This is a genomic window from Streptomyces sp. NPDC001406, assembly GCF_042895285.1.
In the GTDB taxonomy this organism is placed as follows: Bacteria; Actinomycetota; Actinomycetes; order Streptomycetales; family Streptomycetaceae; genus Streptomyces.
Window position 1 is genome coordinate 434,280 of the sequence record NZ_JBIAWG010000003.1, and the last position, 56,296, is coordinate 490,575.

50 protein-coding genes and 4 pseudogenes (1 of these 54 running past the window's edge) are annotated in these 56,296 nt (G+C 70.4%); 31 read left to right on the forward strand and 23 right to left on the reverse strand.

Annotation, left to right across the window (positions count from 1 at the left end; translation table 11 throughout):
* The 3 genes from ACFY1J_RS09345 to ACFY1J_RS09355 form a co-directional block, all read right to left on the reverse strand.
* The coding region (locus ACFY1J_RS09345; protein WP_390730969.1) for an FtsX-like permease family protein at positions 1-2,259 on the reverse strand (2,259 nt) is incomplete at its 3' end.
* 66 nt (positions 2,260-2,325) lie between these two features.
* The gene (locus ACFY1J_RS09350) at positions 2,326-3,090 is read right to left on the reverse strand and encodes an ABC transporter ATP-binding protein (RefSeq protein ID WP_390708995.1); all 765 of its coding nucleotides are present in this window, start codon (positions 3,088-3,090) and stop codon (positions 2,326-2,328) included.
* Positions 3,087-3,602: a PadR family transcriptional regulator gene (locus tag ACFY1J_RS09355; protein WP_263207428.1), complete on the reverse strand. Its 516-nt coding sequence runs from the start codon at positions 3,600-3,602 to the stop codon at positions 3,087-3,089. The genes ACFY1J_RS09350 and ACFY1J_RS09355 overlap by 4 nt, the downstream gene beginning before the upstream one ends.
* Positions 3,603-3,724: 122 nt before the next feature.
* On the opposite strand from ACFY1J_RS09355, the gene ACFY1J_RS09360 reads away from it, so the two are divergent.
* The 5 genes from ACFY1J_RS09360 to ACFY1J_RS09380 all read left to right on the forward strand — a co-directional run bounded on the left by ACFY1J_RS09360 (position 3,725) and on the right by ACFY1J_RS09380 (position 10,354).
* Positions 3,725-4,996 carry an ABC transporter substrate-binding protein gene (locus tag ACFY1J_RS09360; RefSeq protein WP_390711423.1) on the forward strand — a complete coding sequence of 424 codons (1,272 nt, stop codon included), beginning with the start codon at positions 3,725-3,727 and terminating at the stop codon, positions 4,994-4,996.
* Positions 4,997-5,131: 135 nt separating this feature from the next.
* A complete protein-coding gene (locus ACFY1J_RS09365) occupies positions 5,132-6,769 on the forward strand; it encodes a glycoside hydrolase family 13 protein (RefSeq protein ID WP_390711422.1) in 1,638 nt (545 codons plus the stop codon).
* Between the two features lie 52 nt (positions 6,770-6,821).
* A complete protein-coding gene (locus ACFY1J_RS09370; protein WP_390730970.1) occupies positions 6,822-8,150 on the forward strand; it encodes an ABC transporter substrate-binding protein in 1,329 nt (442 codons plus the stop codon).
* 6 nt (positions 8,151-8,156) lie between these two features.
* On the forward strand, positions 8,157-9,518 hold the full coding sequence (locus tag ACFY1J_RS09375; protein WP_390711420.1) for an ABC transporter permease subunit: 1,362 nt from the start codon (positions 8,157-8,159) through the stop codon (positions 9,516-9,518).
* A complete protein-coding gene (locus ACFY1J_RS09380; RefSeq protein ID WP_390711419.1) occupies positions 9,515-10,354 on the forward strand; it encodes a carbohydrate ABC transporter permease in 840 nt (279 codons plus the stop codon). The genes ACFY1J_RS09375 and ACFY1J_RS09380 overlap by 4 nt, the downstream gene beginning before the upstream one ends.
* 168 nt (positions 10,355-10,522) lie before the next feature.
* Here the strand turns inward: ACFY1J_RS09380 and pgl are convergent, their stop codons facing one another.
* Genes pgl through tkt form a run of 5 tightly spaced genes read right to left on the reverse strand, consistent with a single transcriptional unit; the run spans position 10,523 to position 17,139 of the window.
* The gene (gene pgl / locus ACFY1J_RS09385) at positions 10,523-11,305 is read right to left on the reverse strand and encodes a 6-phosphogluconolactonase (RefSeq protein ID WP_390730971.1); all 783 of its coding nucleotides are present in this window, start codon (positions 11,303-11,305) and stop codon (positions 10,523-10,525) included.
* On the reverse strand, positions 11,302-12,375 hold the full coding sequence (opcA, locus tag ACFY1J_RS09390; protein WP_390711418.1) for a glucose-6-phosphate dehydrogenase assembly protein OpcA: 1,074 nt from the start codon (positions 12,373-12,375) through the stop codon (positions 11,302-11,304). Before opcA ends, pgl begins: the two co-directional genes overlap by 4 nt.
* Positions 12,372-13,895: a glucose-6-phosphate dehydrogenase gene (gene zwf / locus ACFY1J_RS09395; protein WP_390711417.1), complete on the reverse strand. Its 1,524-nt coding sequence runs from the start codon at positions 13,893-13,895 to the stop codon at positions 12,372-12,374. The genes opcA and zwf overlap by 4 nt, the downstream gene beginning before the upstream one ends.
* 4 nt (positions 13,896-13,899) lie before the next feature.
* Positions 13,900-15,018: a transaldolase gene (tal, locus tag ACFY1J_RS09400; protein ID WP_390711416.1), complete on the reverse strand. Its 1,119-nt coding sequence runs from the start codon at positions 15,016-15,018 to the stop codon at positions 13,900-13,902.
* 33 nt (positions 15,019-15,051) lie between these two features.
* A complete protein-coding gene (gene tkt / locus ACFY1J_RS09405; RefSeq protein ID WP_390711415.1) occupies positions 15,052-17,139 on the reverse strand; it encodes a transketolase in 2,088 nt (695 codons plus the stop codon).
* Positions 17,140-17,524: 385 nt separating this feature from the next.
* Here tkt and ACFY1J_RS09410 point away from each other — a divergent pair, with 385 nt between their 5' ends.
* The 4 genes and pseudogenes from ACFY1J_RS09410 to ACFY1J_RS09425 all read left to right on the forward strand — a co-directional run bounded on the left by ACFY1J_RS09410 (position 17,525) and on the right by ACFY1J_RS09425 (position 20,917).
* Positions 17,525-18,493 (forward strand): heme o synthase, encoded by a 969-nt coding sequence (locus tag ACFY1J_RS09410; RefSeq protein ID WP_390711414.1) that lies wholly within the window; start codon positions 17,525-17,527, stop codon positions 18,491-18,493.
* A 133-nt stretch (positions 18,494-18,626) separates the two neighbouring features.
* Positions 18,627-18,959 (forward strand): hypothetical protein, encoded by a 333-nt coding sequence (locus ACFY1J_RS09415; protein WP_390711413.1) that lies wholly within the window; start codon positions 18,627-18,629, stop codon positions 18,957-18,959.
* Positions 18,960-19,055: 96 nt separating this feature from the next.
* Complete coding sequence (locus tag ACFY1J_RS09420) at positions 19,056-20,162, forward strand: amidohydrolase family protein (protein ID WP_390711412.1); 1,107 nt, start codon at positions 19,056-19,058, stop codon at positions 20,160-20,162.
* An 18-nt stretch (positions 20,163-20,180) separates the two neighbouring features.
* Positions 20,181-20,917 (forward strand): annotated as a pseudogene (locus ACFY1J_RS09425) (nucleotidyltransferase).
* A 22-nt stretch (positions 20,918-20,939) separates the two neighbouring features.
* On the opposite strand, the gene ACFY1J_RS09430 reads toward ACFY1J_RS09425, so the two are convergent.
* The 4 genes from ACFY1J_RS09430 to ACFY1J_RS09445 all read right to left on the reverse strand — a co-directional run bounded on the left by ACFY1J_RS09430 (position 20,940) and on the right by ACFY1J_RS09445 (position 24,654).
* A complete protein-coding gene (locus tag ACFY1J_RS09430) occupies positions 20,940-21,950 on the reverse strand; it encodes a heme A synthase (protein ID WP_390711410.1) in 1,011 nt (336 codons plus the stop codon).
* 74 nt (positions 21,951-22,024) lie between these two features.
* A complete protein-coding gene (locus tag ACFY1J_RS09435; RefSeq protein ID WP_390731026.1) occupies positions 22,025-22,741 on the reverse strand; it encodes an ABC transporter permease in 717 nt (238 codons plus the stop codon).
* Between the two features lie 142 nt (positions 22,742-22,883).
* Positions 22,884-23,807 carry an ABC transporter ATP-binding protein gene (locus ACFY1J_RS09440; protein WP_390711409.1) on the reverse strand — a complete coding sequence of 308 codons (924 nt, stop codon included), beginning with the start codon at positions 23,805-23,807 and terminating at the stop codon, positions 22,884-22,886.
* A gap of 31 nt (positions 23,808-23,838) precedes the next feature.
* Complete coding sequence (locus ACFY1J_RS09445) at positions 23,839-24,654, reverse strand: aminoglycoside N(3)-acetyltransferase (RefSeq protein WP_390711408.1); 816 nt, start codon at positions 24,652-24,654, stop codon at positions 23,839-23,841.
* 161 nt (positions 24,655-24,815) lie between these two features.
* Between ACFY1J_RS09445 and ACFY1J_RS09450 the strand changes: the two genes are divergently transcribed.
* Genes ACFY1J_RS09450 through ACFY1J_RS09485 form a run of 8 tightly spaced genes read left to right on the forward strand, consistent with a single transcriptional unit; the run spans position 24,816 to position 31,408 of the window.
* Positions 24,816-25,550 carry a helix-turn-helix transcriptional regulator gene (locus ACFY1J_RS09450; RefSeq protein ID WP_390711407.1) on the forward strand — a complete coding sequence of 245 codons (735 nt, stop codon included), beginning with the start codon at positions 24,816-24,818 and terminating at the stop codon, positions 25,548-25,550.
* Complete coding sequence (gene sufB, locus ACFY1J_RS09455) at positions 25,547-26,968, forward strand: Fe-S cluster assembly protein SufB (protein ID WP_390711406.1); 1,422 nt, start codon at positions 25,547-25,549, stop codon at positions 26,966-26,968. The genes ACFY1J_RS09450 and sufB overlap by 4 nt, the downstream gene beginning before the upstream one ends.
* Before the next feature lie 58 nt (positions 26,969-27,026).
* Positions 27,027-28,250: a Fe-S cluster assembly protein SufD gene (sufD, locus tag ACFY1J_RS09460; RefSeq protein WP_390711405.1), complete on the forward strand. Its 1,224-nt coding sequence runs from the start codon at positions 27,027-27,029 to the stop codon at positions 28,248-28,250.
* Positions 28,247-28,567, forward strand: a complete 321-nt coding sequence (locus ACFY1J_RS09465) for a non-heme iron oxygenase ferredoxin subunit (protein WP_363297250.1) — start codon at positions 28,247-28,249, stop codon at positions 28,565-28,567. The genes sufD and ACFY1J_RS09465 overlap by 4 nt, the downstream gene beginning before the upstream one ends.
* A 7-nt stretch (positions 28,568-28,574) precedes the next feature.
* Positions 28,575-29,339, forward strand: coding sequence for a Fe-S cluster assembly ATPase SufC (sufC, locus tag ACFY1J_RS09470; RefSeq protein WP_390711404.1), 765 nt, complete (start codon positions 28,575-28,577; stop codon positions 29,337-29,339).
* Positions 29,336-30,592 carry a cysteine desulfurase gene (locus ACFY1J_RS09475; protein ID WP_390711403.1) on the forward strand — a complete coding sequence of 419 codons (1,257 nt, stop codon included), beginning with the start codon at positions 29,336-29,338 and terminating at the stop codon, positions 30,590-30,592. The genes sufC and ACFY1J_RS09475 overlap by 4 nt, the downstream gene beginning before the upstream one ends.
* A gap of 19 nt (positions 30,593-30,611) precedes the next feature.
* Positions 30,612-31,079, forward strand: a complete 468-nt coding sequence (gene sufU / locus ACFY1J_RS09480; RefSeq protein WP_363297253.1) for a Fe-S cluster assembly sulfur transfer protein SufU — start codon at positions 30,612-30,614, stop codon at positions 31,077-31,079.
* Complete coding sequence (locus ACFY1J_RS09485) at positions 31,076-31,408, forward strand: metal-sulfur cluster assembly factor (RefSeq protein WP_316753337.1); 333 nt, start codon at positions 31,076-31,078, stop codon at positions 31,406-31,408. Before sufU ends, ACFY1J_RS09485 begins: the two co-directional genes overlap by 4 nt.
* Positions 31,409-31,488: 80 nt before the next feature.
* Here ACFY1J_RS09485 and ACFY1J_RS09490 read toward each other — a convergent pair whose 3' ends face one another.
* Positions 31,489-32,358 carry an AbfB domain-containing protein gene (locus ACFY1J_RS09490; protein WP_390711402.1) on the reverse strand — a complete coding sequence of 290 codons (870 nt, stop codon included), beginning with the start codon at positions 32,356-32,358 and terminating at the stop codon, positions 31,489-31,491.
* A 521-nt stretch (positions 32,359-32,879) separates the two neighbouring features.
* Positions 32,880-34,682 carry an endonuclease/exonuclease/phosphatase family protein gene (locus ACFY1J_RS09495; protein ID WP_390730972.1) on the reverse strand — a complete coding sequence of 601 codons (1,803 nt, stop codon included), beginning with the start codon at positions 34,680-34,682 and terminating at the stop codon, positions 32,880-32,882.
* Positions 34,683-34,917: 235 nt separating this feature from the next.
* Here ACFY1J_RS09495 and ACFY1J_RS09500 point away from each other — a divergent pair, with 235 nt between their 5' ends.
* The 3 genes from ACFY1J_RS09500 (at position 34,918) to dapD (ending at position 36,841) form a co-directional block, all read left to right on the forward strand.
* Positions 34,918-35,238 (forward strand): DMT family transporter, encoded by a 321-nt coding sequence (locus tag ACFY1J_RS09500; protein WP_390711400.1) that lies wholly within the window; start codon positions 34,918-34,920, stop codon positions 35,236-35,238.
* Entirely contained in the window at positions 35,238-35,774 is a 537-nt protein-coding gene (locus ACFY1J_RS09505) for a TetR/AcrR family transcriptional regulator (RefSeq protein ID WP_390711399.1), read from the forward strand. Before ACFY1J_RS09500 ends, ACFY1J_RS09505 begins: the two co-directional genes overlap by 1 nt.
* A gap of 77 nt (positions 35,775-35,851) precedes the next feature.
* Positions 35,852-36,841 carry a 2,3,4,5-tetrahydropyridine-2,6-dicarboxylate N-succinyltransferase gene (dapD, locus tag ACFY1J_RS09510; protein ID WP_390711398.1) on the forward strand — a complete coding sequence of 330 codons (990 nt, stop codon included), beginning with the start codon at positions 35,852-35,854 and terminating at the stop codon, positions 36,839-36,841.
* A 56-nt stretch (positions 36,842-36,897) separates the two neighbouring features.
* On the opposite strand, the gene ACFY1J_RS09515 is transcribed toward dapD, so the two are convergent.
* A complete protein-coding gene (locus tag ACFY1J_RS09515) occupies positions 36,898-37,398 on the reverse strand; it encodes a hypothetical protein (protein WP_390711397.1) in 501 nt (166 codons plus the stop codon).
* Between the two features lie 137 nt (positions 37,399-37,535).
* Between ACFY1J_RS09515 and ACFY1J_RS09520 the strand changes: the two genes are divergently transcribed.
* Positions 37,536-38,093 (forward strand): SigE family RNA polymerase sigma factor, encoded by a 558-nt coding sequence (locus ACFY1J_RS09520; RefSeq protein WP_390711427.1) that lies wholly within the window; start codon positions 37,536-37,538, stop codon positions 38,091-38,093.
* Positions 38,090-39,301: a WD40 repeat domain-containing protein gene (locus ACFY1J_RS09525; protein WP_390711396.1), complete on the forward strand. Its 1,212-nt coding sequence runs from the start codon at positions 38,090-38,092 to the stop codon at positions 39,299-39,301. Before ACFY1J_RS09520 ends, ACFY1J_RS09525 begins: the two co-directional genes overlap by 4 nt.
* On the opposite strand, the gene dapA is transcribed toward ACFY1J_RS09525, so the two are convergent.
* The gene (gene dapA / locus ACFY1J_RS09530; RefSeq protein ID WP_390711395.1) at positions 39,302-40,204 is read right to left on the reverse strand and encodes a 4-hydroxy-tetrahydrodipicolinate synthase; all 903 of its coding nucleotides are present in this window, start codon (positions 40,202-40,204) and stop codon (positions 39,302-39,304) included.
* Positions 40,205-40,442: 238 nt separating this feature from the next.
* On the opposite strand from dapA, the pseudogene ACFY1J_RS09535 reads away from it, so the two are divergent.
* The 4 genes and pseudogenes from ACFY1J_RS09535 (at position 40,443) to ACFY1J_RS09550 (ending at position 43,013) form a co-directional block, all read left to right on the forward strand.
* Positions 40,443-41,117 (forward strand): annotated as a pseudogene (locus ACFY1J_RS09535) (hypothetical protein).
* Between the two features lie 71 nt (positions 41,118-41,188).
* The gene (locus tag ACFY1J_RS09540; RefSeq protein WP_390711394.1) at positions 41,189-41,557 is read left to right on the forward strand and encodes a DUF3618 domain-containing protein; all 369 of its coding nucleotides are present in this window, start codon (positions 41,189-41,191) and stop codon (positions 41,555-41,557) included.
* A gap of 92 nt (positions 41,558-41,649) precedes the next feature.
* Entirely contained in the window at positions 41,650-42,258 is a 609-nt protein-coding gene (locus ACFY1J_RS09545; RefSeq protein ID WP_390711393.1) for an ArsR/SmtB family transcription factor, read from the forward strand.
* A 17-nt stretch (positions 42,259-42,275) separates the two neighbouring features.
* Complete coding sequence (locus ACFY1J_RS09550; protein ID WP_390711392.1) at positions 42,276-43,013, forward strand: SRPBCC domain-containing protein; 738 nt, start codon at positions 42,276-42,278, stop codon at positions 43,011-43,013.
* 15 nt (positions 43,014-43,028) lie between these two features.
* Here ACFY1J_RS09550 and ACFY1J_RS09555 read toward each other — a convergent pair whose 3' ends face one another.
* Complete coding sequence (locus ACFY1J_RS09555; RefSeq protein ID WP_390711391.1) at positions 43,029-44,855, reverse strand: endonuclease/exonuclease/phosphatase family protein; 1,827 nt, start codon at positions 44,853-44,855, stop codon at positions 43,029-43,031.
* Positions 44,856-45,124: 269 nt separating this feature from the next.
* Between ACFY1J_RS09555 and ACFY1J_RS09560 the strand changes: the two genes are divergently transcribed.
* The 5 genes and pseudogenes from ACFY1J_RS09560 to ACFY1J_RS09580 form a co-directional block, all read left to right on the forward strand.
* Complete coding sequence (locus ACFY1J_RS09560) at positions 45,125-46,555, forward strand: hypothetical protein (RefSeq protein ID WP_390711390.1); 1,431 nt, start codon at positions 45,125-45,127, stop codon at positions 46,553-46,555.
* Positions 46,556-46,829: 274 nt separating this feature from the next.
* Complete coding sequence (locus ACFY1J_RS09565) at positions 46,830-48,299, forward strand: alkaline phosphatase PhoX (RefSeq protein ID WP_390711389.1); 1,470 nt, start codon at positions 46,830-46,832, stop codon at positions 48,297-48,299.
* Between the two features lie 497 nt (positions 48,300-48,796).
* Complete coding sequence (locus ACFY1J_RS09570) at positions 48,797-50,374, forward strand: TROVE domain-containing protein (protein WP_390730973.1); 1,578 nt, start codon at positions 48,797-48,799, stop codon at positions 50,372-50,374.
* 109 nt (positions 50,375-50,483) lie between these two features.
* Positions 50,484-51,131, forward strand: a complete 648-nt coding sequence (locus ACFY1J_RS09575) for a GntR family transcriptional regulator (protein ID WP_390730974.1) — start codon at positions 50,484-50,486, stop codon at positions 51,129-51,131.
* A 14-nt stretch (positions 51,132-51,145) separates the two neighbouring features.
* Positions 51,146-52,159 (forward strand): annotated as a pseudogene (locus ACFY1J_RS09580) (1-aminocyclopropane-1-carboxylate deaminase); the annotation flags it as partial.
* Between the two features lie 46 nt (positions 52,160-52,205).
* On the opposite strand, the gene ACFY1J_RS09585 reads toward ACFY1J_RS09580, so the two are convergent.
* The 6 genes and pseudogenes from ACFY1J_RS09585 to ACFY1J_RS09610 all read right to left on the reverse strand — a co-directional run.
* Positions 52,206-52,574, reverse strand: coding sequence for a VOC family protein (locus ACFY1J_RS09585; protein WP_390730975.1), 369 nt, complete (start codon positions 52,572-52,574; stop codon positions 52,206-52,208).
* A gap of 95 nt (positions 52,575-52,669) precedes the next feature.
* Positions 52,670-53,035, reverse strand: a pseudogene (locus ACFY1J_RS09590) (hypothetical protein); the annotation flags it as partial.
* A gap of 73 nt (positions 53,036-53,108) precedes the next feature.
* Complete coding sequence (locus ACFY1J_RS09595; protein ID WP_390711426.1) at positions 53,109-54,287, reverse strand: TerD family protein; 1,179 nt, start codon at positions 54,285-54,287, stop codon at positions 53,109-53,111.
* Positions 54,288-54,360: 73 nt separating this feature from the next.
* Complete coding sequence (locus tag ACFY1J_RS09600; RefSeq protein WP_390711385.1) at positions 54,361-54,582, reverse strand: hypothetical protein; 222 nt, start codon at positions 54,580-54,582, stop codon at positions 54,361-54,363.
* Between the two features lie 231 nt (positions 54,583-54,813).
* A complete protein-coding gene (locus ACFY1J_RS09605) occupies positions 54,814-55,803 on the reverse strand; it encodes a zinc-dependent alcohol dehydrogenase family protein (protein ID WP_390730976.1) in 990 nt (329 codons plus the stop codon).
* Positions 55,800-56,296: the 3' portion of a carbohydrate ABC transporter permease gene (locus tag ACFY1J_RS09610; RefSeq protein ID WP_390730977.1), read on the reverse strand. The gene runs 340 nt beyond the window's last position; 497 of the gene's 837 nt are visible here — the last part of the coding sequence; its start codon lies off the right edge, out of view; its stop codon occupies positions 55,800-55,802. The genes ACFY1J_RS09605 and ACFY1J_RS09610 overlap by 4 nt, the downstream gene beginning before the upstream one ends.

Consider the following 56,296-nt stretch of genomic DNA (forward strand, 5'->3'; position numbering starts at 1 on the left):
TGCCAGTCGGTGGTGGGCTGCTCGGGCTGCGGGTAGGGCCGAGAGGGTTGCGGCTCCCAGGACTGCTGCCGTGCCGAGTGCGGTGAGGAGGCCGGGGGAGGGGGACTGGGCGATTCCGGCGCCGATGCCGCTGGCGCTGCCCTGGGCGTCGATCAGCCGGCGGGCCAGGGGCAGGCCCAGCGTCGTGGCGGCCAGGACCGCGGCCAGGGCCGTGCAGCTCGTCGCTGTCACCGTGATCGCGGTGATCTGCCGCGGGGACATGCCGATCGCCTTGAGCGCCAGCAGGTCCCGCTCGCTCTCGCGGACGGTCCCGCCGATCGCGGTGAGCAGCTCGACGGCCCCGATGAGGGCGAGGACGGCCACCAGCCCGGCGACGACTCCGCGCAGCGGGGACAGCCCGTCGGCCGGGTTCGGCACGGCGTGCACGTCGAGGTGCCCACGGCCGGCCGTGGCCAGGTCGGCCGCGACCCGGTGCGGGTCGGCGCCCGCTTGCAGCCGCAGCTGGTAGAGGGTCGGGGCCAGCTGCGGATCGTTCTCGCGCAGGGTGTCCAGCGAGGTGGAGACGACCCGGCCGGCGTTCTCCGGTTCGATGCTGCGGCCCACGATGTGCAGGATCTGCGGCCGGTCGCCCACGGTCATCCGCACCCAGTCGCCGACACGCACGTCCAGCAGGTCGAGCAGCCCCTGCCCGGCCACGGCCTCGTCGGGCCCGCCGGCGCGACGGCCCTCGGCGAGCGCGTAGGGGTACGGGTCCTGACGGGTGCCTAGGCCCCGCAGGGCGATCGTGGCGGTCTGGCCGGGCACCAGGGCGGGCACCTCGACACCGGGGTAGGCGGCGGCGACCCGGTGGTCGGCGGTCATCAGCGCCCGGGCGTCCCCGTCGCTCATGGAGCCGTCGGTCCGGACGGTGAGCGCCGCAGGCAGCCCCATCCGCTCGGGGCTGCTGTGGAACCGGTCGATGGTGGTCCACGCGCTCAGCGCCACCACGATCAGCAGCAGCGGCAGCGCCAGCCGGGCCACCGTGGCCAGCGACCGGCGGCGCCCGGTGAACACCTTGTGGCAGCCCAGGACCAACGCGGGCGGCAGCCGCAGTCCGAGGGCGCGCCGGGCCACGCCGGTCAGCCGTCCGCCGGACTGGGGCGCGGGCCGCGGTACCGGCACCGGCGACACCCGCCCGGCCCGCCAGGCCGCGAGCCCGGTGGTCAGCCCGATGAACAGGACCGCGCCGACGGGCACCGCGAACAGGCCCACGGTCTGCCCCGGCAGCCCCTGCCACACCGCCACCGCGTCACCGAGCCGCCCGGGGACAAGGCGGCCCGGCCCCTGGATCAGCGCCCCCGCGGCCACGGCGCCGACGACGGCGTACGCGACGTGCTGGAGCAGGAAGATCCGTACGACCTGGCCGGGCGTGAGGCCGATCGCCTTGAGCACCGAGATGTCCCGCAGATGGCCCCGGATCCGGGTGCCGATCGCACCGTGCACCGCGAACCCGGCCGCGGCCAGCGCGCCGAGGCCGAACAGCCCCAGCACCTGGCCGAAGAGCCGGCTGTCGCCCTGGGCCTCGGCCCGCGCCTGCTGCCAGGTGGAGACCTCGCCGACCGCGCCGGAGCCCAGCACGGTGACCGCCCGCTGGACGGCGTAGTCCGTGTCGTCGGGGTCGGTCAGCCGCAGCCCGACGACCTGGACGCCCGGATCGCGCACGGCGCCGGGCGGCGCCCACACCAGCCCCGGCTGCTCGCCGGGGCGGTAGCGGGGCTCGGGGCTGTCGGCGATGCCCACGACGGTCAGCGTCCGGGCCGTGCCGGGCAGACTCAGCGTGTCTCCGGGCTCGGCCAGCAGGGCCCGGGCGAGCCGGCTCTCCAGCACCACCCCGCTCGGGTCCGAGGGCCGCAGCCAGTGGCCCGAGGTGAGCAGCGGGCGGTCCACGGTGAGCCGCTCGGGCGTGGAGCGCAGCTCCACGGAGGCGCGGGTGCCGCGCGAGGAGACGGTGACGGACTCCGTGGCATAGGGCCCGGCGACGGTCTCGACCCCGTCCAGCCGGGCCAGCCTGGCCGTGTCGGCGGACGTCGAGGCATGGATCCAGACGTGCGCGCCGCGAGCCTGGTTGAAGATCCGCTGCCAGGGGTTGGTCGCGTACCCGAACAGGGCCGTGGCCAGCAGCAGCGAGGCGACGATGCCGGCGGTGGCGAGCACCATGAACAGCGCCTCACCGCGGTGCGTGCGCAGATCGGAGTGCGCCCAGCGCAAGGTGGCCCGCACCGGCTCAGCCCCTCGGCCCGCGCCGGGCGGATCGGCTCGCCCGCGACATCTCGTCGTACACCGTCGTCAGTCCTTCAGCTCCAGCACACCCGAGATCCCGACACCCCGGGTCGGTGTGCCGTCCAGTGCGGCGTCGTCGGCGATCCGGCCGTCGAAGAAGCTGATCACCCGGTCCGCGGCGCTGGCCAGCCGGGCGTCATGGGTGACCAGCACGATGGTCTGGCCGCGCCCGTGGAAGCGCGACAGCAGCCGCATGACCTCACGGGTGCCCTTGCTGTCGAGGCTGCCCGCGGGCTCGTCCGCGAGCAGCAGCGGCGGATGGTTGACCAGCGCCCGGGCCAGCGCGACCCGCTGCTGCTCACCGCCGGACAGCTCACCCGGCATGCTGCGCTCCTTGCCCTCAAGGCCCAGCTCGGCCAGCAGTTCCTCGCGCTCGGCCCGGGCCCGCTTCGGGGCGACACCGGCCAGCAGGGCCGGCAGTTCGACGTTGTCGGCGACCGACAGGTTGGAGACCAGGTTGAAGAACTGGAAGACGATCCCGATGCGCTTCCTGCGCTCCACGGCCCAGCGCGCCTCGCTGTAGGCGTCGGTGCACTCGCCGTCCAGCCAGATGCTGCCGGCGTCCGGCCGCTGCAGCCCGCCGAGCAGATGCAGCAGCGTCGACTTCCCGGCGCCCGAGGGGCCCGTGACGGCCACGAACTCGCCGTGCGTCACGCGAAGATCGACGCCGCGCACGGCATGCGCGGGCGCGCCCTCGCCGTAGTGGGTCTTGACCAGGCCCTCGGCGCGCAGCACAGGAGCGGGGTGGTCGGGAGCGGGACGGTCGCTCACTCCATCTCCTCCAGTTCCTCCTGGCACCGCTCCAGCCAGTCGAGGTCGGCCTGCAGATGCAGCATGGCGCCCTCGATCAGCAGGTGGGCTATGCGGTTGTCCCGGCTCTCGGCCGCGGCCAGCTTCGACAGGTTGCGCATGGTGTTGAGGTACTGGCGCCGTTGCTTGTTGATGAGGGTGATCTGGTCGGCGAGACCGGTCTGCGGGGCGAGGGCGAGCTTCATGAAGAACTCGTCCCGGACCCGCGGCTCGTCCTCGGGCTCCTCGAACCAGACGCGCAGCGCCTCACGCCCGGCTTCGGTGAGGTGGTAGACCTTCTTGTTGGGCCGGCTGGACTGCTCGACGTCCTCGCCCTCGATCAGTCCCGACTTCTCGAGGCGGCCGAGGGTCACGTAGATCTGGCCGACGTTCGGCTGAGGGTACGCGGAGCCCAGCAGTTGCTCAAGGTCTTGCTTCAGCTCGTAGCCGTGGGCCGGGCCGCGTGCGAGGAGTGCCAGGAGGGCAAGGCGCACTCGTGCTGTCCTCCTGTCCGGTCAAATGTGCTCCAGGCCCTAGTATCGCCCATACCTAACAGGTATACATGGCCTCTGATTCGGGCGAGGCTGCCCGGTGCCGGGTGTGCAAGGAGGAACCTATGCGGTGGATCCACACCGCCGGTAGGGGTCTCCTCGTCCTCGCCGTGGTCCTGACCGGTTATGTCACCTCCGGCGCGCGGGCCGACGAGGGCGGCGGCGGTGGCCGCGGTCCGCTCACTCTGGCCACCGCGGGGGACCTCACCGGCTATCTCGCCCCGCTCCTCGACGGCTGGAACCGCACCCACCCCGCCGAGAAGGTCACACTCGTCGAGCTCCCGGACTCGGCCGACGAGACCCATGCGCAGATGACCACCGATCTGCGCGGCGGCGACCGCAGCCGCTTCGACGTCCTCAACATCGACGTCAACTGGACCTCCGAGTTCGCCGGGGCCGGCTGGATCCGCCCGCTGCCGCGCGACCGCTTCCCGCTGAAGACCTTCCTGCCGCCGGTCGTCGACACGGCCACCTACGACGGACAGCTGTACGCCGTGCCGTACGTCACCAACGCCGGACTGCTCCTGTACCGCAAGGACGTCCTGGCCAAGGAGGGTGTGCCGCCGCCGCGCACCTGGGCCGAGCTGGAGCGGGACGCGAAGACGATCGCGCCGAAGTACGGGCTCGACGGCTACGCGGGCCAGTTCCTGCCGTACGAGGGCCTCACCGTCAACGCGGCCGAGGCCGTGTATTCGGCGGGCGGCTCGATCCTCGGCGACGAGGGCGCCCGGGTCACCGTGAACTCCGCCGCGGCCCGCGAGGGCATCGGGTTCCTGGCGCGCGGGGTGCGCGAGGGCTGGATCCCGCGGCAGGCGCTGACATACAAGGAGGAGGAGTCCAGGCAGGCCTTCCAGGACGGCCGGCTGCTCTTCCTGCGCAACTGGCCCTATGCGTACGTCGCCGCCTCGGCCAAGGGCTCCAAGGTGGCCGGCGAGGTCGGCGCCGTACCGCTGCCGGGCCCGGACGGACCCGGCACGAGTGTCCTCGGTGGCTCCAACCTGGCCGTCAACACCCATGCGCGGCACCCCGACTCGGCCGCGCGCCTCATCGCGTATCTGACCGGTGAGCGCGTCCAGCGCCAGGTCCTCACGCGCGGCGCGCTGCCGCCGGTGCGCGCCTCGCTCTACGACGACCCCGAACTGGTCCGGCGGTTCCCCTATCTGCCGACCCTGCGCGCCGCCGTGCTCGCGGCCGCCCCGCGCCCCAAGAGCCCGCACTACGACCAGGTCAGCCTGGTGGTGCAGGCCGTCGTGCACGACGCGCTGACCGGGCACGAGACGCCTGCGGCGGCGGTACGGCGACTGGCCCGGGAGTTGGCGGACATCTCCAGCCGCTAGTTACGTGTTAGGTAACGCGGATATCTCATCTGTCGGGGAAGTGCCCCAATAAGTCCGTATTTATTGCCCCAACTGGGCAGTAGCCTCTGTTCTCTTCATTGACACCTCCGTGATACGCCTACCTAACATGCATGCATGTTGAGCAAGTACCGCTGCTGGTGGCGCGACGCAGTGATCTACCAGGTGTACGTCCGCAGCTTCCTGGACAGCACCGGCGACGGCATCGGCGACCTGGCCGGGGTCAGGGCCGGACTGCCGTACCTCAAGAAGCTCGGTGTCGACGGGATCTGGCTGAGCCCGTTCTACCCCTCGCCCCAGCACGACCACGGCTACGACGTCGCCGACTACTGCGGCGTCGACCCGCTCTTCGGCGACCTGGCCGAGTTCGACCTGCTGGTGACCGCCGCCCGGCGGCTCGGCATCAAGGTGCTCCTGGACATCGTCCCCAACCACTGCTCCAGCGAGCACCAGTGGTTCCGCGAGGCACTCGCCGCCGCCCCCGGCAGCCCGGCCCGCGCCCGGTTCCACTTCGCCGACGGCCGCGGCCCGGACGGCAGCGAGCCGCCCAACAACTGGCACGCCATGTTCGGCGGCCCGGCCTGGACCCGGGTCACCGAGGCGGACGGCCGCCCCGGCCAGTGGTACCTGCACATGTTCACGCCCGAACAGCCCGACTGGAACTGGCGCGAGCCCGAGGTCGCCGCCGAGTTCGACCGCGTCCTGCGCTTCTGGCTGGACCGGGGCGTCGACGGCTTCCGCATCGATGTCGCCGCCGGCCTCTACAAGCACCCCGAGCTGCCCGACTCCCCGGACCCCGAGGCCGACGCCCGCAGCCGCGACTCGGTCAACCCGCTCGCCTGGAACCAGCCCGAGGTGCACGACGTGTGGCGGCACTGGCGCGCGGTGTGCGAGGAGTACACGGCACACGACGGCCGCGAGCGGCTGCTGGTCGGCGAGGTCTCGGTCCCCACGGCCCGTGAACACGCCGAGTACGTCCGCCCGGACGAGCTCCACCAGGCCTTCTTCTTCGACCTGCTCGGCGCCCCCTGGAACGCCGACGCCTTCCGCAAGGTCATCTCCGAGGCCATGCAGGACATAGCCGGCACGGGCTCGACGGTCACCTGGGTCCTCAACAACCACGACCAGGTCCGCACCGTCACCCGCTACGGCGAACCCGCCACCGAAGGCAGCGGCCTCGGCGCCGCCCGCGCCCGCGCCGCCGCGCTGCTGATGCTGGCGCTGCCCGGAGCCGCGTACATCTACCAGGGCGAGGAACTGGGCCTGCCCGAGGTCGTCGACCTGCCCGACGACGTGCTCACCGACCCGATCTTCCGCCGCACCGGAAGCCGCGCCCGTATCCGTGACGGCTGCCGGGTGCCGCTGCCCTGGTCCGGGCAGGCCTCCCCGTTCGGCTTCACCTCCGGCGCCGAGAGCGCCAAGCCGTGGCTGCCGCAGCCGTCGTACTTCGCCGAGTACGCCACCGACCGCGCCCTCGCCGACACCCGCTCCTTCTGGCACCTGTACCGCGACGGACTCCAACTGCGCGCCGCACTGCCCCAGTTGGGAGAAGGCACCCTGCGCTGGCTGGACACCCCACCCGGCGTCCTCGCCTTCGTCCGCGGCGACGACCTCGTCTGCGCCGTCAACTTCGGTACGGCCCCCACCCCCGCGCCGGTCTCCGGCACACCCCTGCTGTCCAGCGGTCCCTGCCCGGCCGGGGTGCTCCCCGGCTCCACGGCCGCCTGGTGGATCAGCGACGGCACCGACCTCTGATCCCTCCCCGCTCCACCCTCGTCAGTTTCCCACCCCTGAAGGGACATCAACGATGATGCGACGACGTACCACCCTGCTCACCGGCTGCACCGCCCTCGTCCTCGGGCTCGGCGCGACCGCCTGCGGCGGCAGCGGCCCGGTCTCCGCGGGCGGCGGCGACAAGGCGCTCGACGGCCAGACCGTCACCGTGGCCGGCGTCTGGTCCGGCAGCGAGCAGAAGAACTTCCAGAAGGTGCTCGACGCGTTCGCCGCGAAGACGGGCGCCAAGACGCAGTTCGTGTCCACCGGTGACAACGTCTCCACCGTCGTGGGCAGCAAGATCGAGGGCGGCAACGCCCCCGACGTCGTGATGGTCCCGCAGGTCGGCGTGCTCCAGCAGTTCGCGAAGAAGGGCTGGCTGAAGCCGCTTTCGTCGACCACAGAAAAGACCGTCGACGCCGACTTCGCGCCCGTGTGGAAGAAGTACGGCAGCGTGGACGGCACCCTGTACGGCCTCTACTTCAAGGCCGCCCACAAGTCGACGGTCTGGTACAGCCCCGACGCGCTCACCCAGGCGGGTGTGAAGCCGCCGACGACCTACGCCGACATGCTGAAGGCCGGCCACACCGTCTCCGACTCCGGCCTCGCCGCCTTCTCCGTCGCCGGGCAGGATGGCTGGACGCTCACCGACTGGTTCGAGAACGTCTACCTGTCCCAGGCCGGACCCGAGAAGTACGACGCCCTCGCCGCCCACAAGCTGAAGTGGACCGACCCGAGCGTGGTCCAGGCGCTCACCACGCTCGGCAAGCTGTTCAAGGACAAGCAGCTGATCGCGGGCGGCCAGAAGGAGGCCCTCAACACCGACTTCCCCGGCTCGGTGGAGAAGGTGTTCGGGCCCAAGCCCGAGGCCGGCATGGTCTACGAGGGCGACTTCGTCGCCGGTGTGGCGCACGACCAGTTCAACAAGGAGATCGGCAAGGACGCGAACTTCTTCCCGTTCCCCGCGGTCGACGGCGGCACGGCGCCCGTGGTCAGCGGCGGTGACGCGGCCGTCGTACTGAAGGACGGCAAGAACGCCAAGGCCGGGATGAAGCTCCTGGAGTACCTCGCGAGCCCGGAGGCCGCGGCCGTCTGGGCGAAGGCCGGCGGCTTCCTGTCCCCGAACAAGAAGCTCGACCTCGCCTCCTACGGCGACGACGTCACCCGCGCGACCGCCAAGTCCCTGGTCGAGGCGGGCGATTCGGTCCGCTTCGACATGTCCGACCAGGCACCCGCGGTCTTCGGCGGCACCAAGGGCGCGGGCGAGTGGAAGCTCCTCCAGGACTTCCTGCGCGACCCGTCAAACCCGAAGGGCACCGCGGCGCAGCTGGAGTCCGCGGCGGCCAAGGCCTACCAGGACTGACCCTCGATGACCGCCACCACGCTCGTACACAAAGAGGCGAACCCGCCCGCCGCCGGTGCGACCCGCAGGCGCCGCACCCGGCGGCGGGGCCGGATCGTCGCCCTGCTCTTCGTCTTCCCCGCCCTGCTCCTGCTCGGCGCGCTGGTCGTCTACCCGGTGCTGTTCTCCGTCGGACGCAGCTTCTTCGACGCGTCCGGCAACCGGTTCGTCGGCGGCGACAACTACACCGAGATGTTCCGCGACCCGGCGACCGTCAAGGCCATCCGCAACACCGCCATCTGGGTCGTGGTCGCCCCGGCCCTGCTGACCGGCCTCGGCCTGATCCTGGCCGTCCTGGTGGAGAAGGTCCGCTGGGCCACCGCGTTCAAACTGCTGCTGTTCATGCCGATGGCGGTCTCCTTCCTCGCCGCCGGCATCATCTTCCGGCTCGCCTACGACGAGGACCCGAACAAGGGCGTCCTCAACGCCGCCGTGGTCTCGGTGCACGACGCCTTCCAGGGCACCTCGTCGTACCCGACGGCGCGGGCGCGCGACGGACAAGGACTCACCCGGGGCCAGGACGGCTCATACCTGACGGACGCCGCCCTGTCCCCGGGTGACTCGGTGGCCCTCGGGCTGGTCGGCGTGCTGCCCAAGGACCTGCCCGAGGGCGCGTCGCCCGCCCGTCCGGCGGCCTCGCACAAGGCGGCCCCCGGCGAGCTGCGCGGCGTCGTCTACCTGGACTTCACGCCCGGCGGGGGAGGGAAGCAGGGCAGGGTTGACCCGAAGGAGAGCGGGCTGCCCGGCGTGAAGGTAGAGGCGACACGCGACGGACGGTCCGTCGCGAGCACGACGACCGCGTCCGACGGCTCATTCCGATTCGCCGGGCTCGACGACGGCTCGTACTTGGTCAAGCTGCCGGCCTCAAACTTCGCGCCGCCCTACCAGGGCATCTCCTGGCTCGGGCCGGCACTCGTCACCCCGGCGATCATCGGGGCGTACCTGTGGATCTGGACCGGCTTCGCGATGGTCCTGATCGGTGCGGGTCTTGCGACCCTGCCACGGGACACGCTGGAGGCGGCCCGGATGGACGGTGCGAACGAGTGGCAGGTCTTCCGCCGCATCACGGTGCCGCTGCTCGCCCCCGTGCTGACGGTCGTGTTCGTGACCCTCGTCATCAACGTGATGAAGGTCTTCGACCTCGTCTACATCATCGCGCCCGGCCCGGTGCAGGAGGACGCCACGGTGCTCGCGACGCAGATGTGGCTGGTGTCCTTCGGCGGCGGCAACAACCAGGGTCTCGGCAGCGCGCTCGGTGTGCTGCTCCTGCTCCTGGTGATCCCCGCGATGGTCTTCAACGTCCGCCGTTTCCGAAGGAGTCAGCGATGAACGCGATCAGGCGCGGCCTGGGCAACGGCCTGGTCCAGGCGTTCCTCGTGGTGATCGGCCTGGTCTGGCTGACGCCGCTGGCGGGGCTGTTCGTCTCCTCGATGCGGTCGGCGCAGGACACGGCCAAGGGCGGCTGGTGGACGACCCTGACGAGCCCCGGGCAGCTGTCCTTCGACAACTACTCGGCGCTGCTGAAGAACTCCGGTATGACACAGGCGTTCTGGAACACCGTGCTGATCTCGGTGCCGGCCACGACCCTGGTCGTCGTCATCGCCGCGCTCGCCGGATACGCCTTCGCCTGGCTGGACTTCCCCGGCCGCGAGCCGCTCTTCCTGCTGGTGGTGGCCCTGTTGGTGGTGCCGGTCCAGATCGGCCTGCTGCCGGTCGCCAAACTCTTCGGACAGCTGGGCCTGTTCGGCACGATCCCCGGCGTCGTGCTCTTCCACGTCGCCTACGGCCTCCCCTTCGCGGTGTTCCTGCTGCGCAACTACTTCGCCGAGATGCCGAAGGAGATGCTGGAGGCGGCTCGCATGGACGGCGGCAGCGAATGGCGCATCTTCACCCGTCTGGTGCTGCCGGTGGGCCGCCCGGCCATCGCCAGCCTCGCCATCTTCCAGTTCCTGTGGGTCTGGAACGACATGCTGGTGGCCCTGCTCTTCGCCGACAGCTCCTCACAGCCGCTGACGGTGCAACTCCAGTCGCAGATCCGCCAGTTCGGCAGCAACATCGACGTCCTGGCACCCGGGGCGTTCCTGTCCCTGATCGTGCCGGTGGTCGTGTTCTTCGCGTTCCAGCGGCACTTTGTGCAGGGGGTGATGGCGGGGTCGGTGAAGTAGTTTCCTCGCCCCCGCCGCCCTTACCCGTTCCCATCCCCAGGGGCTCCGCCCCTTCGACCCCGCCAGGGGGCTCCGCCCCCTGGACCCTCGATCGGCCTGAACGGCCTCGTCCTCAATCGCCGGACAGGCTGAGATACGGCCGGAGCTCCCTGGGGCGGTTGCCGGGAACTACGGTGACGCCGGTGGATACAGCGAGCGTGGCAGCTGGGCGGCCGCCGCCGCGTCCAGGAGCCACAGGGTGCGTCGGCGGCCGTACGCGCCGGCGGCCGGGGCCTGGATCTCGCCCGCGCCCGACAGGGCGATCGCCACGGCGTTCGCCTTGTCCTCGCCGGCTGCCAGGAGCCACACCTCACGCGCCGACCGGATCGCCGGAAGGGTGAAGGTGACTCGGGTCGGCGGAGGCTTGGGAGCGCCGTGGACGCCGACCACCGTGCGCTCCGTCTCCCGTACCGCGGGCAGTTCCGGGAAGAGCGAGGCCACATGCGTGTCGGGGCCGACGCCGAGGAGCAGGACGTCGAAGGTCGGCACGAGCCCGTGGTTCTCCGGACCGGCCGCGCGGGCCAGCTCCTCCGCGTGACCGGCCGCGGCCGCGTCCACGTCGGCGCCGTACGGACCGTCCGACGCGGGCATGGGGTGCACGCGCTTCGGGTCCAGCGGTACGGTGTCCAGGAGCGCCTCTCGGGCCTGGGTGACGTTGCGCTCCGGATCGCCCTCCGGGAGGAAGCGCTCGTCGCCCCACCAGATGTCCAGGCGGCCCCAGTCGATGGCGTCCCGGGCGGGGGCGGCCGCCAGGGCGGCCAGCAGCCCGTTGCCGTTGCGGCCGCCGGTGAGCACCACGGACGCGGAGCCGCGCGAGGACTGCGCGTCCACGATCTTGGTGATCAGCCGGGCCGCGGCGGCCTGCGCCATCAGATCCTTGTCGTGGTGCACGACCAGCTGCGGGGTGCTCACTTCGCCGCCTTCTTCGCGGGAGCCGAAGCCTGAGCCGCCGCCGCAGCAGCAGCCGTTGCCTTCTTGGCGGCCGTCTTCTTCGCGGGCGCCGCGGCGGCCTCCTCGGCGGGAGACTCGGCGGGCGTCTGCCCGGGCACCCCGGGCACCCCGGTCAGCCGGTCCACGCCGTAGCGCAGTGCCGAGGCGTAGGTGTCGTCCGGGTCGAGCCGGCGCAACTCCTCCGCGATCAGCTCGGCCGTCTCACGCCGCTTGAGCGCCACCGCACGGTCGGGCTGGCCCTCGATGGACAGCGTGGCCAGCGAGCCGTCCGCGCGGTCCAGGGCGATCGGGCCCTGGCTGGTGTCCATACGGACCGCGGTGAGACCGGGGCCGGACGACAGCGACCGCTTGACGGGCACGTTCAGCCGGTCGGCCAGCCACATCGCGAGCAGCTCGCAGCTCGGGTTGAACTCCTCGCCCTCCACCTCGACGGCCTTCACCTCGCACAGGACCTGGTCCAGGGCCGCCGCCAGCATCGAGCGCCAGGGCGTGATGCGGGTCCAGGACAGATCCGTGTCGCCGGGCGTGTACGCGTCGGCACGGGCGGACAGCTCCCGTACCGGCTGCTCGGCCGCGTAGGTGTCGGTGACCCGGCGCTGGGCCAGGGCGCCCAGCGGGTCCTTGGCCGGGTCCAGCGGGGCGTTCACCGGCCACCAGACGACGACCGGGGCGTCCGGCAGCAGCAGCGGCAGGACGACCGAGTCGGCGTGGTCGGACACCTCGCCGTACAGCCGCAGCACCACCGTCTCGCCGGTGCCCGCGTCCGCGCCCACCCGCACCTCGGCGTCCAGCCGGGACGACGTACGGTCGCGGGGGGAGCGGGAGACGCGCCTGATGACCACCAGCGTGCGCGAGGGGTGCTCGCGCGAGGCGTCGTTGGCGGCCTTGAGGGCGTCGTAGGCGTTCTCCTCGTCGGTGACGATGACGAGGGTCAGGACCATGCCCACGGCCGGGGTGCCGATGGCGCGGCGGCCATGCACCAGCGCCTTGTTGATCTTGCTGGCCGTGGTGTCCGTGAGGTCGATCTTCATGGCCGGCGCCAGCTCCGTCCGTCTCGTGCGAGCATCTCGTCGGCCTCCGCGGGACCCCACGTGCCCGACGGGTACTGCGCGGGCCTGCCGTGCTTGTCCCAGTACTCCTCGATCGGGTCGAGGATCTTCCAGGAAAGCTCGACCTCCTCCGTGCGCGGGAAGAGGTTGGCGTCGCCGAGCAGCACGTCCAGGATGAGGCGCTCGTACGCCTCCGGGCTGGACTCCGTGAACGACTCGCCGTAGGCGAAGTCCATGGACACGTCCCGGATCTCCATGGAGGTGCCCGGCACCTTGGAGCCGAAGCGGACCGTGATGCCCTCGTCGGGCTGGACGCGGATGACGACCGCGTTCTGCCCGAGCTCCTCCGTCGCCGTGTGGTCGAAGGGGGAGTGCGGGGCCCGCTGGAAGACGACCGCGATCTCGGTGACCCGGCGGCCGAGGCGCTTGCCGGTGCGCAGATAGAAGGGGACGCCCGCCCAGCGGCGGTTGTCCACCCCCAGCTTGATCGCGGCGTAGGTGTCGGTCTTCGACTTGCCGTCGATGCCCTCTTCCTGCAGATAGCCGATGACCTTCTCGCCGCCCTGCCAGCCCGCCGCGTACTGCCCGCGGACGGTGCTGCGGCCCAGGTCCTTCGGCAGCCGTACCGCGCCGAGCACCTTGGTCTTCTCCGCGGCCAGCGCGTCGGCGTCGAAGGAGGCGGGCTCCTCCATGGCGGTCAGTGCCATCAGCTGGAGCAGATGGTTCTGGATGACGTCACGGGCGGCGCCGATGCCGTCGTAGTAGCCGGCGCGGCCGCCGATGCCGATGTCCTCGGCCATGGTGATCTGCACATGGTCCACGAAGGACCGGTTCCAGATCGGCTCGAACATGGTGTTGGCGAAGCGCAGCGCCAGGATGTTCTGGACGGTCTCCTTGCCGAGGTAGTGGTCGATCCGGAACACCTGATCCGGCTCGAACACCTCGTGCACGACCTTGTTGAGCGCCTCGGCCGACTTCAGGTCGTGGCCGAAGGGCTTCTCGATGACGGCGCGCCGCCAGGAACCGCCCTCCTGGTCGGCCAGGCCGTGCTTCTTCAGCTGCTGGATGACCACCGGGAAGGAGCGCGGCGGCACGGACAGATAGAAGGCGAAGTTGCCGCCCGTGCCCTGTGCCTTGTCCAGCTCGTCGATGGTGGCGCGCAGCCGCTCGAACGCGTCGTCGTCGTCGAAGGTGCCCTGGACGAAGCGCATCCCCTGGATGAGCTGCTGCCAGACCTCCTCGCGGAACGGCGTGCGGGCGTGCTCCTTGACGGCGTCGTGGACCTCCTGCGCGAAGTCCTCGTTCGCCCACTCGCGGCGGGCGAACCCGACCAGCGAGAAACCCGGCGGAAGCAGACCACGGTTCGCGAGGTCGTACACGGCGGGCATCAGCTTTTTACGTGACAAATCGCCGGTGACGCCGAAAATGACCAGGCCCGACGGCCCCGCGATACGCGGGAGCCGTCGGTCTGCGGGGTCACGCAGCGGGTTGCTGCTCGACAAGGTTTCAGCCCTCCGAGGGGGCGAGGCGCTCCAGTACGGCCTCGGTCGACTTCAGCAGGTCGTTCCAGGACGCCGCGAACTTCTCGACGCCCTCGTCCTCCAGGACCTGGACCACGTCGTCGTAGGAGATCCCGAGCTTCTCCAGCGCGTCGAGCTCGGCGCGGGCCTGCTCGTAGGTGCCGCTGACGGCGTCGCCGCGGATCTCGCCGTGGTCGGCGACCGCGTCCAGGGTGGCCTCCGGCATGGTGTTGACCGTGTTCGGCGCCACCAGGTCGTCGACGTACAGGGTGTCCTTGTACGCCGGGTCCTTGACACCGGTCGAGGCCCACAGCGGACGCTGCTTGTTCGCGCCCGCGTTCTCCAGCGCGTTCCAGCGGTCGGAGGAGAAGACCTCCTCGTACGCCTCGTAGGCGAGGCGCGCGTTGGCGACGGCGGCCTTGCCGCGCAGCGCCTTGGCCTCGGGGGTGCCCAGCGCGTCCAGACGCTTGTCGATCTCGGTGTCCACACGGGACACGAAGAAGGACGCCACGGAACGGATCAGCGAGAGGTCGAGACCGCGCTCCTTCGCCTTCTCCAGACCGGCGAGGTAGGCGTCCATGACCTCGCGGTAGCGCTCCAGCGAGAAGATCAGCGTCACGTTGACGCTGATGCCCAGGCCGATGACCTCGGTGATCGCCGGCAGACCCGCCTTGGTGGCCGGGATCTTGATGAGCGTGTTGGGGCGGTCGACCAGCCAGGCCAGCTGCTTGGCCTCGGCGACCGTCGCCTTCGTGTTGTGCGCCAGACGCGGGTCGACCTCGATCGACACACGGCCGTCCTGACCCTCGGTGGCGTCGAAGACGGGACGCAGGATGTCGGCGGCGTCTCGGACGTCCGCCGTGGTGATCATGCGGATGGCCTCGTCGACGGTCACCTTGCGGGCGGCGAGGTCCGCGACCTGCTGCTCGTAGCCGTCGCCCGAGGAGATCGCCTTCTGGAAGATCGTCGGGTTGGTGGTGACGCCCACGACGTGCTGCTCGTCGATCAGCTCGGCGAGGTTGCCGGACGTGATCCGCTTGCGCGACAGGTCGTCCAGCCAGATCGCGACGCCTTCGTCGGAGAGGCGCTTGAGTGCGTCTGTCATGGAATTACATCTCCTACGTGTCGTATATGAGCGTCAGCGCTGGGCGGCGGCGAGGGATTCCCGGGCCTTGGCGGCCACGTTCTCGGCAGTGAAGCCGAACTCCCGGAAGAGGACCTTGCCGTCGGCGGAAGCACCGAAGTGCTCCAGGGAAACGATGCGGCCGGCGTCCCCGACGTACTTGTGCCAGGTGAGGCCGATGCCCGCCTCGACCGAGACACGCGCCCGCACGGACGGCGGAAGCACCGAGTCCCGGTACCCCTGGTCCTGCTCCTCGAACCACTCCACCGACGGCATGGACACCACGCGCGTGGGCACCCCGTCGGCCTGAAGCTGCTCGCGCGCCTCGACGGCCACGTGCACCTCGGAACCGGTGGCGATCAGGATGACCTGCGGCTCGCCGCCCTCGGCCTCGAACAGGACATAACCACCGCGCGCGGCGTCGTCGTTGGGCTCGTACACCGGCACGCCCTGACGGGTCAGCGCGAGGCCGTGCGGGGCGCCCTTGCCGAACTCCTTGGTGTAGCGGCCGAGGATCTCGCGCCAGGCGATCGCGGTCTCGTTGGCGTCCGCCGGGCGGACGATGTTCAGACCGGGGATGGCGCGCAGCGAGGCCAGGTGCTCGACCGGCTGGTGGGTCGGGCCGTCCTCGCCGAGGCCGATGGAGTCGTGGGTCCACACGAACGTCACCGGCAGGTGCATCAGGGCCGACAGACGCACCGCGTTGCGCATGTAGTCGGAGAAGACGAGGAAGGTACCGCCGTAGATGCGGGTGTTGCCGTGCAGGGCGATGCCGTTCATCTCCGCGCCCATGGAGTGCTCGCGGATGCCGAAGTGGATCGTGCGGCCGTACGGGTTCGCCTCCGGCAGCGGGTTGTCCGCCGGCAGGAACGAGCTGTCCTTGTCGATGGTCGTGTTGTTCGACCCGGCGAGGTCGGCGGAGCCGCCCCACAGCTCGGGGATCACCGCGCCGAGCGCCTGCAGCACCTTGCCGGAGGCGGCGCGGGTCGCGATGCCCTTGCCCGGCTCGAAGACCGGGAGCTTCTCCTCCCAGCCGGTGGGCAGTTCGCCCTTGCTGATGCGGTCGAACTCGGCGGCACGCTCGGCGTTGCCGTCGCGCCAGAGCTGGAAGGACTTCTCCCACTCGGCCTTCGCCTGGGCACCCCGGTCGAGGGCCTGGCGGGTGTGGCCGATGACCTCGTCGGAGACCTCGAAGGTCTGCTCCGGGTCGAAGCCGAGGACGCGCTTGGTGGCCGCGACCTCGTCGTCGCCGAGCGCCGAGCCGTGGGCGGCCTCGGTGTTCTGCGCGTGCGGGGCGGGCCAGGCGATGATCGAGCGCATGGCGATGAAGGACGGCTTGTCCGTGACCTTCTTCGCGGCCTCGATCGCGTTGTAGATGGCGTGCGGGTCCAGGTCGCCGTCCGGCTTCGGGGCGATGCGCTGCACGTGCCAGCCGTACGCCTCGTACCGCTTGACGGTGTCCTCGGACACGGCCGTCTCGGTGTCGCCCTCGATCGAGATGTGGTTGTCGTCCCACAGCAGGATCAGATTGCCGAGCTCCTGGTGGCCGGCCAGCGAGGACGCCTCGGCGGAGATGCCCTCCTGGAGGCAGCCGTCACCCGCGATGACGTACACGAAGTGGTCGAAGGGGGACTCACCCTGCGGGGCGTCCGGGTCGAACAGACCGCGCTCGTAACGGGCGGCCATCGCCATGCCCACCGCGTTGGCGACACCCTGGCCGAGCGGGCCGGTCGTCGTCTCGACGCCCTTGGTGTGCCCGTACTCCGGGTGGCCCGGGGTCTTCGAGCCCCAGGTGCGGAAGGACTTCAGGTCGTCCAGCTCCAGGCCGAAGCCGGCCAGGTAGAGCTGCGTGTAGAGGGTCAGGGACGAGTGGCCGGCGGACAGCACGAAACGGTCGCGCCCGACCCACTCGGGATCGGCCGGGTCGTGCCGCATCACCTTCTGGAAGAGGGTGTAGGCGGCCGGAGCCAGGCTCATCGCCGTACCGGGATGGCCGTTGCCGACCTTCTGTACGGCGTCTGCGGCCAGGACGCGGGCGGTGTCCACGGCCCGCTGGTCCAGCTCGGTCCACTCGAGGTCTGTGGTGGTCGGCTTGGTGCTCACCCTGAGTCAGGGCTCCTCTCCACAAGTCGGTCGCCGGTCTTCCGGGCGCGCGCCCACCGGCTGCCGGTGCACTGGGTGCCCACCGGCCTTTGCTGAGCCTACCCCCGTGAAGACGTGCATTTTTTCGAGCCATTCCAGACTGCCGGGCCTTACGGGGATCCGCCTCCCGGCCATTCCGGATCGCATTCGGCACATGAATACGGAGCCGCTCATCTGACTGCTCAATCGAGCCTCAGTACGACCGATGAGCAGGGCCCTGAGCAGCAGGTGAACGACCCCTGCCAACACGACCCCACCCCCGCGAAGGACGAGGTATGGGCAACGTCTACAGTGGCGTGGTACGCGCGAGCCCTTTACCCGGACTTCACACGGGAGGCTCGCTGGGATGTCTCTGTCAGGGGTGTGCGTGACGGCCGTCGAATCCCGTCCAGCGGGGGTGCTCGGTGCGAGCCAGAGCCCGAGCCACCGGCCGTTCGGGGCCCGTGCGAAGGCTTTCGTGGCGCTGACCAAGCCGCGGATCATCGAACTGCTGCTGATCACCACCGTTCCGGTGATGTTCCTCGCGCAGCAGGGCGTGCCGGATCTCGGCCTGGTGCTGATCACGTGCATCGGCGGCTACCTCTCCGCGGGCGGCGCCAACGCGCTGAACATGTACATCGACCGTGACATCGACGCGGTCATGGACCGTACGTCGCAGCGTCCGCTGGTGACCGGCGTGGTGAGCCCGCGCGAGTGCCTCGCCTTCGGCATCACACTGGCCGTCGTCTCGACGCTGCTGTTCGGGTTCGCGGTCAACTGGCTGTCCGCCTGGCTGTCGCTCGGAGCGCTCCTCTTCTACGTCGTCGTCTACACGATGATCCTCAAACGGCGTACGTCGCAGAACATCGTGTGGGGCGGCATCGCCGGCTGCATGCCGGTGCTGATCGGCTGGTCGTCCGTCACCAACTCCATGTCGTGGGCGCCGGTCGTCCTCTTCCTGGTGATGTTCTTCTGGACGCCGCCGCACTACTGGCCGCTGTCGATGAAGGTGAAGGACGACTACGCGCGCGCGGGGGTGCCGATGCTGCCGGTCATCGCCTCCAACAAGGTCGTCGCCCGGCAGATCGTGATCTATAGCTGGGTGATGGTGGCCGTCTCGCTGACGCTGACCCCGCTCGGCTACACCGGCTGGTTCTACCTGCTGGTCGCGCTGGTCGCGGGCGGCTGGTGGCTCTGGGAGGCGCACGCCCTGCAGAACCGCGCGAAGGCCGAGGTGACGGGCGTGAAGCTGAAGGAGATGCGGCTGTTCCACTGGTCCATCACCTATGTGTCGCTGCTGTTCGTCGCGGTGGCGGTGGACCCCTTCCTGCGGTAACCCCTCCGAGATTTCCCTGACGGGCGATGGGGGTCCCCCCTGGTCGAGCGAAGTCGAGAGCTTGGGGGAGCGTGGTCAAGGCCACGCACCCCGCCCGTCGCCGTTTGATCTACCCGTCGGTAGCATCCTGACCATGGCAGACACGCAGCAGGTTGACTCGAAGGCCGAGCGCAAGGTGGCGCGGCTCGCGCAGCGGATCAGTGCCTTCTCCAAGGCGCACGGCGGTGCCGAGGGCCAGGTGGCCTACATCGGTGAGCGCGGCGCCCGGATCGTGCTCGTCGGCGAGGACGGCGGCTGGGGCGACCTGGTGGCGCCCTCGTACGAGATCGCCGAGAAGGCCGTGCAGAAGTCCGGGATCACCGTCCACGAGGCGTTCGACGGCGAGTTCGCCGCCAAGGTGAAGACGGGCCCCTACGAGTGGAAGCGGATGGCCGGAATCCAGCTCGGCGGTCCGAGCAACGACTGAAGCTCCGCAACACCCGGAGCTTCGAGCAACACCTGACACCCGGTTCACCCGTTAGGACCTTCGAGAGGACGAGGTCCAGTCACACGGGGAGCCCGGATGATCGCAACACCGTCCCTGGTGGACCAGTACTGCCACGGCGTACTGAGGACGGAGCTGGGACTCGGCACGTTCGAGGCCCAGCTCGCCCGCACCGAGGGGCCGCCCGCCCCCGGTACCACGCTGTTCGACACCCAGACGGGCTTCGCCGTACGCCGCTGGTGCCCCCCGCTGCTCGGCCTGGAGCCGCACTGTCCGCCCGCCCGCTATCTCGCCCGGCGCCGTGAACTGGGCGTCGCGGAGGTGGGCCGACGGCTGCTGCGCGGCAGCGGGATCACGACCTATCTGGTCGACACGGGGCTGCCCGGCGACCTCACCGGCCCCGCCGAGATGGCCTCCGCCGGTGACGCCGAGGCACGCGAGATCGTGCGCCTGGAACTCCTCGCCGAACAGGTCGCCGACACCTCCGGGACCGTCGAGTCGTTCCTCACCAACCTCGCCGAGTCGGTGCACGGGGCCGCCGCGAACGCCGTCGCCTTCACCTCCGTCGCGGGGGTACGGCACGGGCTCGCGCTGGCGCCCGAGCCGCCCGGGCCGGGGGAGGTGCGCGGAGCCGCTGGCCGCTGGCTGGCGGGGCGCCGGGTCGGCGGCGAGCTGAGCGACCCGGTCCTGCTCAGACATCTGCTGTGGATCGCGGTCGCCTCGGGGCTGCCGCTCCAGCTGCACGCCGGTCTCGCGGAGCCGGGGGCGCGCATCGACCGTACGGACCCGGTGCTGCTCACGGACTTCGTGCGGGCCACCGCGGGCCTGGGCACGGACGTGGTCCTGCTGCACGGCTACCCGTACCACCGCCACGCCGCCCACCTCGCCGGAGTCTTTCCGCATGTGTTCGCCGACTCGGGCGCCGCGCTCGTCCGTACCGGCGCCCGCGCGGCGACGATCCTCGCCGAGATCCTGGAACTGGCCCCGTTCGGCAAGATCCTCTTCTCCAGTGGAGCGCACGGCCTGCCGGAACTGCACGTGGTGGGCGCGCGGTTGTTCCGGGAGGCGCTGGGCCGGGTGCTGGGTGGCTGGGTCGCCGAGGGTGCCTGGTCGCTGACGGACGCTCAGCGCGTGGCCCACCTGGTCGCGGCCGGAAATGCCCGGCGGGTGTACGGGTTGGACTGAGCTGTACAGACTGGGCGCATGCAGACCGACGCCTTACTCGACCGGTTCCTCACGAGCCTCGCGCCGCTCGCTCCCGTCGCCGTCTGGGCACACGGTTCCCTCGCCGGGGGCGACTACCAGGAGGGCCGCAGCGACCTGGACCTCATCGCGGTGCTGGAGCGCCCCCGACCCTGAGCACCGTACGCAAGGTCGTCACCCTGCACCGCGCCCTGCGCGTCGAGCCGCTCGCGGCCAAGCTGCACTGCAGCTACGCGAGTACGGACAGGCTCGACGACACCGGCCACAAGCATCCGACCTGGGCGCACGACCATGTCCTGCGGCGCACGGTCACCCCGGTCACCCGGCGCGAGCTGTACGCCTTCGGCCGGGTGCTGCACGGACGGCCGCCGGCCGGCCTGCTGCCACCCGTGTCCGACCGGGAGCTGAGCGACTTCGTCGTGCGCGACCAGCGGGAGTACTGGCGGCCCGCCGTCGACAGGGCACGACTGTGGAAGCAGGACATCTGGGTCGACCTGGGACTGGTGACCTTCGCCCGCGCGACCGTCACCCTGCGCGAGGGCCGGCTGATCTCCAAGCGGGAGTCCCTCGATCTGCTGCCCGGCCTCGGCGCGCCGACCGAGGTGGTCGAGGACATCAGGCGCCGCAGATACGCGGACCCGCTGCCCCCGACCCCGGAGTGGACGGCCCGCCGGAGCGAGCTGACCCGGAGCTACCTGGGAGCGGCCATCGACGCACTCGTGACGGCGTACGGATGACCCATGACGGCGTACGGACGACTCACGCGCGCGTGCCGATCGGCGCCTCTGCCGTGGGGCCGGGCAGGTCCGCCGTCATGTCGGGACGCTCCCGCAGCGACAGCAGTACGCGCAGCACCCAGATCCACATCACGGACGAGCCCAGCATGTGCAGGGCGACCAGGGCCTCGGGCAGATGCATGAAGTACTGGACATAGCCGAGCGCGCCCTGGGCCAGCAGCACGACGAACAGCTCCCGGGTCCGGTCCAGCGGACCCTTGGGCGCGTCCACCGCCTTCAGGACGAACCACAGCGCGAAGGTCAGCGTCACCACGATCCACGCGAGCACCGCGTGCAGCTTGGCGACCGTCTCCCAGTCGATCGGGATCCGGTCGACCTCGCTGGAGTCACCCGCGTGCGGGCCGGCCCCGGTGACCACCGTGCCGACGGCGATGAGCAGGACGGACGCGGCGACCAGGAACCACACCAGCTGCTGGACCGCCTTGCCGACCAGCGGACGCGGCGCCCCGTCACCCTCACGGGTGCGCTGCCACATCACCGTGGCGACGGCCATGAGCGCCGACGAGAGCAGGAAGTGGGCCGCGACCGTGTACGGGTTGAGGCCGACCAGGACCACGATCCCGCCGAGCACCGCGTTGCCCATGACCACCCAGAACTGGGCCCACCCGAGCCGGGTCAGGCTGCGCCGCCACGGCTTCTGCGAGCGCGCGGCGATGATCGCCCAGCCGACGGCCGCGCACAGCACGTACGTCAGCATGCGGTTGCCGAACTCGATGGCTCCGTGGACGCCCATCGCACCGGTGGTGGTCAGCGAGTCGTCGGTGCAGGTGGGCCAGGTCGGGCAGCCCAGGCCCGAGCCGGTCAGCCGTACGGCACCGCCGGTGACCACGATGATCACCCCCATGACGAGAGCGGCGAGGGCCGCCCGCTGGACCGTACGGGGGTGCGGGGTCCAGCGTTCGGCGATGAAGGCGAGCGGGTTGCGCAGGGCCGCCTGGACGTCGGCGCGGGTCAGCTTTGGCACGGGCACCATCGTAGGCGCCCGCTTGTGCACGCTTTCACGAGGGTCACTCCCAGGGGTCACTCCGGAGGGGTTTTCCCGGAGGGTCACTCCCAGCGGAACAGCTTTCCGGCCGCCGCCAGGCCCACGACCGCCCACACGGCGAGGATTCCCAGGTCGCCCCAGGGCATCCCGGCCCCGTGCTGGAGCACGTCCCGCAGTCCGTCCGACAGTGCGGAGATGGGCAGCAGACCCAGCACGTCCTGGGCGGCCGGCGGGAACTTGTCCAGCGGGACGATCACCCCGCCGCCGATGAGCAGCAGCAGGAAGACCAGGTTGGCGGCGGCCAGCGTGGCCTCCGCCTTGAGCGTGCCGGCCATCAGCAGACCGAGCCCGGAGAACGCGGCCGTGCCCAGGACCAGCAGGAGCAGGACGGCGAGCGGGTTGCCGTGCGGCGACCAGCCCAGCGCGAGGGCGATCACCATCAGCAGGAGCACCTGGAAGACCTCCGTGACCAGCACGGACGCCGTCTTCGCCGCCATCAGGCCCCAGCGGGGCAGCGGGGACGAGGCCAGCCGCTTCAGCACGCCGTAGCGGCGCTCGAAGCCGGTCGCGATGGCCTGGCCGGTGAAGGCGGTCGACATCACGGCGAGGGCGAGGATGCCGGGGGCGAGGAAGTCGACGGCCTTGCCCGCGCCCGTGTCGACGATGTCCACGGAGCTGAAGAGCGCGAGGAGCAGCGTCGGGATCACGACCGTCAGCAGCAGCTGCTCGCCGTTGCGCAGCAGCATCCTGGTCTCCAGCGCCGACTGGGCCGCGATCATGCGGGGCAGTGGGGCCGCGCCGGGCTTGGGGGTGTAGGCACCCACGGTGGTCACGAGCGCAGCTCCTTGCCTGTGAGCTCCAGGCTGTGTCTTCCCGGGGGGCAACCCCCGGACCCCCGGCCGAGGGCCGTGTTGGCCGGAATCATGAGCGCAGCTCCTTGCCTGTGAGCTCCAGAAAGACGTCTTCGAGGGTGTGCCGCTCGACCGAGATCCGGTCCGGCATCACGCCGTGCTGGGCGCACCACGAGGTCACCGTGGCGAGCAGCTGGGGATCGATCTTGCCGACCACCCGGTAGGAGCCCGGGGTCAGCTCGGCGGCCGTGCAGTCGGCGGGCAGTGCCTTGAGCAGGGAGCTCACGTCGAGGCCCGGACGGCCGGTGAAGCGCAGGGTGTTCTCGGCGCCGCCGCGGCACAGCTCCTCGGGGGCGCCCTGGGCGATCACCCGGCCCGCGTCGATGATCGCGACGTCGTCGGCGAGCTGCTCGGCCTCGTCCATGTGGTGGGTGGTGAGGATCACGGAGACGCCGTCGGCGCGCAGGTCCCGCACCAGGTCCCAGGTGGCCCGGCGGGCCTGCGGGTCCAGGCCGGCCGTCGGCTCGTCCAGGAACACCAGCTCCGGCCGCCCCACGACGGCCATGGCGAGCGCGAGCCGTTGCTGCTGTCCGCCGGACAGGCGCCGGTAGGAGGTCCGGCCGCAGCTGCCGAGGCCCAGCCGTTCCATGAGCGCGTCCACGTCCAGCGGATGCGCGTGCAGTCTGGCCACGTGGCGCAGCATCTCGTCGGCCCGCGCGCCCGAGTAGACGCCGCCGGACTGGAGCATCACGCCGACGCGTGGCCGCAGCTCGGCGGACTGCCGGACCGGGTCGAGGCCCAGGACGCGCACCGTGCCGGCATCCGGCTTCCGGTACCCCTCGCAGGTCTCGACCGTGGTCGTCTTTCCCGCCCCGTTGGGGCCGAGTACGGCGGTCACTCCCGCCTGGGCCACCAGGTCGAGGCCGTTCACCGCGGTCTTTGTGCCGTACCGCTTCACCAGGGCCTGGACCTGGACCACGGGCTCACTTCGCATGGGTCCAGAGTCTAGGTAGGTGCCGTGTCACTCAGACGGGCGGGTGCAGAAACTCCTCCGCACGGGGTCGGTGCAGCGGCAGCCACTTCTCCGCGTACGCGACGGCGTCCACCAGCGGGAACAGCCGTACGTCGGCCGCTCCGGCCGTCCCGCGGACGACGGGCCGGTCCCGTTCGAAGTCGTGGCCGAGCTCGTCGAACCGGTCCGAGTCGATCGAGACCTCGATCACCGATTCCCAGCCGCCGCCGGGCACCGGCCGTCCGACCTCGACGTGCGGGGCCGGTATCCGGTACTCGGCGAGGTGGAAGCTGGTGCAGGTGTCGTAGCCGGTGCCGAGGAGCAGTACGCGGGCGCCCAGCCGTTCCAGCCGGGCCAGCGGGCTGCGCTCGCCGAGCCGGCAGTTTGGCGCGTGGCCGTCGAGTATCCCGGCCGCGCGCGGGCCCACGGCCGCGAAGGACGTCTGCGGGTGGGCGCTGCGCAGGGCGCCCGGCCAGGTCCGTACGGTCTCCGGGATCACGCCGACCCCGCGGGAGGGGGTGGTCAGCGGGTCGTACCCGGGCATCGAGGCCCGGATCGTGGGCCACCACTCCCGGGGCACCGGAGGGTTCCCCCACAGGGCCGGGTCGGAGAGGTCGCCGGACTGGGTGGGGACGACCAGCGTGCCGTCCGGGCCGAGGGCGTCGAGCAGTGCCTGGACGACGGCGACGGCGCCGCCGCAGACCCAGCCGAGTGCGCTCAGGGAGGAGTGGACCAGCAGGGTCTCGCCGGTCTCGACACCCAGCCCGCGCAGCTGTGCGGCGAGTGTGTCGCGAGTGACAAGAGGGCCGGTCGGAGCGGGGATGGGCATGGTTCGGCAGTGTTCCCCAAGAGCTTCGCCGGTGCCACCGATTTGATCGATCAAAGATCGTTTTCGCAGGTCGGATTAGGTATACCTAAGTGATGTAGGGCACCACCCGCCCGGACGGGCGTGGCTTGTCAGTCTCCGAGGAATTACGCAACAATGGCGTTGTGAAAAACGTCGGCGAGGCTCCGGAGACCCCCACGGGGACCCCTCATGAAGAGCTCGCGACCGGTGAGCGCTCGACGCGCAACCGCGTCGCGCGGTCCATCCTGGACCACGGCCCGTCGACCGTCGCGGAGCTCGCCGCCCGTCTGGGACTGACCCAGGCGGCCGTACGACGCCACCTGGACGCGCTGACCGCGGACGAGGTCGTGGAGGCGCGCGAACAGCGCGTGTACGGGGCGCGCACCCGTGGTCGCCCCGCCAAGGTCTTCGCGCTCACCGACTGCGGTCGCGACGCCTTCGACCAGTCGTACGACACGCTCGCCGCGGACGCGCTGCGCTGGATCGCCGACCAGGAGGGCGGTCAGGACGCGGTCGTCGCCTTCGCCCGCGCCCGGATCGCCGCACAGGCGAGCGCGTACCGCAAGGCGATCGAGGGCGCCACCCCCGACAAGCGCGCCGAAGCCCTGGCCAAGGCCTTGAGCGTCGACGGGTACGCTGCTACGGCGCGCACCGCACCGGTCGGCGAACAGCTGTGCCAGCACCACTGCCCGGTCGCCCATGTCGCGGAGCAGTTCCCCCAGCTCTGCGAGGCGGAGACGGAGATCTTCGCCGAGCTGCTCGGAACGCACGTCCAGCGACTGGCCACCATCGCGCACGGCGACGGCGTCTGCACGACGTTCATCCCCAAGATTTCCACTGACGCATCTGCAAGCACGGCCGGGAGGAACCCCGCATGACTCTCCCCACGGAGACTGCCCACCCCGAACTCGAGGGTCTGGGCACGTACGAATACGGCTGGGCCGACTCCGACGAGGCCGGTGCCGCAGCGAAGCGCGGTCTGAACGAGGACGTCGTCCGGGACATCTCGGCGAAGAAGTCCGAGCCGGAGTGGATGACGAAGCTGCGCCTCAAGGGCCTGAAGCTCTTCGAGAAGAAGCCCATGCCGAACTGGGGCTCGGACCTGTCGGGCATCGACTTCGACAACATCAAGTACTTCGTGCGCTCCACGGAGAAGCAGGCGGAGTCCTGGGAGGAACTGCCCGAGGACATCAAGAACACCTACGACCGGCTCGGCATCCCGGAGGCGGAGAAGCAGCGCCTGGTCGCCGGTGTCGCCGCGCAGTACGAGTCGGAGGTCGTCTACCACCAGATCCGCGAGGACCTGGAGCAGCAGGGCGTCATCTTCCTGGACACCGACACCGCGCTGAAGGAGCACCCGGAGCTCTTCAAGGAGTACTTCGGGACCGTCATCCCCGCCGGTGACAACAAGTTCGCGTCGCTGAACACCGCCGTGTGGTCGGGTGGCTCCTTCATCTACGTCCCGCCGGGCGTCCACGTGGAGATCCCGCTCCAGGCCTACTTCCGTATCAACACGGAGAACATGGGCCAGTTCGAGCGGACCCTGATCGTCGTCGACGAGGGTGCCTATGTGCACTACGTCGAGGGCTGCACGGCGCCGATCTACAAGTCGGACTCGCTGCACTCCGCGGTCGTCGAGATCATCGTCAAGAAGAACGCCCGCTGCCGCTACACGACCATCCAGAACTGGTCGAACAACGTCTACAACCTGGTCACCAAGCGCGCCGTGGCCTACGAGGGCGCGACCATGGAGTGGATCGACGGCAACATCGGCTCCAAGGTGACGATGAAGTACCCGGCCGTCTACCTGATGGGCGAGCACGCCAAGGGCGAGACGCTCTCCATCGCCTTCGCGGGTGAGGGCCAGCACCAGGACGCCGGTTCCAAGATGGTCCACATGGCGCCGAACACCTCGTCCAACATCGTCTCCAAGTCGGTGGCGCGCGGCGGCGGCCGTACCTCGTACCGCGGCCTGGTCGAGATCGGCGAGGGCGCCCACGGCTCGAAGTCGAACGTCCTGTGCGACGCACTGCTGGTCGACACGATCTCCCGCTCCGACACGTACCCCTACGTGGACGTCCGCGAGGACGACGTGTCCATGGGTCACGAGGCGACCGTCTCCAAGGTCTCCGAGGACCAGCTCTTCTACCTGATGAGCCGCGGTCTGTCCGAGTTCGAGGCGATGGCGATGATCGTGCGCGGCTTCGTCGAGCCGATCGCCAAGGAACTGCCCATGGAGTACGCCCTTGAGCTCAACCGGCTGATCGAGCTCCAGATGGAAGGCGCGGTCGGCTAAACGCCCACCGCCGGTCCCATCAAGCCACTCACGCAAGAAAGCGAGCAGACCGACAGCCATGGCTGAGGCTCCGAACTCCCCCAAGTCCTCGACTCCGCTCGGACAGGGGGCACCCCCACCGCTGGGCTCCACCACCGCGGGCCAGATCGCGGTGGCCGCCGAGTCGACCGTCGCCACGCGCATGAGCGCGCCCCCGTCCTTCGACGTGGCGGACTTCCCGGTCCCGCACGGCCGCGAGGAGGAGTGGCGGTTCACCCCGCTGGAGCGCCTGCGCGGGCTGCACGACGGCACCGCCGTCGCGAACGGCACGGGCGTGAAGGTCGCCGTCGAGGCCCCCGAGGGCGTCACCGTCGAGACCGTCGGCCGCGACGACGCGCGGCTCGGCCGGGCGGGCACCCCGGTGGACCGCGTCGCCGCCCAGGCGTACTCGGCGTTCGAGCAGGCCGGCGTGGTCACCGTCCCCAAGGAGACGGTGCTCACCGAGCCGATCCGTATCGCCGTGCACGGCCAGGGCGGGGTCGCCTACGGCCACCAGGTCATCGAGCTGGGCGCCTTCGCCGAGGCCGTCGTCGTCATCGACCACACCGGTGACGCGGTGCTCGCCGCCAACGTCGACTACGTCCTGGGCGACGGTGCGAAGCTCACCGTCGTCTCCGTCCAGGACTGGGACGACAAGGCCGTGCACGTGGCCCAGCACAACGCCCTCATCGGGCGGGACGCCTCCTTCAAGTCGGTCGTCGTGACCTTCGGCGGCGACCTCGTCCGGCTGCACCCGCGCGTCACCTACGCGGGCCCCGGCGCCGAGGCCGAGCTGTTCGGCCTGTACTTCACCGACTCCGGGCAGCACCAGGAGCACCGCCTGCTGGTCACCCACAACACCCCGCACTGCAAGTCGAACGTCGTCTACAAGGGCGCGCTCCAGGGCGACGACGCGCACGCGGTGTGGATCGGTGACGTGCTCATCGAGGCCAAGGCCGAGGGCACGGACACGTACGAGATGAACCGCAACCTGGTCCTCACCGACGGCGCCCGCGTCGACTCGGTGCCGAACCTGGAGATCGAGACCGGCGAGATCGTCGGCGCCGGCCACGCCTCGGCCACCGGCCGCTTCGACGACGAGCAGCTCTTCTATCTGATGGCCCGCGGCATCCCGCAGCACGAGGCCCGCCGCCTCGTCGTCCGTGGCTTCTTCGCCGAGCTGGTCCAGCAGATCGGTGTCGCGGACATCGAGGAGCGCCTGCTCGCCAAGATCGAAGAGGAGCTGGAGGCGTCGGTCGCATGAGCCCCTTCGTACGCGCCTGTGGGCTGAGCGAGCTGGAGGAGGGCACCCCGAAGCGGGTGGAACTCGACGGCACGCCGGTCTCGGTCGTGAAGACCGAGGGGGAGGTGTTCGCCATCTACGACATCTGCTCCCACGCGAACGTCTCGCTCTCCGAGGGCGAGGTGGAGGACTGCCAGATCGAGTGCTGGCTGCACGGCTCCAGCTTCGACCTGCGTTCCGGCAAGCCGTCCGGCCTTCCCGCGACGCGCCCCGTCCCCGTATACCCCGTAAAGATCGAAGGGGACGACGTGCTCGTCTCCCTCACCCAGGAGTCCTGAGGCACCCATGGCAACGCTTGAAATCCGAGACCTGCACGTCACCGTCGAGGCCGACAACGCCACGAAGGAGATCCTCAAGGGCGTCGACCTCACCGTGAAGCAGGGCGAGACGCACGCCATCATGGGCCCCAACGGCTCCGGCAAGTCGACCCTCGCTTATTCGCTCGCGGGTCACCCGAAGTACACGATCACCGAGGGCACCGTGCTGCTCGACGGCGAGGACGTCCTGGAGATGTCCGTCGACGAGCGCGCCCGCGCCGGCCTGTTCCTCGCGATGCAGTACCCGGTCGAGGTCCCCGGCGTCTCGGTCTCCAACTTCCTGCGCTCCTCCGCCACCGCCGTCCGCGGCGAGGCCCCCAAGCTGCGCACCTGGGTGAAGGAGGTCAAGGAGGCCATGCAGCGCCTCAACATGGACCCCGCCTTCGCCGAGCGCAACGTCAACGAGGGCTTCTCCGGCGGTGAGAAGAAGCGCCACGAGATCCTCCAGCTCGAACTGCTCAAGCCGAAGGTCGCGATCCTCGACGAGACGGACTCCGGTCTCGACGTGGACGCTCTGCGGATCGTCTCCGAGGGCGTCAACCGCGTCCGTGAGACCGGCGAGGTCGGCACCCTGCTGATCACGCACTACACGCGCATCCTGCGCTACATCAAGCCCGACTTCGTCCACGTCTTCTCCGGCGGGCGGATCGTCGAGTCCGGCGGTGCCGAGCTCGCCGACAAGCTGGAGGACGAGGGCTACGAGGCGTACACGAAGGGTGGCGTATCAGCGTGACACAGCTGCCGGGCCTCCTCGACACCGAGGCGATCCGTAAGGACTTCCCCGTCCTGGACCGGCTGGTCCACGACGGCAAGAAGCTCGTGTACCTGGACAACGCGGCGACCTCGCAGAAGCCGCGCCAGGTGCTCGACGCCCTGAACGAGTACTACGAGCGCTACAACGCCAACGTCCACCGCGGTGTGCATGTGCTCGCCGAGGAGGCCACGGCGCTGTACGAGGGCGCGCGCGACAAGGTCGCCGCGTTCATCAACGCGCCGAGCCGCGACGAGGTGATCTTCACCAAGAACGCCTCCGAGTCGCTCAACCTCGTGGCGAACATGCTGGGCTGGGCCGACGAGCCCTACCGGGTGGACCACGAGACCGAGATCGTCATCACGGAGATGGAGCACCACTCCAACATCGTGCCGTGGCAGCTGCTGGCGCAGCGCACGGGCGCGAAGCTGAAGTGGTTCGGGCTGACCGACGACGGCCGGCTCGACCTCTCCAACATCGACGAGATCATCACGGAGAAGACGAAGATCGTCTCCTTCGTGCTGGTGTCCAACATCCTGGGCACGGTCAACCCGGTCGAGGCGATAGTGCGCCGCGCCCAGGAGGTCGGCGCCCTGGTCTGCATCGACGCCTCCCAGGCGGCTCCCCACATGCCGCTGGACGTCCAGGCTCTCCAAGCCGACTTCGTGGCCTTCACCGGCCACAAGATGTGCGGCCCGACCGGCATCGGCGTCCTGTGGGGCCGCCAGGAGCTGCTGGAGGACCTGCCCCCGTTCCTCGGCGGCGGCGAGATGATCGAGACCGTGTCGATGCACTCGTCGACGTACGCCCCGGCGCCGCACAAGTTCGAGGCGGGCACGCCCCCGATCGCCCAGGCGGTCGGTCTCGGCGCGGCGATCGACTACCTCAACTCGATCGGCATGGACAGGATCCTCGCCCATGAGCACGCGCTCACCGAGTACGCGGTGCGGAAGCTGAGCGAGGTCCCCGACCTCAGGATCATCGGCCCGGCCACGGCCGAGGACCGGGGCGCGGCGATCTCCTTCACGCTCGGTGACATCCACCCGCACGACGTGGGCCAGGTCCTCGACGAGCAGGGCATCGCGGTCCGGGTCGGCCACCACTGCGCCCGCCCGGTCTGCCTGCGGTACGGAATTCCTGCGACCACGCGAGCGTCGTTCTATCTGTACTCCACGCCGGCCGAGATCGACGCACTGGTCGAGGGGCTGGAGCACGTCCGGAACTTCTTCGGCTGAGGGATTGGCTAGCGATCGCATGAAGCTGGATTCGATGTACCAGGAAGTCATCCTGGACCACTACAAGAACCCGCACGGGCGTGGTCTGAGGGATGGCGACGCCGAGGTGCACCATGTGAACCCGACCTGCGGCGACGAGATCACCCTGCGTGTGAAGTACGACGGCACGACGATCAGTGACGTCTCGTACGAGGGCCAGGGCTGCTCCATCAGCCAGGCGTCGGCCTCCGTGCTGAACGAGCTGCTCGTCGGCAAGGAGCTGGCCGAGGCGCAGAAGATCCAGGAGACCTTCCTGGAGCTGATGCAGTCCAAGGGCAAGATCGAGCCGGACGACGCGATGGAGGACGTTCTGGAGGACGCGGTCGCGTTCGCCGGAGTCTCCAAGTACCCGGCCCGGGTCAAGTGCGCCCTCCTCAGCTGGATGGCGTGGAAGGACGCGACGGCCCAGGCTCTGGGCGGGGCCGACGCCGAAAGGAAGACGGCATGAGCGACACCGTGGAGACGAAGCCGGCCTCGGAGGAGGAAGTCCGTGAGGCCCTGTACGACGTCGTCGACCCCGAGCTGGGCATCGACGTCGTCAACCTCGGCCTGATCTACGGCATTCACATCGACGACGCGAACATCGCGACGATCGACATGACGCTGACCTCGGCGGCCTGCCCGCTGACGGACGTCATCGAGGACCAGGCCAAGTCCGCCACCGACGGCCTCGTCAACGAGCTGCGCATCAACTGGGTCTGGATGCCGCCGTGGGGCCCCGACAAGATCACGGACGACGGTCGCGAGCAGTTGCGGGCGCTCGGCTTCAACGTCTGAGATCCACCGGCCGAACAGTAACGGCGAGGTCCACCGGACCTCGCCGTTTCTCGTTCTGGTTCGCGTTTTCGCTCTCGCGCTCAGGCCAGTCCGTCGACCAGCCGGAACGCGGAGTCGGCCCGGTACAGGTCGCCGTACTGGTACGGGTCCAGCTTGAGCCGGAAGTTCTGGTGGCGCAGGAAGCGGCCCGGGTAGTTGACCGACTCCAGCATGACCGCGCCGGAGTAGGCGGAGGCGCGGGGGCAGAAGGTCGCGTCCTGCCGGAACAGGGACGAGCCGTCGTTGCGCTCGGCGCGCAGCAGGAAGTTGCGGTGCCGCAGATAGCCGCCGTCGGCCGTGGCGAAGGAGTAACAGGAGCCGTCGGCCAGGCCGCCCACGACCTTGAACGTGGCGTCGCGGCGGGCCGAGGCGGAGCCGATCGGGTCGAGCTTCACGTAACCGCCGCTCAGGTGCCAGTAGCGGTCGGGGTAGTTCACCGAGCGGACGGACGACCAGGCGGAGGAGGAGTCCGAGCCGCCCGAATCCCCGGATCCTCCGGAGCCGTCCGAACCCCCCGAACCGCCGTGTGAGGCAGGCGACTTGGAGGGCGATGCGGAGGCCGTGGACTTCGGCTTGCCGTCGCCGTCCGTGGCAGTGGCCGAGGCGGCGGGAGGCATGACCGACGACATGCCGGTCTTGCCCTTGGGCGCGGGGGTCGTACCCGACGAGGGCGAGGCGAAGGAGAGGAGGCCGGGTCCGTCGTCCGTGGGTGCGGCGGACCGCACCGGGGCTGCCGTGTCGTCAGGAGCCTGGCGGTTCACGACGATTGCGGTCGCGCAGGCGACGATCGTGGCGATGGCCAGCCCACCGGCCAGCCAGAGTCTTCGGGTGCCGGGGGCCCGGGAGGTGTCGGGGACCCAGCCGTTCTGCCATGGCTGGTTCCCGGGAGGGTGGGGGGTGGTTTCGGGCATGCGTGTTCCTCCAGCGGCGCCCAGGGCGGCGGCCGGGGATGTGAGGGTGAGGTGATCGAGTGGTGGAACTCTAGTGGAGCCGAGGGGCTGCCGGGAGCCGTTTCAGCGAGCGGTTTCCATGAAACCTAAACCTACTCGTGTGACGCACGGGACTGAAGACTCGGTTTTCAGGGCCTTCTTGATCCAGGCTCATCCGTGATCCGGGCAACCGGGCCGCCGTAGGGCAATGGATCGCGACCTGGGAGGGAAACCCGTTTCTAAGAAGTGGGCCTACGGGACGGCCGCGACTGCGTCGCCTTGCTGCTCGGGGGTGACCTGCACGCTGTGCGTCTACTTGGGTAAGGACGGATCCGGCTGTGCGGCGCCGTGCTGGACGAGCGGCCGGTGCGGCACGGCTACGAGAAGAGCGGAGCAGTCCGGCCCGAATCGGCCGAACTGCTCCGCTGCTGCCGTGTGTTCGCGCGGCGCCGGGCGGCCCGCGTCGGGCGCGGTGGTCGCCCGGTCGGTCGCCGCCTCCCGGTTCAGGGGGTGATGCGTACGACCTGCGGGTCGTGGTCGCTGGTCTGGTCCGAGAACTCGCTGTTGATGTGCACGATGTCGTAGTCGTGCGACGTGATCGACGAGCTGACCAGGGTGTGGTCGAGGACCTGGGAGTTGCCGTCGTAGACGTACGTGTACTGCTCGGACGCCGGCAGTGTGTCCACCAGGTCGGTCAGTACGCCGCCCTCCAGGTTGGACACGGCGGTGGAGAACGGGAAGTCGTTCAGGTCGCCGAGCACGATCACATGCGCGTCCGACTGTGCCGCCAGGATGGAGTCCACGAACGAGTTCTCCACCGAACCCTGGCTGCCCCGCTGGGTCTCGGACGAGCGGGTCGGCGGCTGGTACTGGCTGTGCAGCGCGTAGTCACCGCCCTTCGAGACGAAGTGGTTGGCGATCACGAAGTACTTCTGACCGCCGAAGGTGAACTCCGCGGCCAACGGCTTGCGGCTGGCCGACCAGGCCGAGTTGGTCGGGGCGATCCGGCCCGGGTTGTACGTCAGCTGCGCCACACCGCCCACGCTGGTCACCGAGTTGGCGGTGGTGGCGGTGGCGTTGCCGCGGGCGGTGAAGCCCACCCGTGCGGGGTTGTACAGAAGCACCTGGCGGATGTTGCCGCCGGGCTCACCGCCGTCGGTGTCGTTCCGCGGGTTGATCTGGGTGTACGAGTAGGCCGGGCCGCCGGCCGTCCTGATCGCGGAGGTCAGCATGGAGAGGGTCGTGGTGGCGGAGACGACGCCGTTGTCGGCCGGGCCGTCGTTGTCCTGGACCTCCTCCAGCGCCACGATGTCGGGCGACTTGAGGTTGTTCACGATGCCCTGCGCGAGCGCGCTGAACTTCGAGGCGGGGTCGGTCGGGTCGAGGTTCTCCACGTTGTACGTGGCCACCGACAGCTGGCCCGCCGACTGGGCCGCCGTTGTCTCCTTGCCGACCCCGCCCGAGGTGAGCGTGCCGACCGAAGTGGCGTTCAGGGAGTAGCCGCCGTACGCGCTGTAGTCCAGGACGCCGGTGGCGCCGGAGATGGTGTCGCCCACGGTCGCCGTCGGGAAGGCCGAGGACAGCAGCGTGGTGATCTGCAGCCGGCCGGAGTTCTGGCTGTTGTAGGAGGAGTACAGGGAGCCGCCGCGGACCGAGTTCAGCTGCGCGGGCTTCACATTGACCCACATCTCGTTGTACGCGTTGGTCGGTCCGACCACCGGCGTGCTGCCGACGCTGACCCGCATGCCCTCCAGGGACTCGTAGTAGTCCAGGGCGTAGGCCGTTGGGTCCAGCGTGAACGAGTTGATCGAACCGCCGCTGTTGGTGCGGGTGTAGGTGGCCGGGACGGTCGCGTCGCTGATCGTGACGGCCGCGGGAAGGGCGTTCCCGGTCGAGTTGGTGCTCCAGCTCGCGCTGCCCAGCTCGGTCAGCGACTGGTTGCCGGACGAGGTGCCGCCGGGGATGTACTCGGAGACCCTGCCGGTGATCGTGATGCTGTTGCCGACCGCCGTGTTCGGCGTGCTGGACCCCGTGTAGACGAAGATCGCGTCACTGGTCGCCGCGTTGCCGTCGCCGCTCGCGCTCTGGATCCAGAAGCCGCGCGAGGAGCCGGTGGAGCGAATCGCGGTGACGATACCGGTTGTGGTGACCGTCGAGCCGTTGTACGGCGAGATCCGGGTCGTGCCCTGGATCGCGGAGATCGTGTAGGTGGCCGCGTGCGCGGCGGACGGCAGTGCCATCAGCGAGGCCGAGGCGAGCAGCCCGGCTGCCGTCGCGCGGACCGTGAGCCCGAGCTTTCTGTCCATGTGCGTCCCTTCAACGAGCGGATGGGTGGAGCTGGTTGGTGCCTGGACGTACATGAGCGACTGGTCGCGGAAGTTCTATTCGCTCAGAGTTACCGGTGGATGTACGGAGTGTGTTCCCCGCACGGCGGCTACGCGTGTCATCAAAGCCCTTGTGGATGCGGCGCTGGCCGTTCGTGGATGCACGGCGGTCATTCATGGATGTACTGCCGTCGCTTCGTTATGTACGCTTGTACACATGGGATACCTCTTGCTCGCCGGCGCCATCGCCGCCGAGGTCGCGGCCACGACCGCGATGAAGTACAGCGACGGCTTCAGCAGGCTCTGGCCCTCGCTGCTGACGGCCCTGGGCTATGTGCTTTCGTTCGCCCTGCTCGCCCAGACGCTGAAGACCGTGTCGATCGGCACGGCGTACGCGATCTGGGCCGGGGTGGGCACCGCGACCATCGCGGTCATCGGACTGATGCTGTTCGGCGAGGGGTTGAGCGTGGCGAAGGTCGCCGGGATCGTGCTGATCATCGGGGGCGTGGTGGTACTGAACCTGGGAGGCGCGCACTGATGGCCCGGCGCTACGACCCCGAGCGGCGGCAGCGGATCATCGACGCGGCGATCCGGGTCGTCGGCAAGAAGGGCATCGCCGGACTGAGCCACCGCTCCGTCGCCGCCGAGGCGGACGTCCCGCTGGGCTCCACGACGTACCACTTCACGACCCTCGACGAACTGATGGTCGCCGCACTGCGCCAGACCAACGAGGGCTTCGCCAAGGCCCTCGCGGGCAGCGGCGTCCTCGAAGACCCCGGGGGTGAACTGGCGGCGGGGCTGGCGCGGGTGCTGGGGGAGTGGCTCGGCGGAGACCGCCCGGGCGTCGAGCTGGAGTACGAGCTGTACCTCGCGGCCCTGCGCCGCCCCGCCCTGCGCCCCGTCGCCGCCGAGTGGACCGAGGAGACGGCCCGGCGACTGGCCGCACACACGGACCCGGTGACCGCGCGGGCGTTGCTCGCCCTGATGGACGGCATCTGCCTGCAGGTGCTGCTGACGGGGGCGGCCTACGACGAGGAGTACGCGCGGGAGGTACTGGCGCGGGTGATTCCCTGACGCAGAGCGCGACCGGCCCATGAGACGCCCTGCTCACTGGTTGGCCCGCACGACCCCCCTCGCGTTAGTTTTCCCTCATGACCGACACGAACGCTCCCCGTACCACCGGCGCCGTGGCCGCCGGCCTTGCCACCATCGCCGCCGACGGCACCGTCCTCGACACCTGGTTCCCCGCCCCCGAGCTCGTCGAGGAGCCCGGTCCGTCCGGCACCGAGTCGCTGTCCGCCGAGAAGGCCGTGGAGCTGCTCGGCGAGGGCGCCGCGCAGGCGATCGGCCCCGACGCCCGCCGCAACGTCGAGGTGGTCGCGGTCCGCACGGTCATCTCCTCCCTCGACGCGAAGCCGATCGACGCGCACGACGTCTACCTGCGCCTGCACCTCCTGTCCCACCGCCTGGTCAAGCCGCACGGCCAGAGCCTGGAGGGCATGTTCGGCTTCCTCGCCAACGTCGCCTGGACCTCGCTGGGCCCGGTCGCGGTGGACGACATCGAGAAGGTGCGCCTGAACGCCCGCGCCGAGGGCCTGCACCTCCAGGTGACCTCGATCGACAAGTTCCCGCGCATGACGGACTACGTCGCCCCGAAGGGCGTCCGCATCGCCGACGCCGACCGGGTCCGCCTCGGCGCCCACCTCGCCGAGGGCACCACGGTCATGCACGAGGGCTTCGTGAACTTCAACGCCGGCACGCTCGGCACCTCCATGGTCGAGGGCCGTATCTCCGCGGGCGTCGTGGTCGGCGACGGCTCGGACATCGGCGGCGGCGCCTCCACCATGGGCACGCTGTCCGGCGGCGGCAACGTGATCATCTCCATCGGCGAGCGCTGCCTGGTCGGCGCCGAGGCGGGCGTGGGCATCGCGCTCGGCGACGAGTGCGTGGTCGAGGCCGGCCTGTACGTCACCGCGGGCACCCGGATCACCATGCCCGACGGCCAGATCGTCAAGGCCCGCGACCTCAACGGCGCCTCCAACATCCTCTTCCGCCGCAACTCGGTCACCGGCGCGGTCGAGGCCCGCCCGAACAACGCGGTGTGGGGCGGCCTGAACGAGATCCTGCACAGCCACAACTGAGCGAAGCGTCCCGCTGAGCGCCCTTCCGCAGTCGGCGGGAGGGCGCTCGGTTCATGTCAGGTGGGGAAGTCCGCCGCGAACTCCGCCAGTGCCGTGAAGTCGGCCTCGCGCAGGCCGATGCGTGGGTTGACGTGGTGGAGCAGTGCGGGGCCGGGGTGGTGCGTGGTCACGTACGTGGTGTCGGCCGGGCTCTGTTCGTCGTCCACCCAGGCGAAGGGGCGGCCATGGGCGTACGCCACGATCGCCTCCGTCTTCCAGTGCACCTCGTCGGGCCGCCAGGCGAACAGCCCGCTGCCGAAGTCGACGTACGGCAGCTCGGGCAGGCCGACCACCGGGGCGATATAGCGGTTGGCGGCATCCATCCACGTGGTCGCCCAGCACAGGTCGTAGCCGAGACGCAGCAGCGCCGGTCCGTGGGCGGGGTTGAGCCACACCCGCAGCGTGCGCCCGTCCACGGCCACCCTGATCGTCGTGTAGCCCTCGGGCCGCCGCTCGGGCTGTGCCGCGTACGGGTTGAGGGGGCCGTCGACATCGAGGAAGAGCAGGGGGCGGCTCATGGGGACAACGTACGGCGCCCATGTCCAATGGACCATGGAATTTCTTCGGAGGCGGCAGGCATAGCGGCGCAATCCCGCGCGCGTCACAAGGGGTGCGGGGGCCGGGCACAGGGTCCGCCCAGGATGTGAAGGTGACGATGGATGCGCAGGCACAGGAGAGTTTCCGGGAGTTCGTGGCCGGCCGTTCGTCGGCACTGCTGAGGACGGCGGTGCTGCTGACCGGAGGAGACCGGCACGCAGCCGAGGACCTGTTGCAGAACGCGCTGGTCAAGGCGGCGGGCCGCTGGCAGCGGATCGACGAACCCGAGGCCTATGTACGGCAGATCCTGTACCGACAGCAGATCAGCCGCTGGCGGCTGAAGTGGCGGCGGCGGGAGGTCACCGTCGCCGAGCCGCCGGAGTCGGGCCACGCCCCGGACGCCTCGGGCGCCGCCGAACTGCGCCTTGTGCTGCGCGCCGCGCTGTCCCGGCTCACCGCCCGCCAGCGCACCGTGCTGGTGCTGCGCTACTTCGAGGATCTGCCGGAGGCCGACGTGGCCCGGATGCTGGGCTGCTCCGTGGGCACCGTACGCTCCACCACCCATCGCTCCCTGGCCAGGCTGCGCGCCCTCGCGCCCGAGCTGGCCGCGCTCGGCCCGGACAGCGGCAGGGAGTTTCCGTCCCGTGACCACTCACCCGTGGAGGTGCGGTCGTGAACGTCGAGGAACTGGTGCGTGACGCACTGCGGGAACAGGCGGCCGAACAGCAGCCGCTCGGGCACGGTTTCGCCGACCGGGTCCTGGCCGTACGGCGTCGCCGCCGCGCCCGCCGGTTCGTGTCCGTCGCCGTGGCCACCGCCGCGGTCGTCGCCGTGGCGGTCGGGGTGCCGCTGCTGGACTCCGGCAGGGGCGAGGCGCGGCCCGCGAGGGTGCTCGGTCAGGACGGGGTGTCCGCCGATTCGGACCAGTCGCCGCCGCGCGACATGATCGCGGCCGGGAACGCGGTGCTGGCCGCGTACTCGACGACGGAAGTCGTTTTGCAGAGCGACGGCCGTGGCATCGGCGCGCACACGTACTGGCTGCTGAACCCGAAGACGGGCCGGTACGAGAAGGACACCCGGTGGCAGTTCGTCGCCGTCGCCCCGGGCCTGCGGACCGCCGCCGTGCTGGAGCGACATCTGCCGGCCCCCCGGATCGGCCTGCTCGACCTCGCGACGGGGGAGGTCGAGCGGTGGATCCCGGTGGACCACGGTGTCGGTGGGCTGGCGTTCTCGCACGACGGCAGCAAGCTGGTCGCCACGACGTACACGGAGAACCCCGACCTGTACGAGAGGAGCGGTCCCGGCAAGACCTGGGTGCCGCGGTTCGGGGCGAAGGTCCGCACCGGCTTCTGGGTCATCGACGTGGCCTCCGGCAAGGGCTCCTGGAGCGGTGTGACGGCGGGCCGCAACGTCAACGCCCGCGAGGACTTCGCCTTCAGCCGCGACGGTGCCCTGGTGTACGCGAGGGTCGTCGGGGACCACGACGGTACGGAGCAGTTCTACGACCTCGCGGGGAAGGAGGTCCCCGCCCCCGCGAACGAGAGGTACCTGCGGTGGGACGTCGGTGCGCGGCTGTCCCCGAACGGTCGGCTCGCCGCCCTCGGTCTGACGAAGGAGGTCGCCCCCGGCAAGTCGTACTCCTCGATCCGTGATCCCCGTACGGGCAAGGAGATCACCAAGGTCCGCGGAGGTCACCTGCTCGCCTGGGCCGACGACAAGCGGCTCATCGCCTGGGAACGGGTCACGAGCCTTGACGAGCCGTACCGGCCCCGGCTCGTGCTGGTCACCATCGGCAGCGACAAGGTCGTACCGCTCAGCGGCGTCGACGAGATGAACGACCACTTGTTGCGCCCTACCTGGGAGCCGGTCTTCGCCGAGCGCTGATCACACCGCCACGAACTCCTCGTACACCGCCCGCAGCCCGTCGGCCGCCTCCCGGCCGGCGGGCCGCAGCGGTGCCCGCACCGGGCCCGCGGGCAGGCCCAGCGCGTTCAGCAGCGCCTTGGCGGTGACCGTGCCCGGCAGACCCGCGGCCATCATCGCCTCGATCAGCGCAGTGGCCCGCTGCTGGAGCCCGGCGGCGCCGGCCGTGTCGCCCGCCTCGAACGCCTCCAGGATCTTTGCGACGCGGCGCGGTACGACGTTCGCGACCGTGCTCACACAGCCCGCCGCGCCCACCGCGTACAGGGCCAGGATGTGCTCGTCGCATCCCGCGTAGTACGCCAACTCCGTGCGCGCCAGCACCTTCTGGGTGCCGAGGAAGTCGTAGGAGCAGTCCTTGACCGCCATGATCCTGGGGTGCTCCGCCAGCCGGATCATCGTCTCCGGCTCGATGCGGGTGCCGGTGCGGCCCGGGATGTCGTACAGCATCACGGGCAGACCGCTCGCGTCGGCGACCGTACGGAAGTGCGCCTCCACGGCGTCCTGCGGCGGCCTGCTGTAGTACGGCGTGACCACCAACACGCCGTCGGCGCCCGCCTTTTCGGCCGCGAGGGTCAGTTCGACGGTGTGCCGGGTGTCGAAGGTGCCGACACCCGCGACGATCGAGGCGCGCTCGCCGACGGCCGCCCGGACAGCCCGGACCAGTTCCGCCTTCTCCGCGTCCGTCGTCGTGGGTGACTCGCCCGTCGTCCCGTTGAGCACCAGCCCGTCGCAGCCCTCCGTCACCAGCCGGTCGGCAAGTCTCACGGCACCGTGGAGGTCGAGCGCGCCCGAATCGGTGAAGGGGGTGATCATCGCGCAGAGGGTGCGGCCGAAAGGAGCGTTGGTCTTGCCCGGGTTCGTCATGGGAGTAGTCTCGGCACGACAATCCTGAAGCTCTACTTAATTCTTCTAAGGTGTATTGCTAAGTGGTGCTGAAGTGATGCTCCCATGGCGGCCTCCGGCCCTATGTCCAACTCGGCCGCAAGGCACTGGCCACCGGAGTCGCGGAGGAGCGGCCGCTCGTCCACGAGGAAGACCTCGAACTTCCCGAGGAGACCGTCGAACCGGCGGCGTCCGTGCCGGAAGAGGCCCCGGTCGCCCGATGAGGCTGCGGCTTCCCACAGAACGCCCGGCGGAGCCGCCGACCGGATACAAGATCGCCCCACCAGGTGCTGTCCCAGGACGGCACCCGGGCCGGGTTCACCGGTGTGTCGCTGGGCGGCGCGCTGTCGTACGGAGTGCTGGACGACACGTCCTGCGTCTACGGCCGACGGCACCGCCCGCCAGCGCGGCTGTGCGACTGCGGCTTCCACCGCGTGCACGACCGCACGGCCGCCGAGGCGCTGCTGTGCAGCACGGAGCACCGGGCGGCCGTTCTGCTGGAGGTCTCGTCCTCGGCGCCTGCATCCGCTTCGAGCGCGGCTTCCACTACGCCCGGCAGCGGGTGCGTACGGCCACCGTCGGCCCCTGTGCGTGCGGCGCGCCCTGACCGCCGCCTGCGCGGGGTGCGTGCACGGGTGTACGTCCGTCTCGCTCACCGCCTTCGCCCGGCCGGGGATGGGCTGCGGGTGGTGGCGGACCGTGACGGTGTCCTCCCCGTCGCCGGCCTCGCCGCCTCGCCAACCTCGCCGGCATGGCCGGGCCCGAGGGCCTCGGTGTTCCGGAACTCGCCGCCGAGGCAGCTCTGTTGCAGGCCCGCCTCGACTGGTTCCAGACCCGGCCGGCCCGGCTCGGGGAGCATGGGGCCGGGGGAGAGGCCAACGGGGACAAGGGCTAACGGTCACCGCTCGGGGTACCCGGATGTTCCGGAACCGAGAGGAAACGCAAGACCGCGAAAAGAGTGCACCGATGACGGACAGGACTCCGCAGGGGGCCGGCGCGAAGGGTCCCGAGGAACTGCGGCAACAGATCGACCAGGGCAGGAGCCAACTCGGCGACACCGCCGGAGAGTTGGCGGACAAGGGGGACCTGAAGGGGCGCGCCCGGGCCCGGGCCGCCGACCTCAGGGACAAGGCGGGCGCCATGACCGTGCAGCTGCGCAGCAGCGCCGCGCAGGCGGGCCACACCGTCCAGGACAGGGCCGCCCACGCCCCGCGGTCGGTGCTGCTCGTCGGGGCGGCGGCGGGCGCGGCGGTCGTCGCGGCGGGCGCCCTGCGGCACAGGAGCCATGGCCATCACGGCCACCACGGGCACCACGGTCGTCGCGGTCGCCGCTGAGCCGAGCCGACTCGCCGCGGAGCCGCCTCGACCGTCTCACCGAAAATTCCACTCGCCTGGACAAAAAAAGTTTTCGGTGAGAGTGTGGACGCATGCTGGACGTGACCGTGATCGAGGACCCCGAGGCCGCAGCCGTCTCCCTGGACCCCATCAGGGCCAGACTGCTCGCCGAGCTGGCCGCCGAGCCCGCGTCGGCCACGATGCTGGCCGGCAAGGTCGGGCTGCCCCGGCAAAAGGTGAACTACCACCTGAAGGCACTGGAGCGGCACGGCCTGGTCGAGCTGGCCGGGGAGCGCCGCAAGGGCAATGTCACCGAGCGGCTGATGCGCGCGACCGCGGCGTCGTACGTCATCTCGCCGCTCGCGCTTGCCTCCGTGCAGCCGGACCCGGACCGCTTCCGCGACCAGCTCTCCGCGCGCTGGCTGCTCGCGCTCGGCGCCCGCCTGGTGCGGGACGTCGGCGCGCTGATCACCGGCGCGACGAAGGCGCGCAAGCCGCTGGCGACCTACGCGCTGGACGGCGAGGTCCGTTTCGCCTCGGCCGCCGACCGCGCGGCCTTCGCCCAGGAACTGACGGCGGGCGTCAGCGCCCTGATCCGCAAGTACGACGCCCCCGACACGGAGGGCGGCCGGGACCACCGGATCGTCGTCGCCATCCATCCCACGGTCAAGGACCGGCCCGCCCCCGAACTGGACCAGTAGTCCGCAGGAGCCCCACCATGCCCAAGGAATTCGAGATCGTCCGCGAGTTTGAGGTCGACGCCCCGCCCGAGAAGGTGTGGGAGGCGGTCACCACCGGAACCGGTGGTTATCTGTGGCCGATGGACCCGCCCGAGCCGCGGGTGGGCGGCAGCGGGCCCTTCGGGTCCACCGTCACCGCCTGGGACCCGCCCCACCGCTACACCAACCGCAGCGAGGACGTGGGCTTCTCGATCCAGTCCCTCAACCAGCTCGACTACACGATCGAGCCCCGCGACGAGGGCCGGCGCGCCTGGGTGCGCTATGTCCACAGCGGCATCTTCACCGACGACTGGAACAACCAGTACGACGGCGCGAGCAAGCACACCAACTTCTATCTGCACACCCTGTGCGAGTACCTCACGCACTTCGCGCCCCGCCCGGTCACCTTCGCCCAGCTGGAGGGGCCCGCGGCCTCGCAGACGCCGCGGGCGCTCGCCGCGGTCGGCCGCGCGCTCGGCCTCGCGGACGACACGGCCGCGGGCACGAAGGTCGCCGCCCAGGGGCCCGGCGGACGGACCCTGGACGCCGTACTCGACTACCGCAACCCGTACTTCATCGGGCTGCGCACCGACAGCGCCCTCATCCGCTTCTTCGGCCGCGGCCACTGGGGCGCGCCGCTCGGCATCAGCGTCCACGACTTCGCGCCGGACGCCGACGCCGAGACGAACGAGACCGCCTGGCAGGACTGGCTGAACGGCGTGTTCAGCCCGTCCTGAGGTCCCCGGACCGGGTTACGGGCGGAACCGCAGCACCTGCGGGTCGTGGTCGGAGATCTGGTCGTTGAACTCCGAGTTGACGTGCACGGAGTCGTAGTCGAGGTCGCAGCCGCGCCGGATCGAGGGGCTCACCAGGATCTGGTCCAGGACCTGCTGGTTGCCCTGGTAGTCGTAGGTGTAACGCTCGCTCCTCGGCAGCGACTTGATCGCCGACCACAGCTCGCCGTCACCTTCGAGGATCTGCGTGGTCCCGGAGAACTCGAAGTCGTTCATGTCGCCGAGCGCGATGACGTTCGCGTTCTTCTGCACGGACAGGATGTCCTTCACGAACGCGTTCACCTCGGTCGCCTGTGCGTGGCGCTGGATCTCCGAGCTGCGCACCGGCGGCTGGTACTGCGAGGTCAGACCCTGGTCGCCGCCCTTGGAGTTGAGGTGGTTGGCGATCACGAAGACGGTCTGGCCGCGGAAGACGAACTCGCCGGCCAGCGGCTTGCGGCTGCTCTTCCAGGCCGCGTTCGCCGGGTCGATCCGGCCCGGCGAGGCTGTCAGCTGGGCCTTGCCGCGCACCTTGGTGACGCCGACCGCGGTGGTGGAGTCGCCGCCCGCGCGGTCCACGAAGGACACCCGCTCCGGGTTGAACAGGAACACCTGGCGGATGTTGCCGCCGGGCTCGCCGCCGTCCTGGTCGTTGACCGGGTTGATCGAGCGCCAGTCGTACTTCGGGCCGCCCGCCGCGACGATCGCGTCGATCAGCTTGTCGACGGTCTCGTTCGCGTCGACCGTGCCGTCGTCCTTGGCGCCGTTGTTGTCCTGGATCTCCTCCAGGGACACGATGTCGGGCGACTGCAGGTTGTTCACGATCGCGGCCGCGTGCTTGTCGAAGGTGGCGTCCGACGGGTCCAGGTTCTCGACGTTGTACGTCGCCACCGCCAGCTCGCCGCGCGACTGCTTGCGGGTCGTCTCCCGCTCCAGGCCGCCGCTCTGCAGCGTGCCGAGCTTGCTCGCGACGAGGGTGTAGCCGCCGTACTGGTTGAAGTCCAGCGGGCCGGTGGTGGTGCCCTCAAGGGTGTCGCCGACGTTCGCCTTCGGGAAGTCGGCGGTCGAGCCCAGCGACTGGATCTGCAGACGGCCGGTGTTCTGGGACTCGTAGGAGCCGTAGATCGTGCCGCCCCGGTGGGTGCGGTGCTCGCGCGGCTTCACCGTGACCCACAGCTCGCTGTACGGGTCGGTCGCGGTGACCACACGGGTGTCGGCGACCTGGACGTTCATGCCCTCCAGGGACTCGTAGTAGTCCAGGGCGTACGTCGACGGGTCCAGGGTGAGGGCGTTGATCGAGCCGCTCGCCGCGGTGTCGCCCGCGGGGGCGTACTCCGCCGGGACCGACTTGGCGTCGATCACCGTGGCGGCCGGGACCGCGTTGCCGGCGGAGACGGTGGTGATCGTCGGCTTGGTGAGCTCGGTGAGCGACTGGTTGCCGGACGAGGCGCCGCCGGGGACGTACTCGGAGACCGTGCCGGTGACCGTGATCGAGTCACCGACGGCGACCTTCGGCGTGGAGCTCGTGAAGACGAACACGCCCTCGCTGGTGGCCGGGTTGTCGTCCGGGGTCGGGTCCTGGAGCCAGAAGCCCTTGGAGGAGCCGTAGGTGCGCGTGGCCGTGACGATGCCCGGCACATCGGTCACCTTCTGGCCGGCGTACGGCGATATGCGGGTGCTGCCCTGGATGTCATGGATGCGCACCGCGTCCGCGTGCGCGGGCGACGTGAGGACGACGGTGGACGCCGCGGAACAGACCGCGGCTACGGTGAGCGCGGCGAGACGCGCGGAAGACCTGCTCGGCAAGGGGATCCCTCCGGGGATGAACGTGAGCGCCGGGACAAGGCTGGACATTTGGAGTGCGCATGACACGCGGCGGCAGTGTGACACGCGTAGAAAGACAGTGAACAGTTGTCCCCCGACTTCTACGCGCGTCAATCTCCTGCCTGATCAAGGCAGTTGTCAAGGTTTCGGCCATGCACGGAGGCCGAAGGAGAGATGAACCGGGCGGCATGGGTGGAAATCCGTCTAGGCTGAGCGGCTGAGTCCTTTCATGGCCCGAGGAGAACCAGCCGATGTCAGACAGCTCCCCCCTGCCGCCGGTGCGGCTGCACCCCGAAGCGGAGCTGGCGCGCGCCGCGCTGTCCACGCCGCTGCTCTCCCGGGCGGCCCGGCTCGCCCGCTGGGCGGGGCCTGAGACCCGGGTGGACGCCGGAGGCGGCCTGGTCGACGAACAGCTGCCGGCCGCGGCCGAGACGCTGGGGCTGACCGGGGACGACGCCGCGGCCTACGCCAGTGAGGCCTGGCGGGCCGCCGTGGACACCGGGCTGGTCGAGGTGGTCGACGAGGAGGCCGGCACGGTGGCGGCGGGGGAGGAGCTGACGCTGCTCACCGGCGGCTCGCCGCACGACGTGCTCGCGGTGTGGCTCACGGCCCTGGAGGCCGTCGTCGCCGATGCGACCGTGCCCGATCTGGACGGTGTTGTCGACGCGCTGGACGACGGCGGCGAGGTCGATTTCGCGTCACTCGGCTGGGACCCGGAGGCCGAGGCGGACTTCCTCGACGGTGTCCTCGCGAACCTCTATCTGCTGACCGTCCGGGAGGACGGCCCCGGCGAGGCCCCGGTGCCGCTGCCCGCCCTCGCCGCCTCCATGATCGTGCCCAGCGACATGGGCGAGCCCACCAACGACGTCCTGGAGCAGGTCTCCGACGCGATGATGCGTCTCGACGACCAGTTCCGGATGCTGGAGCCGGCCGGGCTCGTGGAGTACCAGCCGGTCGACGAGGCGCTGATGGCCGACGCGGACGAGGAGCCGGCGGCGGCACCCGTCGACGAGACCGACGTCGCCCGCTACGGCATGGTCCGGCTCACCCCGCTCGGCGTGTACGGACTGCGGGCGCGGCTGCTGGAGGCCGGCTTCGAGGCGCCCGCGGTCGGTGAACTCGTCGACAAGGGCGCCGACGTCCTGCTCGACGGCACCTCCCTGTTCCCGCCGGGTGCGGCCCTGGCCGAGACCGAGCAGTGGCTGTCCCGCCGCGAACCCCTCGCCGCGGCACGCGAGTTGCTCGCCGCCGCCCGGGGCGGTGACGCCGGCGCTCCACTGCGCAGGCTGCGCTGCCAGCAGGCGCTGTCACTGGTGGGCGCGGAGGCCGAACCCGCGCTGCGGGAGGTGCTCGACGACGCCGAGCTCGGCGGCCTGGCCCGGGTCTGGCTGAGCGAGCGGGGCGCCCCCGACGTGCCCGCGCCGTCCCAGGACTTGGTGTTCTGGCTGACCATCGACACCGTGGCCGCCCAGCTCCAGGCCGAGGGCAACTCCGAGGAGCTGCGGGCCCTGGTGGCGGGCCTGGCCCAGCAGCACAGCGGCTTCTTCGCGACCGCCTGGCGCGTGGAGCACCCGGCGACGGCGGACGTGCTGGAGGCCATGGGGCGTCTGCACCCGGACAAGAAGGTCGCGAAGGAAGCGCGCAAGGCCGCGTTCAAGGCCCGCTCCCAGCAGGGGTACTGAGCACGAGCGCGACCCACGCCCGCCGAGCACGAGCGCGACCCACGCCCGCCGGACGTGGGTCGCGCCGTTGAAGCCGCCTGTGCGGACAGGGCCTTTGCCGACACCTCCCCGGGCCGGTGTGACTTTTGAGTCCCGTGGGAAGGCGCATACGGATTCATGGAAGCGGGCCCGTTGCGGTCGCCCGATGTTCAACTCCCGTTCAGAGACGGGCGGGAGCGTTTCGCGGACCGAGGCCCGCCACCCTCCACGGCATCCCACCGTCACAGGAGACACCATGTCGCTCACTCGCAGGGACTTCGCCAGAAAATCCGCGATCACCGGAGCCGGGGTCGCGCTGGCGGGCAGCGTCGGCGCCCTCGCCACCGCGCCGAACGCCCTCGCGTCGACGGACACCGAGAGCGTCGGCGAGGACTCGGCCACCGCGCACGGCGGAGTCGGATACGGGCCGCTGCTCCCCGACCCGGACGGCATCCTCGCGCTCCCCGCCGGCTTCAAGTACAAGATCATCACCTATAGCGGCAGGACCAAGCTGGAATCGGGTGAGTTCACCCCGTCCAACCACGACGGCACCGCCACCTTCGACGGCCCGCGCGGCGCGACCCTCCTCGTCAACAACCACGAGCTCAAGGGCCCGCGCGCCGGCTGGAAGTACCCGGTGCCGCTGACCGAGGGCCTCGTCTACGACCCGGCCGCCTCCGGTGGCTGCACGGTCGTCGAGGTGCGGCACGACAAGGTCGCCGAGTGGGTCGGCGTCGCCGGCACCTCCACCAACTGCGCGGGCGGCAGCACTCCTTGGGGCACCTGGCTCACCTGCGAGGAGACCGAGGACAAGGCCGGCCAGAACGGCATGACCAAGGACCACGGCTATGTCTTCGAGGTCGACCCCGAGGACCGCCGGGCCAACCGCGACCCCAAGCCCGTCAAGGCGCTGGGCCGTTACGCCCACGAGGCGGTCGTGGTCGACCCCAAGCGCGGCCACCTGCTCCTGACCGAGGACGCCGCGAGCCCGAACGGCCTCCTGTACCGCTGGACCCCGCCGGAGGGCTACTGCCACGGCCGCGGCAAGCTGCGCACCCTCGCCGACAACGCCGGCGTCCTCCAGGCGTTCAAGTGCTTCGACTCCGGCGGCCAGTTCGTCGACGACCTCTCCCGCGCCACGAAGATCGGCACCGTGTACGGCGTCGACTGGGTCGACGTCCCCGACCGCGACGCGAAGACGACCTCCGTGCGCAAGCAGTTCACCGCCGGCCAGGTCACCCGCGCCCGCAAGCTGGAGGGCATGTGGTGGGGCGACGGCGGCGCCTACATCGTCTCCTCGTACGCCCGCGCGGAGAGCCCCGTCCAGCACGACGGCCAGGTCTGGTTCTATGACCCCAAGCGCCGCACCCTGACCCTGAAGGTGCTCCTCGGCGTCAACCCCGACCCGGCCGAGGACGGCGCCTTCGACGGCCCCGACAACATCACCGTCTCCCCGTACGGCGGCCTCGTCATCGCCGAGGACGGCGAGGGCGTCCAGCACCTGTTCGGCGCCACGGACAGCGGCCGCACCTACCCGATCGCCCGCAACGACCTGGCGATTGCATCAGCCGCTACCGCGGCGGGCGGCACCCCGGAGAAGCCCGAGTACAGCGAGTTCACCGGCGTCACCTTCTCACCCGACGGAAAGACCCTGTTCGCCAACATCCAGGACCCGGGCATCATGCTGGCCATCACGGGGCCCTGGAAGCGTCAGAAGCGCGGCTGAACTTCTGACGGGAATTAATTCGCTGGCTCGTCCCGCGGCCCCCCTCCTAGAGTGATGAACGTCCAGGTGCGAAGGCAGGACCTACTTCCACTCATAATGGGGCGGCCGCGGGTTCGAGTCCCGCCACCGGTACAACGAGCCGGTGTAGCTCAGGGGTTAGAGCACCTTTGTCGGTTCCGCCGACCTCGATCTCTGGACACCACAACTTCATGCACCTCCCGGTGCGCAGGCAGCGGCTACTTCTTTTGCAAAGAGAATCCAGTGCCGCAGCCGACTTGATCTCGGGAGGCGCAGCTCAAGGTGGGTGCCCGGTGCGCAGGCAGCGGTTACTTCATTGGATCGGGCGGTTGCGGGTTCGAGTCCCGTCATCGACTTCGGGTCGGTGTAGCTCAATTGGGTAGAGCACCTGGCTAAGTCCGTCGCCGACCCCTGATCTCGGGCACCCTCCTTTTGCCGCGCCTCCCTCCGAAATGGAAACGAATTCGGGGGAATTCAGCATGGCGCGATTCAACACCAAGGCCGCCAAGGCGCAGCCGACCTCGCGGGTGACGTCCACGGGGCGAGTGCTCCGTACATATGAGGGCGGCCGCGGTCACGAGCGGGATGCGCGCTCGGAGCTCTTCCTGCTGGCGGTATCCCACTTCCTCGCGGACACCTTCTACGAGAACGCCAAGGACCGCGAGGACCGGTTCGCCCGGCTTGTGCGCGACCTCGCCGTCACCGACCCGTCGTGGACGGTCGGACTGCTCGGCTGGCTGCGCGGCGAGGGAAACATCCGTACCGCCGCGATCGTGGGCGCCGCCGAGTACGTGAAGGCGCGTCTGGACACGGGCGCGACTGAGGGCCCGTCGAACCGGCAGGTCATCGCCTCCGTGCTGCGGCGTCCGGACGAGCCCGGCGAGCTGCTCGCCTACTGGACCGCGACCTACGGCCGCACCGTCCCCAAGCCGGTCAAGCGCGGTATCGCCGACGCCGTACGACGGCTCTACCACGGCAAGTCCCTGCTGAAGTACGACACCGCGTCCAAGGGCTACCGCTTCGGCGACGTCCTCAACCTGGTGCACGCGGCGCCGGACCCGGACAAGCCGTGGCAGGGCGAGCTGTTCCAGTACGCGCTGGACCGCCGGCACAACCCGGACACCGCCGTGCCGCCCGCCTCGAACCGCGTCCTCACCGCGCACCGCGAGCTGATGGCGGTACCGGTGGGGGAGCGCCGGGCGGTCGTCACGGCGCCCGACGGTGCCGAGCGGCTCGCGGCTGCCGGGATCACCTGGGAGGCGCTGGCCGGCTGGCTGCAGGGCCCGATGGACAAGGCGGCCTGGGAGGCCGTGATCCCGTCCATGGGCGCGATGGCGCTGGTCCGCAATCTGCGGAACTTCGACGAGGCGGGAGTCTCGGACGAGGTGGCCGCCCGGGTCGCGGCGAAGATCAGCGATCCGGCGGAGGTGGCGCGCTCGCGCCAGTACCCCTTCCGGTACCTGGCCGCGTACCAGCACGCCCCGTCGCTGCGCTGGGCGTACCCGCTGGAGCAGGCGCTCGGTCACTCGCTGGCCAATGTGCCCGCGCTGCCCGGGCGGACGCTGGTGCTCGTCGACCGCTCGGGCTCGATGTGGGCGCGGCTGTCGGACCGCTCGGAGCTCAACCGGGCCGACGCGGCGGCGATCTTCGGTACGGCGCTCGCGGTGCGGGCGGTGGACGCGGACCTCGTCGAGTTCGGCACCACGAGCCGTCGCCTGACGTTCGACAAGGGCGAGTCGGTGCTCAAGATCCTGGGCCGCTTCGGTGACCTGGGCGGTACCGACACCACCTCGGCGATCCGCGCGCACTACCGGGGGCAGGACCGGGTACTGATCGTCACCGACGAGCAGTACGCGTACAACGTGTACGGCGACCCGACCGAGCAGGTCCCGGCCGGCGTCCCCGTCTACACCTGGAACCTGGCCGGCTACCGGGCGGGCCACGGCCCGTCGGGCAAGGGGAACCGGCACACCTTCGGAGGCCTGTCGGACGCGGCTTTCCGCATGGTGCCGCTGCTCGAGTCCGCCCGGGACGCCGACTGGCCCTGGACCGCCTGAGTTGCGCCGTGGCTCCATGCCGTGGCTCCACAGTCGTGGCCCGCACTTCTACGGGGGGTGCGGGCCACACCCTTGTCCGCACAGCGTCTGACATCTAACATTTCAGTTTATGGAGGCCCTACGACCGCTGCACCGCACCCTGCTGAGGGACCGCGCCTACGAGTCCATCAGGGACGCCATCGTGGCGGGGGAGATCGAACCCGGCGCGGTGGTCCGCGACGCCGACCTCGCCGAGCGGCTCGGGCTGTCGCGGGCGCCGGTGCGGGAGGCGTTCGCGCGGCTCGTCGACGAAGGGCTGCTGGAGAGCAAGCCGCAGAGCTACACCCGGGTGACCCCGGTCGTGGCCGCCGACGTACGGGACGCGGCGGCGGTGGTCGGCGCCATGCACGAACTGGTCACCCGGGTCGCCGTACCCCGGCTGCGCCCGGCGGATCTGAACGCCATGCGCACGGCCAACGAGCGCTTCGACACCGCCGTACGGGCCGGTGACGTGGACGGGGCCCTGCGTGCCGACGACGAACTGCACGACGTCCTGGTCCGGGTGAGCGGCAACCGTGCGGCCGCCGCCACCGTCGCCCGCTACACCCCGCTCATCCGCCGGCTGGAGCGGCGGCGCTTCGGCGAGGGCGGCTCGTGCCGTTCGGCCGGGCTGCACGAGCGGCTCATCGAGACCTGCGCGGACGGTGACGCGGACGCGGCGGTCCGCGTCACGGCGGACATCTGGCGCACCCTCGCCGACCTGGCCGACCCCGACTGATCCAAGGAGGCCCCGTGTCCCTGTCTTCCTTCGCGCGCTACCCGCTCCTGTTCGGCCCCTCCCCGGTGCACCCCATGGAACGGCTCACCGCCCATCTCGGCGGCGCCCGTCTGTGGGCCAAGCGGGAGGACTGCAACTCCGGGATCGCGTACGGCGGGAACAAGACACGCAAGCTGGAGTACCTGGTCGCGGACGCCCTCGCGCAGGGCTGCGACACGCTCGTGTCGATCGGCGGGGTGCAGTCCAACCACACCCGGCAGGTCGCCGCCGTCGCCGCCCGCGCGGGGCTGAAGTGCGTGCTGCTGCAGGAGAGTTGGGTGGAGTGGCCCGACTCCGTGTACGACAAGGTCGGCAACATCCTGATCAGCCGGCTCGCCGGGGCCGACGTACGGCTGGTGCGGGCCGGGTTCGGGATCGGGTTCAAGGAGAGCTGGGAGCAGGCGCTGCGGGAGGTCGAGGAGGCGGGCGGGAAGCCGTACGCCATTCCCGCCGGCGCCTCCGACCATCCGCTCGGCGGGCTGGGGTTCGCCGGGTGGGCCCATGAAGTCGCCGAGCAGGAGCGGGAGCTGGGCGTCTTCTTCGACACCGTGATCGTGTGCTCGGTGACCGGCTCGACCCAGGCCGGCATGGTCGCGGGGTTCCGGGCGCTGCAGGAGGCGGGCGGGCGGCCGCGGCGCGTGATCGGCATCGACGCGTCGGCCAAGCCCGCCGCCACCCGGGAACAGATCGCGCGCATCGCGCACAACACCGGCCAACTCATCGGTGTCAAGCAGGAGTTGACCGAGTCGGACATCGAACTGGACGAGCGCTTTCACGCGGGGATCTACGGCATCCCCGACGACTCCACACTGGAGGCGATGAAGCTCGCCGCCCGCACCGAGGGCATGGTCACCGATCCCGTCTACGAGGGGAAGTCGATGGCCGGGCTCATCGATCTGGTCGCGCGCGGGGAGATCGCCCGGGACTCCACCGTGCTCTACGCCCACCTCGGCGGCCAGCCCGCGCTCAATGCCTACAGCGCCCTGTTCCAGTCGGCCTCCGGCCGCCGCATCAGCACATGCCCCCGGAACAGCGTCACCGGGCCGGGATCGGCTGAGTGAGGTTCACCGGGTTGCCGTCGGGATCCTGGATGTGGGCGACGCGCTGTCCCCACGGCATGTCGTTGGGGCCGCTGCGGACCGAGCCGCCCAGCGCCGCCACCCGGCCGAGTGTCTCGTCGACGTCGTCGACACCGATGCTGAGCAGGATCCGCGGTGCCGCCCCGGTCCCCGGGTCCGCCTTGGCCACCAGCCCGAGGTCGGTGTCGCCGATGCGCAAGCCGAGGTAGAAGGCCGGGCCTTCCGCCGGTACCCGGAAGATCTCCTCGGCGCCGAACAATTTCGTATAGAAGCCGAGCAGAACGTCCTGGTCGGCAGTCACGATCACTGGCTGGATGGTGGACATGGCACTCCTGTCGAGAACGGTCGTGTCGCCGGGTAGACCGTTCGAAGCCGGTGAACTCATCGGCCGCCCCGCTGACCAGCCACTTCAACAGTGCACTACCCCATGACCGCGCGGGCCGCGTCCAAGAACGCCAGCCGGTTGTCCTCCAGGTAGTCCCGCACGCTCTCGTCCTCGGGCAAGCCTTCCCACACCGTCCGGTTGAGGTCGAGGAAGTATGCGCGTGCCGCACCGTGCACGGGCAGGGGGAACTGGATGCGAATGAGCCGCTCCGCGACCCACAGCCTGTTCATGACGTCCTGGGTTGCGAGGAACCAGGCGTCGGTGTCCTCCCATGCGGAAGGCCGACTGAAGGCGGAGCGTTCGGCCTCGGCCCCCACCTCGATGAACCGCTCCAGCAGCGCCGGCCGTTCCGCCCGCCGGGTCTCCGACAGGGCGGTCTGCTGCCGTTGCTGAGGTGATCTCGGTGTCGGATCCGGTCCGCTGACGCGGGGCGCCCCCTGGAGTCGGGGGCGCCCGTAGGCGTCGTGCGGTCGGTTACAACGCCTGTGCCGCCGGCTTCACCATGTTTCGGACCGTGCGGGCCTTGACGAAGTCGCCCATCGCGGTCATGTCCCACTCGCCGGAGAACTGCCGGATCAGCTTGGCCATCATCACGCCGGTCTGCGGCTCGGCGTTGGTGAGGTCGAAGCGGACCAGTTCCTCGTCGGTCGTGGCGTCCAGGAGACGGCAGTAGGCCTTGGCGACCTCCGTGAACTTCTGGCCGGAGAAGGAGTTGACCGTGAAGACCAGGCCGGTGACCTCCTGCGGGAGCCTGCCGAGGTCGACCACGATCACCTCGTCGTCGCCCCCGCCCTCGCCCGTGAGGTTGTCGCCGGAGTGCTTGACCGCGCCGTTCAGGATCGTCAGCTTGCCGAAGTAGCAGCTGTCGATGTGGTTGCGCTGCGGGCCGTACGCGATGACCGAGGCGTCCAGGTCGATGTCCTTGCCGCGGAACGCAGGCTCCCAGCCGAGGCCCATCTTCACCCGGGAGAGCAGCGGGCTGCCGCCCTTGACCAGGGACACGGTCTGGTTCTTCTGCAGGCTGACCCGGCCCTTGTCGAGGTTGATCTTCCCGGTGCCGGGCGCCGGGGGCGCGGCGGGCGGCGGGGGTGCCATCGACGGCTGTGCCGCGGGCGGCGGCGGGGCCATCGGCTGCGGCGGCGCGACCTGGGCCGGTGCCGGTTCCTCCACGGTCACACCGAAGTCGGTCGCGATGCCCGCGAGCCCGTTGGCATAGCCCTGGCCGACCGCGCGGGCCTTCCAGGCGCCGTTGCGGAGGTAGACCTCCACGATCACCAGCGCCGTCTCGGTGCCGAGCTGCGGGGGCGTGAACGTGGCCAGGACGCTGTTGTCGTCGGCGTTGCGGATCGTGGCCGTCGGTTCGATGCCCTGGAAGGTCTGGCCCGCGGCGTCCGGGCTCGCGGTGACCACGATCTTCTCGATGCCCGGGGGCACGGCGGTGGTGTCGACCGTGATCGCGTCGGGGGCCGTGCCGCCGCCCGAGCGGTACGTCACGCCCGGGCCGCTCGGCTGGTTGTAGAAGATGAAGTCGTCGTCGGAGCGCACCTTGCCGTCGGCGGTGAGCAGCAGGCCCGATACGTCGAGCCGCACCGGTGCGGCGACGTCCACCGTCACGCGGGCGGCGGACAGGGGGATGTTCGAGCCGGGGGTCATAGCTGTCATGCCGGGTGAACGAGCGGGACCGCTTTACCGTTCCCTTACCCGGCGACCATTCGGACGATCCGGTTCAGCGGGTGTTGCGGGGGTGGTTGCGGGCGGTGCGTTCGTTGCCTCGGCGGTAGTTTCCGGTCCAGCGGGCCATGACGAGCTGCGGGTCTCCGGCGTCCACCTCGGCGAGGAACTGCGCTGCTCGTGCGCCGTTCAGGGTGGCCGCGGGGCGGTTGTGGTGGGTGATGCGGACGGTGCCGCTTGCGTGTGCTTCGTAGTTGAATCCCTGGGGGCGTGGCATGTCGGGGATGGTAGGGGGCCGGTGGGGGCGGGCCCAGTTGTTTTCGCCCCCGCCGCTCCTACCCGTCCCATCCCAGGGGCTCCGCCCCTTTGACCCCGCCAGGGGACTCCGCCCCCTGGACCCCCGCTCCTCAAACGCCGGAGGGGCTGGGGTGAGGCCAATCGCCGGAGGGGCCAGGGTGAGGCCAATCGCCGGAGGGCTGGTTTCAATGGCAACCGCCGACGTCACCTCTCACGGCACTACCACGATCTTGCGGCCCACCCCCGCCGCGAACTGGTCCAGGGCCTGCGGGTAGCGGTCCAGGGGGATGCGGTCGCTGATGAAGACCTCCGGGTCCAGGACGCCGTTCGCGAACAGTTCCGCTGCCCGCTCGAAACTGTGCAGGACCGCCATGGAACCGGTGATGGTGATCTCCTGGTTGTAGATGCGGTACGGGTCGATGGCGACCCGCGTTGCGTGGTCGGCCACGCCGAACTGCAGGAACGTGCCCGCCTTGGCCACCCGGTCCAGGCCGTCCTGGATCGCCGCCGCGTTCCCTGTCGCGTCGACCACGACGTCCCAGCCCCGCGGCCGCTCCAGTTCGTCCGCGTTCGCGGCGGACGCCGACGCGCCGAGCAGGCGGGCCGTCTCCAGCCGGGCCGGGTTGACGTCCACCATGTCCACGCTGGCCGCGCCGGTGCGCTTGGCGAGCTCCAGCATCATCAGGCCCATGGTCCCGGAGCCGTAGATCAGGACGTGTGCGCCCAGCCGCGAGCGCAGCACGTCGTAGCCGCGTACCGCGCACGACAGCGGCTCCACCAGGGCCGCGTCCTGTGTGCGGACGTGTTCGGGGAGCTTCACGCAGTTGGCCACCGGCGCCACCGCGAACTGCGCGGCTCCGCCGGCCGTCGTCACGCCGATCGCCGCCCAGCGCTCGCAGAGGTTGTTGTGGCCGGTACGGCAGTAACGGCACTCGTGGCAGTACAGCGACGGGTCCACCGCCACCCGGTCGCCGACCGCGAGCTCGGTGACCTGGGTGCCGACCCCGACCACCTCGCCCGCGAACTCGTGCCCGGGGACGATCGGCAGCTTCGGCGCGAACTCGCCCTGGAGGATGTGCAGGTCCGTGCCGCACAGGCCGCAGGCGGCCACCTCCACCACGACCTCGCGCGGGCCCGGCGTCGGGTCGGGGACCTCGGCGACGACGGCACGGCCCACGGACTCGATGACGGCGACCTTCATTTCACGGCTCCCAGCGACAGGCCCTGGACCAGTTTGTCCTGGGCGGCGAACCCCGCGGCGAGCACCGGCAGGGAGATGACGAGCGACGCGGCGCACACCTTGGCCAGGAACAGGCCCTGGCTGGTGATGAAGCCGGTGAGGAAGACGGGGGCGGTCTCGGCGACGACGCTGGTGAGCACGCGGGCGAAGAGCAGCTCGTTCCAGCTGAAGATGAAGCAGATCAGGGCCGTGGCGGCGATCCCGGGCAGGGCGATGGGGGCCACCACCCGGGCCAGGACCGTCGGCAGCCGCGCCCCGTCCACCCTCGCCGCCTCGATCACGGCGACCGGCACCTCGGCGAGGAACGACTGCATCATCCACACCGCGATCGGCAGGTTCATGGCGGAGTAGAGGACGACCAGCAGCCAGATGTTGTCCAGCATCCCGGCGTTCTTCGCGAACAGATAGATCGGCAGCAGGCCGGCCACCGCGGGCAGCATCTTCGTCGACAGGA

Coding starts and splice junctions, on each gene's coding strand:
- ACFY1J_RS09360 (WP_390711423.1), top strand. CDS start 3,725: ATGCGGTGGATCCACACCGCCGGTAGGGGTCTCCTCGTCCTCGCCGTG.
- ACFY1J_RS09365 (WP_390711422.1), top strand. CDS start 5,132: ATGTTGAGCAAGTACCGCTGCTGGTGGCGCGACGCAGTGATCTACCAG.
- ACFY1J_RS09370 (WP_390730970.1), top strand. CDS start 6,822: ATGATGCGACGACGTACCACCCTGCTCACCGGCTGCACCGCCCTCGTC.
- ACFY1J_RS09375 (WP_390711420.1), top strand. CDS start 8,157: ATGACCGCCACCACGCTCGTACACAAAGAGGCGAACCCGCCCGCCGCC.
- ACFY1J_RS09380 (WP_390711419.1), top strand. CDS start 9,515: ATGAACGCGATCAGGCGCGGCCTGGGCAACGGCCTGGTCCAGGCGTTC.
- opcA (WP_390711418.1), bottom strand. CDS start 12,375: ATGAAGATCGACCTCACGGACACCACGGCCAGCAAGATCAACAAGGCG.
- tal (WP_390711416.1), bottom strand. CDS start 15,018: ATGACAGACGCACTCAAGCGCCTCTCCGACGAAGGCGTCGCGATCTGG.
- ACFY1J_RS09410 (WP_390711414.1), top strand. CDS start 17,525: ATGTCTCTGTCAGGGGTGTGCGTGACGGCCGTCGAATCCCGTCCAGCG.
- ACFY1J_RS09415 (WP_390711413.1), top strand. CDS start 18,627: ATGGCAGACACGCAGCAGGTTGACTCGAAGGCCGAGCGCAAGGTGGCG.
- ACFY1J_RS09420 (WP_390711412.1), top strand. CDS start 19,056: ATGATCGCAACACCGTCCCTGGTGGACCAGTACTGCCACGGCGTACTG.
- ACFY1J_RS09430 (WP_390711410.1), bottom strand. CDS start 21,950: ATGGTGCCCGTGCCAAAGCTGACCCGCGCCGACGTCCAGGCGGCCCTG.
- ACFY1J_RS09435 (WP_390731026.1), bottom strand. CDS start 22,741: ATGATCGCGGCCCAGTCGGCGCTGGAGACCAGGATGCTGCTGCGCAAC.
- ACFY1J_RS09440 (WP_390711409.1), bottom strand. CDS start 23,807: ATGCGAAGTGAGCCCGTGGTCCAGGTCCAGGCCCTGGTGAAGCGGTAC.
- ACFY1J_RS09445 (WP_390711408.1), bottom strand. CDS start 24,654: ATGCCCATCCCCGCTCCGACCGGCCCTCTTGTCACTCGCGACACACTC.
- sufB (WP_390711406.1), top strand. CDS start 25,547: ATGACTCTCCCCACGGAGACTGCCCACCCCGAACTCGAGGGTCTGGGC.
- sufD (WP_390711405.1), top strand. CDS start 27,027: ATGGCTGAGGCTCCGAACTCCCCCAAGTCCTCGACTCCGCTCGGACAG.
- ACFY1J_RS09465 (WP_363297250.1), top strand. CDS start 28,247: ATGAGCCCCTTCGTACGCGCCTGTGGGCTGAGCGAGCTGGAGGAGGGC.
- sufC (WP_390711404.1), top strand. CDS start 28,575: ATGGCAACGCTTGAAATCCGAGACCTGCACGTCACCGTCGAGGCCGAC.
- sufU (WP_363297253.1), top strand. CDS start 30,612: ATGAAGCTGGATTCGATGTACCAGGAAGTCATCCTGGACCACTACAAG.
- ACFY1J_RS09485 (WP_316753337.1), top strand. CDS start 31,076: ATGAGCGACACCGTGGAGACGAAGCCGGCCTCGGAGGAGGAAGTCCGT.
- ACFY1J_RS09490 (WP_390711402.1), bottom strand. CDS start 32,358: ATGCCCGAAACCACCCCCCACCCTCCCGGGAACCAGCCATGGCAGAAC.
- ACFY1J_RS09495 (WP_390730972.1), bottom strand. CDS start 34,682: ATGGACAGAAAGCTCGGGCTCACGGTCCGCGCGACGGCAGCCGGGCTG.
- ACFY1J_RS09500 (WP_390711400.1), top strand. CDS start 34,918: ATGGGATACCTCTTGCTCGCCGGCGCCATCGCCGCCGAGGTCGCGGCC.
- ACFY1J_RS09505 (WP_390711399.1), top strand. CDS start 35,238: ATGGCCCGGCGCTACGACCCCGAGCGGCGGCAGCGGATCATCGACGCG.
- dapD (WP_390711398.1), top strand. CDS start 35,852: ATGACCGACACGAACGCTCCCCGTACCACCGGCGCCGTGGCCGCCGGC.
- ACFY1J_RS09515 (WP_390711397.1), bottom strand. CDS start 37,398: ATGAGCCGCCCCCTGCTCTTCCTCGATGTCGACGGCCCCCTCAACCCG.
- ACFY1J_RS09520 (WP_390711427.1), top strand. CDS start 37,536: ATGGATGCGCAGGCACAGGAGAGTTTCCGGGAGTTCGTGGCCGGCCGT.
- dapA (WP_390711395.1), bottom strand. CDS start 40,204: ATGACGAACCCGGGCAAGACCAACGCTCCTTTCGGCCGCACCCTCTGC.
- ACFY1J_RS09540 (WP_390711394.1), top strand. CDS start 41,189: ATGACGGACAGGACTCCGCAGGGGGCCGGCGCGAAGGGTCCCGAGGAA.
- ACFY1J_RS09545 (WP_390711393.1), top strand. CDS start 41,650: ATGCTGGACGTGACCGTGATCGAGGACCCCGAGGCCGCAGCCGTCTCC.
- ACFY1J_RS09550 (WP_390711392.1), top strand. CDS start 42,276: ATGCCCAAGGAATTCGAGATCGTCCGCGAGTTTGAGGTCGACGCCCCG.
- ACFY1J_RS09560 (WP_390711390.1), top strand. CDS start 45,125: ATGTCAGACAGCTCCCCCCTGCCGCCGGTGCGGCTGCACCCCGAAGCG.
- ACFY1J_RS09565 (WP_390711389.1), top strand. CDS start 46,830: ATGTCGCTCACTCGCAGGGACTTCGCCAGAAAATCCGCGATCACCGGA.
- ACFY1J_RS09570 (WP_390730973.1), top strand. CDS start 48,797: ATGGCGCGATTCAACACCAAGGCCGCCAAGGCGCAGCCGACCTCGCGG.
- ACFY1J_RS09575 (WP_390730974.1), top strand. CDS start 50,484: ATGGAGGCCCTACGACCGCTGCACCGCACCCTGCTGAGGGACCGCGCC.
- ACFY1J_RS09585 (WP_390730975.1), bottom strand. CDS start 52,574: ATGTCCACCATCCAGCCAGTGATCGTGACTGCCGACCAGGACGTTCTG.
- ACFY1J_RS09595 (WP_390711426.1), bottom strand. CDS start 54,287: ATGACCCCCGGCTCGAACATCCCCCTGTCCGCCGCCCGCGTGACGGTG.
- ACFY1J_RS09600 (WP_390711385.1), bottom strand. CDS start 54,582: ATGCCACGCCCCCAGGGATTCAACTACGAAGCACACGCAAGCGGCACC.
- ACFY1J_RS09605 (WP_390730976.1), bottom strand. CDS start 55,803: ATGAAGGTCGCCGTCATCGAGTCCGTGGGCCGTGCCGTCGTCGCCGAG.